This is a genomic window from Ruegeria sp. AA3, from assembly GCF_056542905.1.
The window spans coordinates 1-56675 of sequence record NZ_JBQGAQ010000017.1 but is presented as its reverse complement, the minus strand read 5'-3'; the positions used below and the strand labels follow the sequence as shown (position 1 = coordinate 56675).

Below are 56675 nucleotides of genomic sequence, written 5' to 3'. Positions count from 1 at the left end.
CTTGATCATGTTACGTCCCTCCTAAAGGATCAAATAAGTAATTAACCTCGGCGTCTTCCAGAGCATTCTCTCTCAGTCCGCTCCCGATCGTCTCGGTATGGGTCTATGTTTGACCTTTGCGCGTGGCAGGAATTGGGCCAAACCAGTATTTTTTGGCTAAATGCTTAAGATTTTATTCGTAATTCTTGTAACATATTGATTATTAGTAGAAATTACTTCACCTTTTTTCGTGCATAGAGGATTGGGCGATGCAAAATAGCGGCAAATGAGGCGAAATTGCCCCATTTCGCTTTGTTTTTCTGGCGTTGCAGGCCGTTATAGGGTTCAAAATGCTTCAAAAGATAAGAAATCGAGGCAGGCAAATGTATTTCCGGGACGCAATCTTTTGCGCAGGTGCAGTCGCATTCCTATTGACGGGTGCAATTTCGGTATCCGCGACTGAGATCGAGCCGCGCGGGGTTTATAAGCGTATCAAAGCCCCCAAACCTGGCACGCGCCCGCGTGTGACCATTCAAATTACCCCAGAACAACACGCGGCGTCGCCTTCGGCACCCAGCACTGGGGCAAAGCTGGATGTGCCCGAAGTTACGACCCCTGCACCCGTTCCGCCGTCGAATCCTCCGAAGATCGCAGGAACGACCGAGCCGGTAGGGACCTATGAGGCTTTCTGGAGCCGAATCTCACCCGAACTGCAACAGGCAAGCGCAGGAAGGCTCGCAGAAGCTGTTCAGGCATTGTCTGCGACCGACGTAGCGGCCCCGCGCCTTCAAACGCTTCAGGATATCGCAGACGCGCGCGGCGTGGACATCCTGCGCTCGACTGTGGGCACAAATGTCTCGCCTGCGCTTGTGCTGGCGGTAATCTCGGTGGAGTCGGCCGGGAAAACACAAGCCGTTAGTTCCGCCGGCGCTCAGGGGTTGATGCAACTCATGCCAGCCACAGCCGAACGCTTCGGTGTCGAAGACAGCCTCAAACCGGAACAGAACATAGAAGGTGGGGTCAAATACCTTCACTGGTTGATGGAGGAATTCGATAACGACCCGATCCTCGTTCTCGCGGGTTATAATGCAGGCGAGGGGGCCGTGCATAAACACAGCGGTGTGCCACCTTATGCTGAAACCAGAGATTACGTGCCCAAGGTCCTTGCCGCGTTTCAGGTCGCAAGCGCGCTGTGCACGTCAGCACCGCAGTTCGTATCGGACCCCTGCGTCTTTCAGGCAGCCAATTAAGAAAAGGCCCGCGTCATTGCGGGCCTTTTGCTTTTTGGAGGAGCGATGTCAGTCGACAATCGTTGCCTGGGTCGCCGCCCTCATATCCGCATCGCTGACACCATCGGCAAGTTCAACGATCTTCAGGCCACCTTCGACCACATCGAGGACGCCCAGATTGGTGATGATCCGATCCACAACGCCCTGCCCGGTTAGTGGCAAAGTGCATTCCTTCAGCACTTTCGAATCACCATGCTTGTTGGTGTGGTCCATCACAACGATAACGCGGCCCACACCGGCCACCAGATCCATCGCTCCGCCCATGCCTTTGACCAGCTTGCCGGGAATCATCCAGTTGGCCAGATCGCCTTTCTCGTCGACTTCCATCGCACCCAGGATCGCAGCGGCAATCTTACCGCCACGGATCATGGCGAACGAAGTCGCGCTATCGAAGTATGAGGTGCGGGACAGTTCAGTGATCGTCTGCTTGCCTGCGTTTATCAGGTCGGCGTCTTCCTCGCCCTCAAACGGGAAGGGGCCCATGCCCAGCATGCCGTTTTCGGATTGCAGAGTGATATCCTTGTCGCCCACATAGTTCGCCACCAGCGTCGGAATGCCGATGCCGAGGTTCACATACATGCCGTCTTCCAGTTCTTCTGCCGCGCGTGCGGCCATCTGATTGCGATCCCAGGGCATTATGCGTCCTCCTTCTTGCGGGTGGTGCGCTGTTCAATGCGCTTTTCGTGGCTGCCTTGGATGATACGGTGCACATAGATGCCGGGCAGGTGGATGCAGTCAGGGTCTAGCGAGCCGCGCGGAACGATTTCTTCAACCTCTGCCACACAGATCTTACCGCAGGTCGCGGCTGGTACGTTGAAGTTGCGGGCGGTCTTGCGGAACACAAGGTTCCCAGTGTCATCGGCTTTCCACGCCTTAACGATCGCGAGGTCGGCGAAGATGCCTTCCTCCATGATATAGGTCTCGCCGTTGAAGTCCTTGTGCTCTTTGCCTTCCGCGATCACCGTTCCCACGCCCGTTTTGGTGTAGAACCCGGGGATGCCAGCACCACCGGCGCGCATTCGCTCGGCCAGTGTGCCTTGTGGGTTGAATTCAAGCTCTAGCTCACCGCTCAAATACTGTCGCATGAACTCCGCGTTTTCACCGACATATGAGCTGATCATTTTCTTGACCTGCTTGGTTTGCAGCAGGATGCCGATGCCGAAATCATCAACGCCTGCGTTGTTCGAAGCAAAGGTCAGGTCCTTCGCGCCCGACGCTTTGATCGCCTCAAGCAGCATCTCTGGGATACCGCACAGACCAAAGCCGCCCGCCGCGATCAACATGCCATCCGAGATCACCCCATCGAGCGCCTCTTCGGCATTGGCATAGATTTTCTTCATGGAAAACTCCCCCAATGACATGGTGTTGTGCCGAGTTGTGCCGCCACGTCACGGGGAAGTCAACGAATCCAAGGGGCAGGTGGTATTTCTACCTAACCTGCCTTTTTGGTGGTTTTCTTGGCAGCTGCTTTCTTCTTGGGCGCCGCCTTCTTCTTAGTACCCTTCTTGGCCGCACGCTCATTGACCAGTTCAATGGCCATTTCCTGCGTCACATCCTCGGGCTTTATGTCCTTGGGGATTGTCGCGTTGACCTTTTCCCATTTCACGTAAGGCCCGTAGCGCCCGTCCAGAATCTGCATCACGCCACCATCCGGATGTTCGCCCACTTCTTTCAGCGGTTTCGCGGCCTGTCCGCGCCGTCCCGGATTAGCCCGTTTTTCGGCCAGCATTTCGACCGCCCGGTTCATGCCGATTTCAAACACGTCATTTGGGTCTTTGACATTGACGTAGACGGGTTTGGCCTCCTCCGGCAGCTGGTGCATGATATATGGGCCAAACCGTCCAAAGTTTGAGCTGATCATGCCACCCTCGGGATGTTCGCCGATCTGGCGCGGCAAAGACAACAAAGTCAGCGCCTTTTCCAGATCCATGTCATCTTTGTTCCAGCCACGGGGCAGGGATGCACGCGGAGGTTTCTTGTTTTCGGGCGTGGGCTCTCCGCGCTGTACATAAGGGCCAAAGCGACCGGATTTCAGCCAGATTTCATCGCCCACATCTTCGCCCAGCAAACGTTCGTCACCTTCAGCACCTTCGCCAGCGATCGGACGGGTATAGGTACATTCCGGGTAGTTGCCGCAGCCCACGAATCCACCGGTACGCGACGTTTTGAGGTGCAACTGCCCCACGCCGCATTTCGGACAAACACGCGGATCGGATCCGTCTTCTCGCGGGGGATACAGCTGGGGCGCTAACGCCTCATCCAGCTTGTCCAGCACTTCTGATATGCGCAGTTCCGAAGTCTCACCAATTGCAGCCGAGAAATCTCGCCAGAACTTACCGAGCAGATCCTTGTAGTCACGGTCCCCAGCGCTGACGTCATCGAGCTCTTCTTCGAGGTTGGCCGTAAACTCATAGCCCACATACTGGCGGAAGAAGTTCAGCAGAAAGATCGTGACGATCCGCCCCTTTTCTTCGGGGATCAGGCGGTTCTTGTCTTTGCGTACATATTCCCGGTCCTGAATCGTGGTGACGATCGAAGCATAGGTCGATGGCCGTCCGATCCCCAGTTCTTCCATCCGCTTGACAAGCGTCGCCTCGGTATAGCGTGGCGGCGGTTGAGTGTGGTGTTGCAGAGCGAGCACGGCCTCGTTGTCGGACAGAATCGCGGCTTTGTCCGAGTCGCTGGTGGCCTTGATGAACTGATCCCGCAATGATGTCTTGGCAAAGCGCGCTGGATCGCCTTGCATGATCTGAGGCAGGCGCTTGTCATCGTCATCAACAACGTCATCTCGGCCTTCTTCATAGACACGCATGAAACCGTCAAACAAGACTACCTGACCGGTGGCGCGCAAGCCGACTTGGCCGTCATCACTGCCGATTTCGACTGTCGTGCGCTCCAGTCGTGCCGCAGCCATCTGACAGGCAATGGTGCGCTTCCAGATCAGGTCGTACAGTTTACGCTGATCTTCATCCGTCACTTTCAGCGCTTTGGCATCACGCGACATATCCGTCGGGCGGATACATTCGTGCGCTTCCTGTGCGTTCTTGGCCTTGTTCTTATACATGCGCGGGCTGTCCGGCACATATTCGGGGCCATATCGATCCGAGATGACATCACGCGTGGCGGCGACAGCTTCGGGCGCCATGTCGATACCGTCAGTCCGCATATAGGTAATGTAGCCCGCCTCATACAACCGTTGCGCCACCTGCATTGCATGGCGCGCGCCCATTCCAAATTTACGACTGGCTTCCTGCTGCAGGGTCGAGGTCATGAACGGGGCGCTTGGGTTGCGTGCAGCAGGCTTGGCCTCGACTGAGGTGACACTTAGCGCGCGGCTGGTGATGGCTTGCACCGCCAACTCGGCCTGCGTGGCGTTAGTCAGATCGTGTTTGTCGAGCTTTTTGCCGGCCAGAGTAACAAGACGGGCTTCATAGGTCTGGCTGCGTGGTGTTTCGAACAAGGCCCTTACGGACCAGTATTCAACAGGCTTGAATGCCTCAATCTCCATCTCGCGTTCGACGATCAGTCGCAGACAGACCGATTGTACGCGGCCAGCAGACTTTGCGCCCGGCAGTTTGCGCCATAAAACGGGCGATAGGTTGAAGCCCACCAGATAATCCAGCGCACGGCGGGCCAGATAGGCCTCGACCAGCGGCATATCGACCTCGCGCGGGTTCTGCATCGCCTCGGTCACGGCGTCTTTGGTGATCGCGTTGAACGTCACGCGGCTCACCGGTGTGTCTTTCTTGATCGAACGCCGCTTGGTCAGCGCCTCTTGCAGGTGCCAGCTGATCGCTTCGCCTTCGCGATCAGGGTCGGTCGCGAGGATCAGTGCGTTGTCTTCTTTCAGCGCGTCGGCAATGGCTTTGACATGCTTGCGGCTGTCATTGCCGACCTCCCATTTCATGGAAAATTCATGCTCGGGATCGACCGACCCATCCTTCGGCGGCAGGTCACGGACGTGGCCATATGAGGCCAAAACAGTGTAGTCGGGGCCAAGATACTTGTTGATCGTTTTCGCTTTGGCCGGAGATTCTACAACAACTACGGGCATTTAAGGGGAATCCTCGCTCGACGGATTTTGCGCTTTGTATGACCGTGCAAAATGTGTGGGGCAAGATCGAATTGTCAATGCGTTGGTTTTCCGCGCCCAAAGCCACTGATTTTCAAGCCGATTCTGGCAGTTTGCACCGTGTAATCAGTCGCTGGTCCCAAAATCTCAGCTTTTCGGATATTAGGCGCTAAGGGCCAAAAGCCCGCCCGGTTGCCGCTGAATCTTACCATCAAGCTCCAGATCGACCAGCACTGGGCCTATTTCGCCAGCGGATGCGTCGACATCCCGGATCAACTGGTCCTCGGCAATTGGAGATGGACCAAGGCAACTGAGAATCACGTCGTGTAGTGCGCGTGGGGCATTTTCGGATTGTGCGGTCTCCAGTCCGATAGGCGGGATTTGTTGGGGCAGTATCTGATGCTGCGGCGTCGGCAATGCGTCAATCACATCTTCAGCGGAGCGCACCAATGTCGCACCGTCCCGGATCAGCAGGTTGCACCCCGCCGCCCTTGCGTCGAACGGGTGCCCAGGGACGGCCAGAACTTCTCGTCCCTGGTCTAGCGCGTCTCGTGCGGTGATCAGGCTGCCTGATTTGGCTGCAGCTTCGACCACGACAACAGCCTGTGCCAGACCTGAAATAATGCGATTGCGGCGCGGGAAATGCCGGGCCTGTGGCGTAGTGCCCATCGGTTGCTCGGACAGGCGCAGGCCGGTTTTTGCGATGTCGCGCGCCAGATCAGAATTCTCGGCTGGATAAATCACATCGACCCCACCAGCCATCACCGCCACAGTTCCTGTCTCCAAAGTGGCAATATGGGCCGAAGTATCAATACCGCGGGCCAGTCCCGAGACGACGATGTAGTCTTCTTTACCCAACTCAGAGGCCAACGCCCGTGCCATGCGGGCACCCAGTGAAGAACAGTTCCGTGCCCCGACCATAGCGATCGCCTGTCGATTCAGAATAGTCGGATCACCAATCGCCCATAACATTGGAGGTGCGTCAGAAATGTCGATCAGCGCATCGGGATAGTCAGCGGCCCCAAGGCACAAAAGCCGCGCTTCGGCTGCTTTTGCGGCCTTGAGCTCCGCCTCGATCACGCCGGGGGGGCAGATTTCGTACCCTTCAATTCCGGCTGCGCGCGCCATTTCCGGCAGCGCGGCCAGCGCATTCTGCGCCGAGCCATGTTCGCGCAACAGGCGCCGAAACGTCGCCGGTCCAACTTTGCGCGAACGCAACAGACGGAGCCACGAAAACCGGTCCTCTTCCGTGGTGGGTGGGAGTGGGGGGTGATTGGAAGAAAGCTGCTCTTCGGTCATCCGATGCTCCGCCTGATTGCAAAACTGGTTTACGGTGCAGCGGGTTAACAGCCTGTAAATCTTGGATAATTAGAACTGAATTATTCGGATTTTGAAATTAGATGTCACGCTATACATATGAAAATAAAGCAAAAATTTGCATGAATTTTTTTGCGCAAGTTACCGTTGATCGGCAACTTCTTCAACCGATGAGGCGCAGCGTTAACCCTGCGCCTCATTCCTCGCACTGAATTCCGACTCAAGCAGCAGAGCCGCCAACCGTAAGTCCGTCCATCAGTACGGTTGGTTGCCCCACTCCCACCGGCACCCATTGCCCGTCCTTGCCGCAGGTGCCCATGCCCGGATCAAGCGCCATATCGTTCCCCAGGCCTCGAATACGCTTTAGCGCCGAGGGACCGTCACCAATGAGTGTCGCGCCTTTGACCGGAGCACCGATCTTACCATTCTCGACGCGATAGGCCTCGGTGCAGGAAAAGACGAACTTGCCATTGGTGATATCAACCTGACCGCCGCCAAAACCGACGGCCCAGATGCCGTCCTTGATGTCTGATACCAGTGAGGCTGGATCTGAATCACCGCCCAACATGATCGTATTGGTCATACGAGGCATGGGTTTGTGGGCATAGCTCTGTCGCCGCCCGTTGCCGGTGGATGAAACCCCCATCAGACGTGCGTTTTGGCGGTCCTGCATATATCCAGTCAGTATACCGTCTTCGATCAGGACCGTGCGCGAACTGGGGGTACCTTCGTCATCCACCGAAATCGAGCCGCGACGGTCCGCTATCGTGCCGTCATCAACGACGGTCACGCCTTTTGAGGCGATCTGCTGTCCCATCAGCCCGGCGAAGGCCGAGCTGCCCTTGCGGTTGAAATCGCCTTCCAGACCGTGTCCAATGGCCTCGTGCAACAGAATTCCGGGCCAACCGGGGCCCAATGCGACCTCCATCACGCCCGCCGGGGCCGGTATGGCATCCAGATTGACCAGTGCTATCCGCAGAGCTTCGCGCGTTTTATCTTGCCAATCGGCAGGATCAATCAGCCCATCCAGACCCACGCGCCCACCGCCCCCGGCTGAGCCGCTTTCGCGCCGTCCGTTGTGTTCTACAATGACCGAGACGTTCAGGCGGGTCATCGGGCGCACATCGCGCACCTGCACGCCGTCGGGGCGCAGAATCTCGATCTCCTGCACTGCGGCGGCAATCGTCGCGCTCACTTGCACGACCCGAGGGTCCAGATCGCGGGCAAAGGCGTCAATCTCGCGCAGAGTCTCGATCTTGACCGGAAAACTGGCGGATTCGATCGGGTCCTCATCAGTATAAAGCCGTGTGTTGGTGGCCTGTGGCGGTCCGGCCAGCGTCCCACCACCATCACCGACTGCCAGCCGTGCGGTTTCGGCGGCTCGTCTAAGTGAGGGAATCGAAACATCCGTCGAGTGTGCGTATCCCGCAACTTCGCCCTGCACTGCACGCAGGCCGAATCCCTCGGATGCATCGTAGGAAGCCGTCCGCAGACGACCGTCATCGAACACCAGTGACTCAGACTTTCGCCGCTCGACAAACAGCTCTCCGTCCTCCGCGCCATTGGTTGCGGCCAGCAGCACAGCAAGCGCCTCGTCCTTCGGAAGAACGCTTTCAAAGGGGCGAAATGGGGCCTGAGACATAGGTTGCGACCTTTCGGGTTTGATCCAGATCAAAAATAGCGTCTGTTTGACGCAAGCATTTTGCTTTATCTACCCGACGGAATATGGTTTTTAACGCGGCCAAAGACAACGGGAGAGGTGCGACCGATTCACACCTTTTCGCCAGAGACGCAAAGATCAAACGATCAGGACAGAAAATGAAGAATGCTTTGATGCTTTCCGGGCTTGCAACAGCCCTCTCCAGCCTTCCCGCCATGGCTCAGGAGCTTGAGATTATTGGCAAGCCGGTGGCAGGCGGCGTTGGTTTCCAGCCTGCGACCACCAGTCTTGCCGAAGGAATTCAGAGTCTCGACAATATGATTCTGGTGATCATCACGGTCATCTGCCTGTTTGTCGCCGGTCTGCTGCTCTACTGCATCGTGCGATACAATCGGCGTGCGAATCCTGAGCCTGCGCGGTTTTCCCACTATACCCCGGTTGAGATTGCGTGGACCCTTGGGCCAATCCTAATTCTGGTTTTCATTGGTGCATTCTCGCTGCCGGTTCTGTTCAAGCAACAAGAGATCCCAGAGGGCGACATCACCATCAAGGTCGTGGGTAACCAGTGGTACTGGACTTACGAATATGTCGATCACGATTTCGCATTCGACAGCTACTTGCTGGGCCACCCGGCCACTTTGGATGAGGGCGCGCGCCCTGCGGATGCAGATGTAACGCCATTTGTGCTGGATGACGCGATGCGCGCCAAGCTGGCCGATGCGGGCTACAGCCAGGATGAGTGGCTGCTCGCGACGGACACGGCGGTAGTTGTTCCAGTTGGTAAGATCATTGTCATGCAGGTTACTGCGTCTGACGTGATCCATTCGTGGACCATCCCGTCATTCGGCGTAAAGCAGGACGGCGTACCAGGTCGTTTGGCCGAACTGTGGTTCCAGGCTGATAAGGAAGGCGTCTATTTCGGCCAGTGCTCGGAACTGTGCGGCAAAGACCATGCCTATATGCCGATCACCGTCAAAGTGGTCAGCGAAGAGGCATATGAGCAGTGGCTGCAGGGCGCTCTGGAAGAGTATGCAGGTAAGCCTGTTTCCTATCAGGTGGCCTCGAACTAAGCCGACTAAGGCCTAGGTAAACATGTGCGGGCTGCGCGGGTTTCGCGCAGCTTTTGCCCCGAAAAGGACCAAAGATGAGCGACACAAGCTTCAATGCCAGCACCGTTTCCGCGCAGACCCGCGCGGACGAGGCCAGCTTTGGCGATTATTTTGCCCTGCTGAAGCCACGCGTGATGTCGCTGGTGGTGTTTACGGCTTTGGTTGGATTGCTTGCGGCCCCGGTTCCAGTACATCCGTTTGTAGGATTCTGCGCCATCCTGTTTATCGCGATCGGCGGTGGTGCGTCTGGCGCGCTGAACATGTGGTGGGACGCGGATATCGACCGCGTGATGAAGCGCACCAAAGGCCGCCCGATCCCGTCCGGCAAGGTCGAGGAAGGCGAGGCATTGGCATTGGGACTGGCTCTGTCTGGCCTGTCCGTCATCATGCTGGGTCTGGCAACCAACTGGTTCGCCGGCACGTTTCTGGCCTTTACCATCTTCTTCTATGTCGTCGTCTACACGATGTGGCTAAAGCGTTCGACACCGCAGAATATCGTGATCGGTGGTGCCGCAGGGGCGTTCCCGCCGGTGATCGGATGGGTCGCGGCCACAGGTTCGATGACGCTTGAGCCGTGGTTGATGTTCGCCCTGACCTTTATGTGGACGCCGCCGCATTTCTGGGCATTGGCGCTGTTTATGCGCTCGGACTATGACGACGCAGGCGTGCCGATGCTGACCGTTACGCACGGCCGCCGCGCCACACGCTGGCACATTCTGGTCTATACCGCACTGCTTGCGGTGCTGGCGGTGGGCACCGCGTTCTCGGATATCGGAGGCCCGATCTATCTGGTGGTCGCACTGGTTCTGAACGGCTTGTTCCTGCGGGGCGCCTGGCAGATTTCCCGCCGAAACGAAGACGATTCCGAAGCCGACAATTTCAAGGTCGAGCGCAGCTTCTTCAAGCTGTCGTTGCTGTATCTCTTCCTGCATTTTGGCGCGATTCTGGCTGAGGCGCTGCTGAAACCTTATGGGCTGGGAGGCTGGTCATGAGCCTGCGCAAAAGCCATGAGCTGCATCAGCGTCGGTTCAGCCGCAATCTGGGCGTGGGCCTAACACTGGCCGCGTTCATCGTGATCATCTTTGGACTGACGATCGTGAAGGTCTCGGGCACTGATTTCAACATGGCACCACAAGAGGTGCAGAACTGATGGCGTTGACCGGTCCTCAGAAAACCGTTGCACAAACGGTTGGTGTGGTTGTCCTGATGGGCAGCCTCGCTTGGGCAGCTGTGCCGTTTTATGACTGGTTTTGCCGGGTCACCGGCTTTGGTGGGACCACCGGCGTGGCCGAAGTGGCACCAGACGAGATTCTGGACCGCACCGTCACCGTGCGTTTTGACGCGTCAAAAGCCAAAGACATGGCCTGGGAATTCAAGCCGGTCGAGCGCGAGATGGAAGTCCGCATTGGTGAGACCGGGTTGGCCTTCTACGAAGCCTATAACCCAACTGATCGCCCGATTGCGGGACAGGCGTCATACAATGTCGCCCCGTATTCTGCCGGTGGGTATTTCCAGAAGATTGCCTGTTTCTGCTTTGAAGAGCAGGTTCTGCAACCCGGAGAGCGGGTTGAGATGCCGGTGACTTTCTTCGTCGATCCAGAGATGGTCGAAGATTTAGAAGCCAAGTATGTGCATACGATCACTCTGTCGTATACATTCTACGAAATTGACCTGCCCGAGGGCTATGCCGCCCTTGACGTGCAGGCTGAGACAAACAAGAACTAACGCCTGTAGGTGAGGGACGCTGATGGCACACGCAAAAGACCATGATTATCACATTCTGAACCCGTCGATCTGGCCATTGATCGGCGCGGTATCTGGCTTTGTGATGCTATTCGGGGCTGTTCTGTGGATGCACGGGATTACCCCGTGGATCTTCTGGATGGGACTGATCGGTGTTCTTTACACCATGTTCGCATGGTGGTCCGAAGTGGTGGTCGAAAGCCGTCAGGGCGACCATACGCCGGTTGTGCGTATCGGTCTGCGCTATGGCTTCATCCTGTTCGTGATGTCCGAAGTGATGTTCTTCTTTGCCTGGTTCTGGTCGTTCTTCAAGCATCGCATGTACCCGATGTACGACTATGCTGGCACCGAGTACATCCAGCCCGACATTCACGCGGTTGACCCGTTCCACCTACCGCTGATCAACACTCTGGTGCTGCTGCTGTCGGGTTGTGCGATCACTTGGGCACACCATGCTCTGGTGCATGACAATGACCGCAAGGCACTGATCAATGGCCTGGCCATTGGCATCGTTCTGGGTATCGCGTTTACTGCATTGCAGGGCTTTGAGTACTACGAGCTGCTGGCCCACGAAGGCTGGAAGTTTGGCGATGACCAGTTCTACTCGAACTTCTTCATGGCAACTGGTTTCCACGGTTTCCACGTCATCATCGGAACTATCTTCCTGTCGGTCTGCTTGATCCGCGCCCTGAAAGGCGATTTTACGCCTGAGAAACACGTCGGGTTCGAAGCGGCTGCCTGGTACTGGCACTTCGTTGACGTCGTCTGGCTGTTCCTGTTCTTCGCCGTTTACATCTGGGGTCAAGCTCCGTTGATGTGACGCCGGTCAGGTGATCCAATTGCAAAAGCCGCCCCAAGGGGCGGCTTTTTCTCTATAAGATGCGCAAGATTGCGCCCCATACAATTGCGTGGTTGCAATTAGACCAACACGCGCCGTAACAAGACGCCGATTTCTGCAACAAGGTTTGGCCCCGCCATGCGCCCCATTCTGTTTCTGCTGATTTTCGGCCTCGCGGGTTTGGGCGTGCTGACATCGCTCGGCGTGTGGCAAATGCAGCGTCTGGCTTGGAAACAGGGCATTTTGGCCGAGATCGAAGCGCGCATTGCGGCTGATGCGGTTGATCTCCCCGAGACCGTCATGGAAGCAGATGACAAGTATCTTCCTGTCACACTCTTCGGAGATATGAAGCCAGAGGAAATCCACGTTCTGGTCTCGGTCAAGCAGGTTGGGGCTGGGTACCGGATCATTCAGCCCTTCAGCACCGCTGGTCGCACTATTCTTGTGGATCGGGGCTTTGTACCGACGACCGCCAAGCAGGCCGATCGTGTGACTGGCCCGATGGAGGTCTCAGGCAATCTGCACTGGCCTGATGAAATCGACAGCTACACGCCCGTGCCAGATATCGATGGCAACATCTGGTTTGCGCGTGACGTGCCCACTTTGGCAGCGGCGCTAGCTACAGAGCCTGTGCTGTTGATCGCCCGGTCCAAAACGGACCCTGACATAACACCTCTTCCGGTGGACACGGCGGGTATCCCGAACGACCACCTTCAATATGCAATCACATGGTTTGGTTTGGCTCTGGTTTGGGCCGCAATGACCGGATACTTCCTTTGGCGCAACCGCGCCCCTTCTGAGAGAGAAGAGCAATGAGATATATCTCGACCCGTGGCCAAGCGCCGGAACTAAGCTTTGAAGAAGCGATGCTGACCGGGCTGGCACGTGATGGTGGCCTGTACCTTCCCGCCGAGATCCCTGTGATGTCGCAGGACAAAATTGCTGAGTTGGCGGGTTTGCCCTACGAAGAAATCGCATTCCGCGTCATGTGGCCCTACGTCAACGAGTCATTCGCTGAGGATGAGTTCAAGGCGATCATCGCCCGCGCTTACGATGGTTTTGGACACGACGCCCGCGCGCCGTTGAAGCAGCTGAACGAGAACCATTTTCTGCTGGAGCTGTTTCACGGACCCACGCTGGCCTTCAAAGATTTCGCCATGCAGCTAATCGGCCAGCTGTTTCAGGTAGCGCTGAAACGGCGCGGTGATCGCGTAACTATCGTCGGTGCGACAAGCGGCGATACTGGTTCAGCTGCCATTGAGGCGTTTCGAGGGCTGGACGCGGTGGATGTGTTCATCCTGTTCCCGCATGGCCGTGTTTCGGAAGTGCAGCGTCGTCAGATGACGACGCCCGCCGATAGTAATGTGCACGCGCTGGCTGTGGATGGGGACTTTGACGATTGCCAGGCCGCGCTGAAGGATATGTTCAACGATTTCGACTTCCGTGACAGCGTGAAACTGGCGGGGGTAAACTCGATCAACTTCGCGCGTGTTCTGGCACAGATCGTGTACTATTTCTCGGCAGCTGTCAGTGTGGGCGCGCCGCATCGCAAGGTCAGCTTTTCCGTGCCGACTGGCAACTTTGGCGACATCTTCGCAGGCTATCTGGCCAAGCGTATGGGATTGCCCATCGACCGTCTGGTCGTGGCAACCAACCAGAACGACATTCTGCATCGCTGTCTGTCGGGCGAGGGGTATTTCAAGGGTGACACGATCCCTTCGATCAGCCCGTCGATGGATATTCAGGTCAGTTCCAACTTTGAGCGCGCACTGTACTTTGCCTATGGTGAGGATGGTGGTGCCGTTGCGCAATTGATGGATGAACTGAAGAACGGTGGCTTCAACGTCAGCCAAGGCGCGATGGAAACGCTACGGGAAAGCTTCGACTCGGGTCGTGTATCTGAGGATGAGACACTGGCCACAATCAAACATACTCTAACCCGCAGCGCCGAACTGGTTTGTCCGCACACTGCCGTTGGTATTAAGGTCGCGGAAGAACATCGCTCTGCCGACGTTCCGATGATCACTCTGGCCACCGCACACCCCGCGAAATTCCCGGCAGCGGTTGAGAAGGCAAGCGGCGAACATCCGCCTCTTCCATCCCGCATGTCTGATCTGTATGAACGTCCGGAACGGGTGACACGGATTGCCAACGATCTGGGTGCCCTTGAGGATCATATCAGAAGGCATATCGCTGAGTGACTGTCAGACAAGACCAACTGAAGAACGGCTTTCGTATCGTCAGTGAACATATGCCGGGGTTGCAATCAGCGGCCATCGGCATCTGGGTAACCGCCGGTGGGCGGCATGAGCGGATCGAACAGAACGGCATCGCGCATTTCCTTGAGCATATGGCGTTCAAGGGAACCGAGCGGCGATCCGCGCTGCAAATCGCCGAGGCGATCGAGGATGTGGGCGGATATATAAACGCCTACACATCGCGAGAAGTTACGGCCTATTACGCGCGTGTTTTGAAGGACGATGTGACGCTGGCGATGGACGTGATCGGCGACATCGTTCTGAACCCAGTGTTTGATCCGCGCGAGATCGAGGTCGAGCGTGGTGTAATCCTGCAGGAAATCGGTCAGGCTTATGACACGCCCGATGATGTTATCTTCGATTGGCTGCAAGAGCAGAGCTATCACGACCAGCCTCTGGGCCGGACCATTCTGGGGCCGACCGAGCGGGTCAGCGCATTCTCGCGTGAGGACCTTTCAGGATTTGTATCCGAGCATTACGGGCCGGAACAAATGATCCTGTCCGCTGCGGGCGCTGTGGATCATGACGCCCTGATGAAGATGGCGGAAGAAATGTTCGGCCATCTGCAGCCGCGCAAAGGTCTGACCCCTGAAATTGCCCGCTTTACCGGTGGTGAGGCACGGCAGGAAAAAGATCTGGAACAGGCCCATTTCGCGCTGGCCCTGGAGAGCCCAGGCTATCGCGATGATGCGATCTATACCGCACAGATTTATTCGACGGCTTTGGGCGGCGGCATGTCTTCGCGCCTGTTTCAGGAAGTGCGCGAAACGCGTGGTCTCTGCTACACGATATTTGCACAGACGGGCGCCTATGCCGACACCGGCACGACCACGATCTATGCGGGCACCTCCGCCGATCAAGTTGCCGAACTGGCCACGATCACCATCGACGAGATGAAGCGCGCCGCCGGCGATATGAATGACGAAGAAGTGGCCCGTGCCCGCGCACAGATGAAGGCCGGAATGCTGATGGGGCTGGAAAGCCCCTCGAACCGGGCCGAACGTCTGGCGCGTCTGGTGCAGATTTGGGGGCGGGTACCCTCGCTCGAGGATACGGTCGCCAAGATCGATGCCGTCAGTACCGAGGATGTACGCGCCTTTGCTGAACAGATGGCCATGCAGGCCCCGGCGGCGCTGGCGCTGTACGGGCCGGTTTCGGGTGCGCCAACGCTGGCTGAGCTACAGGAGAGGCGTGCGGCGTGATGCTACTGGGCAGACGCAAGCTGAAACTCGAAACCGAGCGGCTGAGCCTGCGCCCGCCTGTCCATTCCGATTTCAATGATTGGGCGGCACTGCGTCGCGCGTCAAAAGAATACCTGACTCCGTGGGAGCCGGTCTGGGCGAAGGATCACCTGAGTCGCAAATCATTTACCAACCGGGTCTACTGGGCACAGCGCTCGGTTGCCGGCGGTACGGCGATTCCGCTATTTCTGTTTCGCCGTACGGATAATGTCCTGCTGGGGGCCATCACGCTGGATAATATCCGCCGTGGCCCAGCGCAGGCCGGAACGCTGGGATACTGGACCGGGCAATCCTTTGCCCGTCAGGGCTTCATGCGCGAAGCGATTGGAGCGGTGGTTCATCACGCTTTTACCCGTCTGGACCTCAGCCGGATCGAAGCCGCCTGTTTGCCGGAAAACAAGGCCTCGCGCGGGTTACTGGAAAGCTCGGGCTTCAAATATGAAGGCGTGGCGCAGTCCTATCTGCAGATCAACGGGCGGTGGCGGACCCATGTTCTGTATGCGTCTTTGCGGTCTGATCGGCGCGGGAAGACCGACGTAGGTTAGGGGGCGCTGCCCCGTCGCGGCGGGCCGCGACTCTCCCTGGAGTATTTTGGACCAGATGGACAAGGGGCATGACTTGCGGGCGTTCTGCGCTACACTCGGGGTATGTGGCGGGTTGTTGCGGTATTGATGATGATCTCGGGCGGGGCTGTGGCGCAGGAGCGGCGGCCTAGTCACTGTATCGCTATTGCAGAGGCAGCGCCGGGGATTGAATATCTTCACAAAGCGGCCTGGCAGGATCCCGTGCCAGAGTTTTCGGTTCGGATCAGCTATGTCGCGCATGCATCGTTTTTGATCCAGACACAGGGTGGATTGAACGCGGTGACTGATTTCACCGGCTTTATCGGCGGCGCAGCGCTGATTCCAGACGTAGTCACGATGAACCATGCGCACAGCACCCACTGGACCGCCCATCCCGATCCGGCCATCCCGTACGTCCTGCCTGGCTGGGGTGAGTTCGGGCAGGGCATTGAACATCATCTCGATCTGGGAGAGCTGCTTGTGCGTAATGTGTCGACCGATATTCGATCGGCCTACAGTGGGGTGGAAGAGCGCGGGAACTCGATCTTTGTGTTCGAAGTAGAGGGGTTGTGCATCGGTCATCTGGGACATCTGCATCACATACCCTCGGACGAACAATTCGCGGCATTGGGTCGGCTTGATGTGGTCATGGCCGCAGTGGATGGTGGGACGACCATGCCTCTGCCCGAAATGATCCAAGTTCTGAAGCGGCTGAAAAGCTCGATCATTATTCCAATGCACTGGTTCTCGGACTTCTCACTTGAGCGATTTCTAGTGGATATACGCGAGGATTTTCCGGTTGAACGAGATGGAGTTTCGGAACTCATCGTCTCATTGCGGACTTTGCCAGACCGACCGACGGTCGTCGTGTTGGAACCCCAGTATCTGATTGAGCAGGAATAGGGCTTGCCGCTGCCGTTGGCCTTTGGCAGGGAGTGGGTATGACTCTGTACCCCGCCGATGACCGCTTTGCCGAAGCAGTACGCGCCCAGCTGGGCGATGATGTACTGAGGCCCGTTTCCGAACGCTATCTTGAAGAGCCACGTCAGCGGTTTGTGGGGCAGGGCGGGTTGCTGGCCTTGCCTAAGACCGTAGAAGAGGTATCGGCCCTGGTCCGGTTGGCTGCTGACGCGTGCGTGCCCGTTGTTCCATATGGCGGCGGCACCGGTCTGGTGGGTGGGCAGGTTGCGCCGGATGGCCCTACGCCGTTGATCATCTCGCTAGAGCGGATGTCAGCAATCCGTGCGATCTACCCGACCGAAAACATTCTCGTTGCTGAAGCGGGTGCCATTCTGGCTGATGTACAGGCGGCAGCCGAGGATGCCGAACGGTTGTTTCCTCTGTCGCTGGCGGCACAGGGGTCTTGTCGGATCGGGGGCAATCTGGCCACCAATGCCGGCGGCGTGAATGTGCTGCGCTATGGTAATGCACGCGATCTATGTTTGGGGCTTGAGGTGGTATTGCCAAGCGGTGATATCTGGCATGGGCTTAGTCGTTTGCGCAAAGACAACACCGGTTATGATCTGCGCAACCTGATGATCGGGTCCGAAGGGACGCTGGGGATCATCACGGCGGCGGCACTGAAGCTGTTCCCGCAACCCAAAGGGGTCGGAACGGCGATGTTAGAGGTTGCCTCGCCTGAGGCAGCAATTGATCTGTTATCATTGGCGCGGGATCAGGTGGGCGAGGCGATCAGCACGTTTGAGCTAATCCACAGGCAAGGGCTGCAGTTTCTGACCGAGGTTCTGCCAGATATTCGGCAACCCTTTGCGAAGCCACCGGAATGGAGCGTCCTGATCGAGTTGGGCCTGTCCGCTGGGCAAGATCCTTCGGACATGCTCGAGGCAATCTATGTGGCGGCCGAAGAACGCGGTCTGGTGGGGGATGCCGTCATTGCTCAGAGCGAGGCTCAAAGAGCCGAGTTGTGGGCAGTGCGCGAGCAGATTCCCGAGGCCAACCGCTTGGTTGGGTCTGTCTCAAGTCATGATATCTCGGTTCCGATCTCCCGAATCCCCGAATTTATTCAGCGCGGCGCGCGTGTGGTTGCCAAACAGGGACCGTTCCGGGTGAATTGCTTTGGCCATTTGGGTGATGGGAACCTGCACTACAACGTGTTTCCACCTGCCGGTCACGACAAGGCCGAGTTTGATGCACAACGCAGTGCCGTCAAACGTGCCGTGCATGATCTGGTACATGAATTTGAAGGATCGGTAAGTGCGGAACATGGTGTTGGTAGGCTCAAGACTGACGATCTTGAAGACTATGGCGATCCGGTAAGATTGCAGGCCATGCGTGCCATCAAGATGGCGCTTGATCCAAAGGGGATCATGAACCCCGGTGCGGTTCTTAAAAACTAAGCGCGACCCGGTCGACTACCGGGCCGCGCCACAAGTTCATGACGCAGGCAGAATAACTTTGTCGATCACATGGATCACGCCGTTCTCGGCCTCAATATCGGCTTGCACCACGTTGGCATCATTCACCATGACGCCATTGTCCAGATCGATAGTAATATCCCCGCCTTGTACGGTTGCGGCGGTCATGTCATCGGACAAATCACCCGACATCACTTTGCCAGGCACAACATGATAGGTAAGGATCGCGACAAGTTGGTCTTTGTTTTCCGGCTTTAGCAGATTTTCTACCGTGCCTTCGGGCAGCGCTGCAAACGCCTCATCCGTGGGCGCGAACACAGTGAACGGCCCGTCACCCTTTAACGTTTCAACCAGTTCGGCGGCCTGTACCGCAGCGACGAGCGTTGCGAAGCTGCCCGCACCCACTGCAGTATCGACGATATCTTTAGAGTGCCCATCTGCCAGGACAGAAGTCGTCAACAGAAGACTTGCAACTCCAGCAACAGCGAATTTGCGAAACATGACGTGATTTCCCTTGTTGAAAATGCCTCAGGTGGCATCATTCGGGGTACGCAGTATGTTCACAAACAGATCAGAGATATAAAGCGCCGCAGTTTCTTGAAATTCGCCTTACCCGGGCTAAGCTTGAGGGTTGCACGAATTCCAGTCACGAGTCCGTGAATTGTGTGATGGTCAGAGCCCTTCGAACTCGCACAGAACGTGCACATCCATACCCAGATCTTCCAGCGCTTTGCGACCACCTAGTTCGGGCAAGTCGATGATGAATGCGCAAGAGATAATCTCGCCCCCCAGTCGTTCGATCAACTTGATGCCGGCGGCAGCGGTGCCGCCAGTAGCGAGCAGGTCGTCAACGACCAGAATTTTTTCACCCGGCTGGATGGCATCATCATGAATCTCAACGATAGCTTCGCCATATTCCAGCTTATAGTCTTGGCTGATCGTAGTGCCGGGCAGCTTGCCTTTCTTGCGAATTGGCACAAATCCAACGCTCAACTGATGTGCTATGGCACCGCCCAGAATGAAGCCGCGTGCCTCAAGACCCACGACCTTATCGATCCGCTCGCCCGCATAGGGGTGCAGCATCTGGTCGATTGCCATACGAAACCCGCGCGGATCAGCAAACAGGGTGGTGACGTCCCGGAACATGATCCCATCATGCGGGAAATCGACAATGGTCCGAATGTAATCCTTGACCGTTTTGTTTCTGGACATGGGCCACCCCTTTGGCATCAAACACGCAGGGGTGTTTGACCCATCAAAGTCGGTCATGCAAGAAAACTTTGGCGCCTGCGGCTACTTGCGGCGGCGGCCGATGGCGTTTGGCAGGCCATGGTAACGAAACTGAGCATTCGAAAGCCACGAGTTGCGCGGTTTACGTCAGCCACGCACAATCCGCCGGTTCATCCGGGCGTTCATGAAGGAAAATGCCAAAGACTGACCTTAGGCAGGGCGGCGCAATACAGCTGTAGCGACGCCCATCCCGATCAGAGTCAGCCCTCCAAACCGGGTCATGGCAGTGATGACGTTTGTACGTCCGATCATGCGGCGCAGCCGATCCGCCAGCAGCGCATAGGCGAGTGCGTTTAGCCCGGCGAGACCGACGAAGGTGGCGATCAGTATTGCGAATTGCAGCCCCAACGGATCAGTCGGGCGCAGGAACTGCGGTACAAACGCGATGAAGAAAGCGATTGATTTCGGGTTCAGCGCGGTGACGGCGGCGGCATGGCCAAAGACGCTGCGGGCGGTGACATTTCGTTCAGTCTCAATAGCCTGTAAACCACCAGAAGGTGCGCTGCGAAGAAGTTTGATGCCCAGCCAAATCAGATAAACAGCACCCACCCATTTCAGCACAGTGAACAGGGTAGCCGAGGCCAATACCAACGCGCCCAGCCCCAACAGCGATGCAGTCATCGCCACCAGATCTCCCAAAGCCACACCAGTTGCCGAGGCAACCGCAACGCTGCGCCCTTTCGACAGCGCATAGCTGAGAACCAGCAGAACCGTCGGCCCGGGGATCAGCAGCAGAGCGGTCGATGCGGCCACAAAGGCGAGCCAGAGTTCAAGTGACATTGGAAATCCTATCGATGCGTCGCCCACACCAAGCCTTGCCGCAACGGCGAGGTCAAGCCTTTGCGTGTTCTGTTAGGCGGCGCATCACCGTCTCTAATGGTCCGTGCTTGAATTTACTGAACCAAAACAGGGCAAATAGTGACGACAAGACACAGAAGTACAGTGCGTACATCGCGATTTGCGGCGCGCTCAGCGATCCGTTTAGCAGTCCGAGTTCTTCCAGCAGCCCCATTCCAATCAGGATATGGGCCATATAAAGCGTCAGGCTTTGTCGTCCCGGTGCGGTCAGAAACGTCGCGATCCCACTCCGCTCGATCATTGGCCAGAGCTTCAATAACAACCCGATCACCATACAGGCGGTCCCAGTCCCCGCCATTATGTAGAATGGGCCGGGCGGGATCGACTCGGTCCCCAAATAGGCCGCCAATTCCGGGTCTGATGTTAACATCTGCGGAAACAGAGCCAGCACCGCTGCGCCAAAGCCCCACATGATCAATCGATGCTGAATGCAAAGGGTATGAATGTCAGACCGCCCGATCGCCATTCCTATCAATAGGAATGCTGCCCATGGCAAGACCGGATGCCAGCCGTTGAAAAGTGCGTTGCGAATAAATCCGGACAAGCTCCAGAGATCGGTATACACCAGCGTTTCCCAATCCCAGCCCTGATCATAGTTGAAGATCAGGTTGGCGAATACTGTGAGGATCAGGATTCCCAACGCTCCCAGCCACAGCCCGCGTTTCGAAGTCGTCAGAAACGCGGCACCGACTACAAAGTAAAGCGCATAGAAATGCAGGATATCGGCGTCGAATATGGTCATATTCATGAGACCGATCACAAACAGAAATGCAGCTCTGCGTAGCAATAATCCTGCTGAGATACGTGACAATTCGATACCAATCCCGGCGAGAACTACGAATAAAGCAGCTGCGCGCCCTTCCAGCGCATCAATCAAAACAGAGGCCCAATCAGTGCCCGGAGCGACTTCGGCTGCGATACGGAAGTTAACCAACACCATACCGCAAAAGGCTAAAAAGCGGGCAGCATCCAGCGCGTCCAAACGTTTCATAACGCCTCTCTATGCTCGGGTTGGGTTGGCTAAGTGTATGCCTTTTTGTCGATAATTGGCTTCAACATGGCGTGGCATCAGGGCAATTCAACTGCCGCTATCTCAAACGCCAGGGGTTCTTGCATTGCGGCAACAGATTTAAGATTGGATGAAGCTTGGCTCATGCATCTTGAAACGCGCTTAAGACTTCCCACACTCGAAGTGCGACCAAAGGAGGGGGCAATGGTTCAAACACAACATGCAGATACTAAGACAAGTTCCAGCCACTTTGGCGTTGAGCGTGTAAAAAACATTCTGGTTGGGCTGCTGCTGACCGGTGCGATCATCTATACAGGCATCGTCGGTTACATGTTTCTTAACCAGCAATCCCTGCTTTACAGACCCGATGGTGAATTGCCCGACCCGTCCAGCGTTGGATTGGCAGATGTTGAGATGCAATCGGTCCCGATGACCGATGGCACAGTGCTGACAGTCTGGGCCGCGCCGGCTGCGGTGCAGGATGCACCGACAGTCCTGTTTTTCCACGGCCAAAGCGGCAATCTGGGTGATCGCGCTGATCGTTTGCGCAAAATTCTCAACTCAGGCTATGGCTTGCTGGCCCCCAGCTATCGTGGCTTTCCGGGCAGCGAGGGTGAGCCTTCGGAATTGGCCTTGATCTCTGATGGCGTGCAACTGTTCGACCGGCTGACCGGAAAGGGTGAAGCCGTTGTTTTGCACGGACAAAGCCTCGGCACCGGCATCGCGGCCGCCGTTGCTGCTGAGCGCCCCGAGGCGGAATTGCTTGTGCTCGAAGCTCCATTCACTGCAACCGTCGATGTCGCTGCAGAACGCTATCCGTTTCTTCCTGTCTCTGCCCTGATGAAGGATCAGTTTGCCACCCGCGAACTGATCGAACAGATCACGGTGCCGACGTTGATCTTTCACGGCACCGAGGATGAAACCATCCCGCTGCACCACGGACAGGCTCTGGCCGAGATGTCTGATAGCGCGCAGCTTTACGTGATCCCGGACGGAACCCACAACAATCTGTGGTCATATGGCCTGTGGGACGAGGTGCAAAAGAACCTGTCTCAGAACTGAGATCATAGGACCCGCCCAGCCACCGCATCCAGCTTGGCCAGCAGCGCCGGGTCTCTCTTTTCTGGCGCAGTCAGGATGGCATATTCCAGCGCCCGGTCGCAGCCATGCGGGCAGGGCACACGTTCGGCCCCCAATAAGGCGGGCAGGCCTTTGACCAGCGCCCGGCCTTTCTCGGCGTTGCCGGTCAGCGTGGCGATGATTGCGGTTACGTCGACCTCGCCGTGGTCCGGGTGCCAGCTGTCATAATCGGTGACCATGGCAATCGAGGCATAACAAAGCTCGGCCTCGCGGGCGAGTTTCGCCTCGGGCATGTTGGTCATGCCGATCACATCACAGCCCCAGTGCTCGCGATACATCTTTGACTCTGCAAGTGAGGAAAACTGCGGCCCCTCCATCGCCAGATAAGTGCCGCCCCGATGGATATTGATGCCTGCGGCTTTGCCAGCTGTCTCGCAGGCATCCGACAGGCGTGGGCAAGTTGGATGGGCAACGCTCACATGGGCGACGCAGCCGGTTCCGAAAAAGCTCTTTTCGCGGGCAAATGTCCGGTCGATGAACTGATCCACGATCACGAAATCACCCGGCGCCATAGGTTCGCGGAATGACCCGCAGGCCGACACCGAAATCACATCCGTTACGCCCAGCCGCTTCAACGCGTCGATATTGGCGCGATAGGGCACTTCGGTTGGTGAATGAACATGGCCGCGCCCGTGACGCGGCAGAAAGGCCATCTCAATGCCGTCCAGTGACCCGGTCAGAATCTGATCTGAGGGATCGCCCCATGGTGTCTCCACAGTGACCCATTCGGCATTTTCCAGACCATCGATGTCATAGATACCCGATCCTCCGATGACGGCGATTTTTGTTTGGGTCACGTTTGCTCTCCATTGAAAATATCTTCTTGGTGAGTTCTGCGGGCCACGGCCTCTTTTGACAAGTAGGTTCAACGGTTTGTGTGCACCTGCGTCAAGCTATGCGCCGGGCGCATATCAGGGTCCCGCTTAGCGCAGTATCTCGAGGCTGGTTTGACCGCTAGAAGGCCCCTTTCGCGCGAACAAAACCGACCAACAGGACCGATCCATGCCCCGAGCCATGCTGGCAAGCTTTGCCAATCGTATAGCCAAACCCGATCTGCGCTGGGTCCCGGATGAGGGATTGACCTTTTCCCGCATGCGGATCGAGTTGCTGTCCGGTCTCACCGTCGCCTTGGCGCTGGTCCCCGAAGCCGTGGCCTTTGCCTTTGTCGCCGGGGTGCACCCTCTGGTCGGGCTTTACGCGGCGTTTCTGGTCGGTCTGATCACTGCTTTGATCGGCGGTCGCCCCGGCATGATCTCGGGCGCAACCGGGGCGCTAGCGGTTGTCATGGTCGCACTGGTCGCGCAGCACGGGGTCGAATACCTGTTCGCAACGGTGGTGCTGATGGGGATCATGCAGATTATCGCAGGAGCAATGCACTGGGGCCGGTTCATCCGCCTTGTGCCGCATCCGGTGATGCTGGGCTTTGTGAACGGTCTGGCGATCGTGATCTTTCTGGCGCAGCTGGGGCAGTTCAAAGTGCCCGGAACCATGGAAAACACCGGCCACGGCATGGGTGGCGGCGAGTGGCTTTCAGGCATTCAGTTGTACACAATGCTGGGTCTGGTCGCTCTGACCATGGCTGTGATTTGGGTCATGCCCCGCATCACTCGCATCATTCCTGCACCTCTGGCCGGGATTTTTGTTGTCGCCGCTCTGGTCATTGGCATTGGGCTAGACGTCCCGCGTGTCGGCGATCTGGCATCGATCGAAGGCGGTTTGCCTAAATTCCATATCCCGATGGTTCCACTGAACTGGGAAACCTTTGAAATCATCCTGCCCTATGCGCTGATCCTTGCGGCAATCGGCCTGATCGAATCTCTGCTGACACTGAACCTTGTGGGTGAAATCACCGGCAAACGCGGCGGTGCTTCGCAGGAGTGCATCGCGCAAGGAACCGCCAACGTGGTCACTGGCTTTTTTGGCGGTATGGGTGGCTGTGCCATGATCGGCCAGTCGATGATCAACGTGAAATCCGGCGGACGCACCCGGATCGCTGGCATCGCTGCGGCACTGTTCCTGTTGTTGTTCATCCTCGTCGGCTCTCCGCTGATTGAACAAATACCGCTGGCTGCACTGGTGGGCGTGATGTTCATGGTGGTGATCGGCACCTTCGCCTGGAACTCGCTGAAGATCATGCGCAAGGTGCCTTTGATGGACGCGTTCGTGATTGTACTGGTGACAGTCGTGACTGTGATGGAAGACCTTGCAGTGGCTGTTGTGGTCGGGGTGATCGTCTCGGCATTGGCATACGCTTGGAATAACGCGAAACGCATCCATGCGGTCACGCGCGACTCGGAAACGGAAGAGGGCGCGAAGGTCTATGAGATTCAGGGCCCGCTGTTCTTTGGATCGTCCGAAGGATTCGTGGAACTGTTCGAGGTACAAAACGACCCCGAGACCGTCATTATCGATTTCGCCGCCAGCCGTGTGGTGGACCAATCCGCGCTGCAGGCCATCGAAAACATTGCTTCCAAATACGAGACGGCGGGCAAGCGGGTTATGCTGCGGCACCTCAGCCGCGACTGTCACACGCTACTGAACAAGGCCGGCCACCTGATGGTCGATAGCGATGATGACCCGGATTACGAACTGGCTGTCGATTATTCGGTTCGGACCGGAATTCTAGGTGGGCATTGAATACCGGAAAAGGCGGCCTGATTGGCCGCCTTATTTCTGCAAAGCGATCTTCTCCAATGCGTTGATATCACCCGAGAGCAGCGCTTCTTCGGCCTGTGCGATGGTATCAGCGGGCCAATCCCACCAGCGCAATGCTTGCAACCGCTCGATAACATGGCGATCAAAACGGAACCGTCGAACTTCCGCTGGATTACCGGTAACAATCGCATAGGGTGGAACCTCACCGCGCACGACCGAGCCTGCGCCGATGATTGCGCCATTTCCGATCCGTGCGCCGGGCAGGATCAGCGCCCCGAAACCGATCCAGACATCGTGCCCAATAACCGTGTCACGTGTGTCAGGTTGGTAGCCTGTCATGCGATCCGGATTGAAGATTGGAAACGGAAAGCAGGTCAACCCATCGGTCGCGTGGTTTGCTGAAGCGGTGATAAACCTTACCCCATGAGCGATCTGGCAGAACTTGCCGAGCACCAGTTTTTCTTCCGAAAAGGGAAACAGATACGGTGCAAGCCGCTGCGCCCAGTCCTGCGGCGCATCGAAGTCAGAGGCATACGTGTAAGCTCCAGCCTCGAACCGGGGATGATCGACGGCCTGAGATAAGAATACCGTTCCTTTGAGGCTAGAGCCGTCGGGTAGAGAGATCGGATATCTGCGAAGAGGATCGGGCAGCGGCATCAGTCATCCGGTCGTGAAAGGCTGAACAAATCTGTCACTACAGAATAGTCCCGATATCCCAGCCGCGCGAGGGGATTGAACGAGGTCACATCAAACTTGCCATCGCGAATATGGTCGTCCTGCAGGTGAATGCCGGTGACCTCTCCGAATACCACTCGATTTGCCTCACCCGGTAGGGTCACGATCCGCGTCAGTTTGCATTCCAGCGCTGCGGGTGCGCCTTCGACGCGCGAGCAGGCGATCGTTTCGCATTCAATCGGGGTCAGCCCGGCATGGGCGAACTCGTCAATGTGCTTTGCCAGACCTTCCGAGCTGGCATTCATCTCGTCACGATGCGCATGGGCTACGACGTTCACGCAGAACACGCCGGTTGCCTCGATATTGGCGATGCTGTCCTTGCCGCCGTCCTGATCGTGCTTTGTGCCCGTTGTGGCAAACATCACCTGGGGCGGCGTGTAGGCGACGCCGTTAAAGAAGGAATAGGGGGCCAGATTGTTAATTCCATCCGCATCGCGCGTTGAAATCCAGCCAATCGGGCGCGGCGTGATGATGGCGTTGAAGGGATTGTGCGGCAGGCCGTGGCCGTCTTCGGGGCGATAGAACATAAGATCTCCAAGCGTTTGCCCAAGGCGTATCGAAGTGCTAGGGCGAATTCCAGCAAGGAAAAGAGGACGCGCGTGCAGCAATTCAGGATCAGGCCGGAAGAGCCAGAGGACTGGTGGGAGGTCGAGGCACTATATGACCTGTGCTTTGCACCGGGGCGCGAGGCACTGTCGTCCTATCGGCTGCGCGATGACGTGCCTCCGGTTGCCGGGCTATCGCAGGTTGCGCGCGATGGGCAGGGTATTCTGGCGGGCGCGATCCGGTTTTGGCCCGTACACATAGAAGATCACGACGCATTGCTGCTAGGTCCGGTGGCCGTGCATCCAACCCATCAGGGAGAGGGGCTGGGCGGCTATCTGATCCACCAGGGCGTTGAAGCCGGGCGCGCCAAAGGCTGGGATCGTGTCATGTTGGTGGGTGATGCGCCCTATTATGCGCGATTTGGTTTCAATCGGCTCACCGGTGTTGAGATGCCCCCACCCACCAACCCGGATCGCGTGCTTGGGTTAGAGCTAATCCCCGGAGTTTGGTCTGGAATCCAAGGAGTTGTCACCCGCTGGACGCGCTGACCCATTGAAAATCCGCCGCAAAGTGCCGATGTTTTCAGAACAGGAGGGCACAGATGCAGGACGTTGTTCTTGTCGAAAAACTCGATCCCGAGGCCGAACTTGACCGGCTGGCGCAACTTTATGGCTCGGCAGGTGGTGCGGGGGTAAACCTTTTGAACAAATTGGGTGGGTCTGCAGAATCCCTGCTGGATCAGCTGCCAAAACCAGTGCGGGAAGGACTGACCGAAGCAACCGAACAGGCGCTTTGGCTGGCCATGCATGCCGCCGAAGGCACGCGCCGGGCGGTGCCGGATCAGAAACCTTGGGTCAATACGGCGCTGACTACCGCCATGGGCGCAGCCGGAGGCCTGGGCGGCGTGTCAACAGCTTTGGTTGAACTGCCCGCGACCACAGCAATGATGCTACGTGCCATCCAAGGCGCGGCAGCACGCGAAGGGTTCGATCCGAAGGCTGAAAACGTGAAATTCGACTCGATCCGGGTGCTGTCAGCCGCAGGACCGCTGGCCGAGGATGATGGGGCTGATCTGGGCTTTTTCTCGATGCGTTTGACCCTGACGGGGCCAACCATGCAGCGCCTGATTGCGCTGGTTGCTCCGCGATTGTCGGTCGTGCTGGGCCAGAAGCTCGCGGCGCAGTCCGTACCGCTGCTTGGTGCGTTTGCCGGGGGTGGCACGAACTTTATTTATACCCGCTACTATCAGCAGATCGCGCAGGTGCATTTCGGGCTCCGTCGATTGGCAATTGACGCCGACATCCCTCATGACGAGTTGGTGCGCCGATTGTCGGGACGGATGGACCTTAGGCAAGGAACTTTCCCGTAATGCTTGGCAGATTCCACCAGATATGATAAATATCACTTTATAAACCGCAACATAAGCGGAGCGAGCAGTAGGTATGAACCGTGTTTGACGGGCGCAGTGGTGTGGCTAGCAGGCTTTCGGCAGAGGGGCTTTCTCTGTCCGGGGCGCTGCCTGTGTTTACCCAATCTGCTGCACTTTGTTATCGCATCAAATGTGGTGCGCCTGAAATTTTGTTGATCACGACCCGTCGGGCGCAACGCTGGATCATTCCAAAAGGGTGGCTCATCAACGGGCTATCTGCGCCAGAAACTGCCGCGCGGGAGGCCTGGGAAGAGGCGGGCGTGCTTGGAAAATGTGGAACTGAAAGTCTGGGCCGATTTGCATACGTAAAGAAGCGATCTAACAATGCTTCTGCGTTGTGTCTGGTCGATGTTTTTCCGCTGTATGTACAGCAAATGGAAACTCGTTTCCCCGAGGCCGGTAAACGCAGAAGGAAGTGGTATTCGCCTGAAAAAGCATCGGCGAAGGTGTCATCCCCTGAGCTTGCTGCACTTTTGGACGGATTCGGCGGCCATTCGCACTAGTGGGTCAAGATCAAGACTTGATATTGCCTTGTTGGTCGGTATCTATTCGCCAACCGTAAACTGGAAACACCATGATTCAATACGCATTGAAATGTAGCCAAGGCCACAGCTTTGATAGCTGGTTCCAATCAGCCGCTGCGTTTGACAAGTTGGCAAACACCGGGTTGGTCACCTGCGCCGTTTGTGGTTGCGATCAGGTGGAAAAGGCGATCATGACACCGCGGGTTCGGCCTGCACGAGATACCGTTGCCAATACAACTCCGGCGCCGACGCCAGCGCCAACAGATGAGATCAATATGGCAAAACCTTCGCCCGAGATCCAAGAAGTGTTGAGCGAACTGCGTCGCAAGGTCGAAGAAAACTCTGACTATGTCGGCAAGGATTTCGCCAGCGAGGCGCGCAAAATACATTTGGGTGATGCGCCCGAGCGCGCCATCTATGGTGAGGCACAGCCCGAAGAGGCGCAGTCACTGATCGAAGATGGCGTGCCCGTCGCGCCACTGCCGTTTGTCCCCAGCCGTAAGACCAACTGACAAATGCATATCGTTATTACTGGCGCGAACCGGGGGATCGGAAAAACCCTGGCGGATCGATACCGTGCCGCAGGCCAAGAAGTGATAGGGACGTCGCGAGACGGCAGTGCCGACATCGTATTAGATGTCACAGATCCGGCCCATCACTCGGCGATGGCCGAGCTATTACAAGGTCGCCCGATCGATCTTCTGATCTGCAATGCGGGTGTGTATCTGGACAAAGGTCACGACTTTAACGGTTATCCCGCCGAGATGTGGGCGCAGAGCTTCGCCACCAATGTGACCGGCGTGTTCCTGACTATTCAATCACTATTGCCGAACCTGCGTGCGGGGCGGGGACGAATTGCGATTGTCTCTTCTCAGATGGCATCACATACGCGCGCACCCGGTGGCAGCTATATCTATCGTGCTTCAAAAGCAGCGGTTCTGAACCTGGGTCGCAACCTTGCGTCGGATCTACAGGCAGATGGAATCGCGGTCGGAATCTATCATCCGGGCTGGGTGCAGACCGATATGGGCGGAACCAGCGCAGAGATCAGCGTAGATCAAGCGGCGGATGGCCTGATCGAGCGCTTTGCGGCGCTTTCGCTCGACACCACCGGTTGTTTTGAAACCTGGGACGGTCGCGCACACCCTTACTGAGTGTTCAAGGCCGCTTTGGGGAGTTCGTAGACTTCTCCGGGCTCGATGAAAATTACCATTATGTCGCCGCGTGTTTCATATGTCAGATTCGATGTCGAACTGCTGGAATCAGGCACGCCCTTGGTAAAATAGATCCGCCGCACCTCGCCGGTGTTCAACTGTACCGCCAGCGTTGCGGTTCCATCTTCACGCTTGCGCAATTCGGCAGGGCAGCTGGCCAGCGTGTCACCCGCCAAAGCCGCGCACGGTACCGTGCCCAGTGAATTCTCACCATCCGTTCCCGACAGGGTGGCCACTTGGGCATTGGCAGCGGTTGAGATCAGAGACAGGGCAAGGGCAAAGCGGAACATGGAAATCCTCTTGGAATAAGATGTTGATGGAACGCTTACATCACGTGCGATCAAAGTAAAGCACTGCTGCGCAGACTTTGCCCACTTGCCCTTACGCCCCCCCTCGCATAAGACGCACGGGATCAGAAATTCAAGGCGCGGAGACTTTGGCCTCATGCCCGTACTCGTGATGAAATTCGGCGGCACGTCGGTCGCCAATCTGGACCGGATCCGCCGTGCTGCAAAACGGGTCGGTGTCGAGGTCGCCAAGGGCTACGACGTGATCGTCATCGTTTCGGCCATGTCGGGTAAAACCAACGAGCTGGTAGGTTGGGTCGATGAAATCTCGCCCCTCTATGATGCGCGAGAATACGATGCCGTTGTCTCTTCGGGTGAAAATGTTACCGCAGGCCTGATGGCGTTGACGCTGCAAGAAATGGAAATCCCGGCGCGCAGTTGGCAGGGCTGGCAGGTGCCTCTGATCACGAACGGCGCCCATTCGGCTGCCCGGATCGAAGAGATCCCGCCGGAAAACATCACTCAGAAGTTTGGCGAAGGCATGCGTGTTGCGGTTGTCGCTGGCTTTCAGGGCATCAGCCCCGAAGGACGGATCACCACATTGGGTCGCGGTGGGTCTGATACCACCGCCGTGGCATTCGCTGCCGCGTTCGAGGCCGAGCGCTGCGATATCTACACAGATGTGGACGGCGTCTACACCACCGACCCGCGCATCTGTGAAAAGGCGCGCAAACTGGACAAGATCTCGTTCGAGGAAATGCTTGAACTGGCCTCGCTGGGGGCCAAAGTGCTGCAGACCCGCTCGGTCGAGTTGGCGATGCGTTACAAGGTGAAACTGCGCGTTCTCTCAAGCTTTGAGGAACAATCCGACGAGGCTGGTACGCTGGTCGTCGACGAGGAGGAAATCATGGAATCCAATGTAGTCTCGGGCGTGGCCTATTCACGGGATGAGGCAAAGATGACCGTTGTCTCGGTTGCCGACCGGCCCGGAATTGCCTCGATCATCTTCACTGCGCTCAGCGATGAAGGTATCAACGTTGACATGATCGTCCAGAATATCTCGGACGAAGGGCGTACCGACATGACGTTCTCCTGCCCGACCAATCAGGTTGCGCGTGCCGAAAAGGCCCTGCTGGCGATCAAGGAACAGGGTGAGCTGAACTATGCCGAACTGGTTGCTGACGAAGATGTCTGCAAGGTGTCGGTTGTGGGGATCGGCATGCGCTCGCAATCCGGTGTTGCGGCCAAGATGTTCAAGATTCTCTCGGATGAGGGGATCAACATCAAGGTCATTACAACCTCCGAGATAAAAATTTCCGTCCTGATCGACAGGAAATACATGGAACTTGCGGTTCAGGCACTGCATGATGCCTTTGAACTGGACAAGGCGGCCTGAGTTTTCAGCCACGTGTCCCGTCTGAAACCGTAACGTGGGTGGGCCATGGCGGAAGGCACGGAAACAGAATCTCGCAAGCTGCTGGGGCGGCTGCGCGAAGAAATGGCCAGCGAGGCCGCCGGTCAGGAACGTCTTGACCGGATCACGCATCTGATCGCAGACAGTACCGAACGCGAAGTGTGTTCGATCTATCTGTTCCGCGATGAAGATACGCTGGAGCTTTGCGCCACCGAAGGTTTATCACCCGAAGCCGTGCACCAGACCCGGATGCGCATGGGTGAGGGGCTGGTTGGGCGCGTCGCCAAGTACGGCAAGGTGGTCAACACCGCCGATGCGCCGTCAGCCAAGGGGTTCCGGTACATGCCGGAAACCGGCGAGGAACGTTATTCGTCGTTCCTGGGTGTCCCGGTGCAGCGCTTGGGCCAAAAGCTGGGCGTGTTGGTGGTGCAGTCACGGGACGCGCGTGAGTTTTCAGCGGATGAGGTCTATGCGCTGGAAGTGGTCGCGATGGTTCTGGCTGAAATGGCCGAACTGGGCGCGTTCGTGGGCGAAGGCGCAGCCTTGTCACCGCTTCATCAGCAGTCGGTGCAATTGAACGGGGGACCTGCGCAGGAAGGGTCTGCAGAAGGTCATGTCTGGCTGCACGAGCCCCGCGTCGTCGTCACCAACCCAATCGCCGAAGATCCGCATCGTGAGCGCGAGCGGCTGACCGAGGCCGTTGAAGAGCTACGCGTTGGCGTCGACAAGATGCTCGAGATTTCTCAGGGCGGCGACAAGGAGCAGTTGCAGGTTCTGGAAGCTTACCGGATGTTTGCCAACTCCAAGGGCTGGATGCGCCGGATGGAGGAAGACATCGCCCTTGGCCTCAGCGCCGAGGCGGCGGTCGAGAAAGAGCAATCCCAGGCTCGCGCCCGCATGGGGCAGGTCACCGATCCGTACTTGCGTGAACGGCTGGCGGATCTGGATGACCTCAGCAACCGGTTACTGCGGATTCTGACCGGTCAGGGCAATGGCAACGGGGCTGATCTACCGCCCGATCCGATCCTGATCGCCCGTAACATCGGCCCTGGAGACTTGCTGGAATATGGCCGATCGCTCAAAGGCATCGTGTTGGAAGAAGGCTCGGTTGGCAGCCATGCAACCATCGTGGCACGCGCTCTGGCGATCCCGCTGGTGGTGCATGTGGGCCGTATCACAACCGAAGCACTGAATGGTGATCACATTCTGGTTGATGGGGATAGCGGCGTTGTGCATCTGCGACCCGAAGACACCGTGGTCAGTGCCTTCCGCGACAAGATCGCTATGGAGGCTAAGGCGCAGGAACGCTACGCGTCGATCCGCGAAACACCGACGGTGACGCAGGATGGTGCGCGTATCAACATGGTGATGAACGCGGGTTTGATGGCCGATTTGCCATCACTGAATAACTCGGGTGCCGAAGGCGTGGGTCTGTTCCGCACCGAGCTGCAATTCCTGATCCGCAATCAGATGCCCAAGCGATCCGAGCTTGTAACGCAATACAAACGGGTCCTGGATGCGGCGGGCGAAAAGCGAGTGGTGTTCCGAACATTGGATATCGGGTCGGACAAGGTTCTGCCCTACATGAAGCATGTGGAAGAACCGAATCCGGCGCTGGGCTGGCGCGCAATTCGCGTCGGACTGGACAAACGCGGCGTGATGCGGATGCAGCTGCAGGCGCTGATCCGTGCCGCCGATGGACGACCCCTGACGGTCATGTTCCCGTTTGTCGCGCAGGCAGATGAATTCAGGGAAGCGCGCTGGGAGGTCAAGAAAACCATCGAACGTGAACGTCGGCTGGGTCACGTCTTGCCCGAAACACTCGAGGTTGGGGCGATGCTGGAAACGCCCTCGCTCGCCTTTGCGCCACAGAAGTTCTTTGACGAGGTGGGCTTTATCTCGATCGGTGGCAACGACTTGAAACAATTCTTCTTCGCCGCCGACCGCGAGAATGAGCTGGTGCGTCGTCGTTATGATACGTTGAACGTCAGCTTTCTGAGTTTTATCGAACGTATTGTGGAACGATGCGCGATTTCCGAAACTCCGCTTAGCTTCTGTGGTGAAGATGCCGGTCGCCCGGTCGAGGCGCTGTGCCTCGCTGCGATGGGTATTCGGACGCTGTCGATGCGCCCCGCTTCAATCGGGCCGGTCAAAAGCCTGATGCTGCGATCGAACCTTCAGGAAGTGCGCAAGATTATCGCCGATGCCCGCCATCGCGGCGAACAATCCGTGCGACCTGCGGTGATGGATTGGCTGCGGACACAATCCTGACCGGCCTTCTGCGATGTTGATTGTAAATCCGAGCTTGATTTTTGCGTTCGGGTTTCTTATTCAGCCGATGAATGTTAGCGATAACATGAATTATGACGCACATGCGTTAAGTCCCGGACTGAATCCTTGCCTAATCTGGCGGGGAAGTCGAAAGGAGCCTTGCAATGGTCTCACGCGTAATTCCGGTTGATCCGTTCGACCTTGTTTTGTTCGGCGCGACGGGCGATCTGGCGCAACGCAAGATCCTGCCGGGCCTGTATCACCGGTTCGAGGTCGGCCAGATGCCGGAGGATGCGCGCATCATCGGAACCGCCCGATCCGACATGGACAGTGATGGGTTCCGCGAACAGCTGCGTACTTCGATGCAAGAGTTTGCGCCAGGATTCAAAAAAGACACGCTTGATCGCTTTCTCTCTCGCGTCGATTATGTTCCGGTTGATGCACTGGGTGATGCGGGTTGGCCCGATTTGGCTAAGGCACTGCGTCCGGATGTGGTGCGCGCATTTTATTTGTCCGTCGGCCCAAGTCTCTTCTCAGGTATCGCACAACGTCTGAACGATAACGGACTGGCGACGCTGGACAGTCGTATCGTAGTCGAGAAACCTTTTGGTCACGATCTTGCATCAGCCAAAGCATTGAATGAGGGCCTGCGCGCCTGTTTCGAAGAGCATCAAATTTACCGTATCGACCATTATCTGGGTAAGGAAACCGTGCAGAACCTGATGGCCCTGCGCTTTGCCAACTCTCTATTCGAACCGCTCTGGAACGCCACCCATGTCGATCACGTCCAGATCACCGTGGCCGAAACCGTAGGCGTCGAAGGGCGCGGTGCTTATTACGATCAGTCCGGAGCAATGCGGGACATGATCCAGAACCATCTGGTTCAATTGCTGTGCCTGACGGCGATGGAACCGCCTTCGAAATTCTCACCCAACGCTGTGCGTGATGAGAAGGTCAAAGTGATCGAAGCGCTGGAGCCGGTGGAACCCAAGGATATCGCTCGTGGCCAGTACCGCACCGAAAAAGGGGGCGATGGCTATCTGGATCACGTCGGCAACCCCGCCAGCCGTACCGAAAGCTTTATTGCGCTCAAGGCCCATATTGGCAATTGGCGTTGGGCCGGAGTGCCATTCTATCTGCGCACGGGCAAGCGCCTGCGGGCGCGCGAATCCGAGATCGCGGTGTTTTTCCGCGACCCACCGCACACGATCTTCCCGAATGTTGGCCCTTTGCACGGCAACGTGTTGGTAATCCGCCTGCAACCGGACGAAGGCATCACGCTCCGCACCACCATCAAGGAACCGGGGCAGGGCGGGTTCCGCCTGTCCGATGTGGCGCTGGACATGAGCTTCGCCGACGCTTTGGGCGACGATGGCCAATCCCCTGACGCCTATGAGCGCCTGATCATGGATGTGATCCGAGGTGACCAGACCCTGTTCATGCGGGGTGACGAGGCCGAGGCCGCCTGGGCCTGGGTTGATCCCATCATTCACGGCTGGGAAGAGCGTGGCGACAAGCCCGCGAAATACGATCAGGGCAGCTCGGGGCCTGAAGAAGCATTGATGCTGATGCATCGTGACGGGCGTCGCTGGCGTCAGATCGGAGGATAATCATGGTCAACACAGTTATATCCGACGTCACCAAACGCATCATCGACCGCAGCGCTGACCTGCGCGGCCCGCATCTTGAGAGGATGGAACAGGCCCGGTCAAAAGGCCCAGCCCGCGCGCATCTGTCCTGCAGTGGCCAGGCCCATGCCTATGCGGGTGCTGGTGAGGACCAGGATTCCATGGCAACCGGCACTGCGGGAAACCTCGGCATCGTCACCGCCTATAACGATATGCTTTCAGCTCACCAGCCCTTCGAACGCTACCCCGGCCTGATCCGTGATGCGATCCGCGCAGAAGGCGGCACCGCGCAGGTTGCGGGCGGGGTTCCGGCAATGTGCGATGGCGTGACACAAGGTGAAGCGGGGATGGAACTGTCCCTGTTCTCGCGTGACGTGATCGCGCTGGCGACCGGTGTATCGCTCAGCCACAACACCTATGACGCAGCTGTGTTCCTTGGCGTCTGTGACAAGATTGTCCCCGGCCTGATCATCGGCGCGCAGGCGTTTGGCCATTTGCCAGCCGTCTTCCTACCCGCCGGTCCCATGACCAGCGGCCTGCCGAATGACGAAAAGGCCAAGATCCGCCAGAAATTCGCCGCCGGAGAAGTGGGCCGCGAGGAACTTATGAAGGCCGAAATGGCCGCCTATCACGGCCCTGGAACCTGTACGTTTTACGGCACCGCGAACACCAACCAGATGCTGATGGAGTTCATGGGCCTGCACCTGCCGGGCTCCAGCTTTATCAACCCCAACACGCCCCTGCGCGATGCGCTGACCGAAGAAGGCGCGCGCCGCGCCCTTTCCCTCAGTGCGTTGGGCAATCACTACACTCCCGTCTGCCAGATCCTTGATGAGCGTGCTTTCGTCAATGGCATCGTTGGCCTGATGGCCACCGGCGGATCCACCAACCTACTGATCCACCTGATCGCCATGGCGCGCGCGGGTGGGATCGTGCTGGACTGGGAGGATTTTTCGGACATCTCAGCCGTCGTGCCTCTGGTCGCGCGGGTCTATCCCAACGGTTTGGCTGATGTGAACCATTTCCACGCCGCTGGCGGGTTGGGCTTTGCCATCGGTACTCTGTTGGAAGACGGCCTTCTACACCCCGACACGCTCACCGTCGCCGGTCAGGGCCTGCACAACTACACTAAGGAACCGAAACTGAAAGACGGCGAATTGATCTGGGAAGATGGCGCGGGCCACAGCCTGAACGAAAAAATCGTTCGCCCCGCCAACGATCCATTCCAGCCCACCGGTGGTCTGTCGCGCCTGACCGGCAATCTGGGCACGGGCGTCATGAAGGTCTCGGCCGTTGCGCCCGAACACCAAGTGGTCGAAGCACCCGTGCGTGTGTTCCACGACCAGAACGCCGTGAAAGCCGCGTTCAAGGCCGGAGAATTCACCGATGACGTTATCGTCGTCGTCCGCTTCCAAGGCCCCAAGGCCAATGGCATGCCCGAGCTCCACTCTCTGACGCCGATCTTGTCAATCCTGCAGGGCAGGGGGCAGAAAGTGGCTCTGGTCACTGATGGCCGGATGTCCGGTGCCTCTGGCAAGGTTCCCGCTGCCATCCATGTTTGCCCCGAGGCGCTGGACGGCGGAGCCATCGCCTATCTGCAGGACGGTGATCTTTTGCGCGTCGATGCGATCAAGGGCGAGTTGGAAATCCTGACCCCCGGCGTTCTCGACCGTGCACCTGCTACTGCAGACCTCACTGCAAACCAACACGGCGTTGGCCGTGATCTCTTCGGCGCCTTCCGTCAGAATGTCGGCTCAGCCGACACCGGCGCCAGCATTTTCGGAGTGTAACCCCATGTCCAAAACTCAACGCACCCGTGAGATCTGCGCGCTGGCCCCGATCGTCCCGGTTCTGGTCGTGGATGACGCCGCCCACGCCCGCCCGTTGGCCGAAGCCTTGGTCGCCGGAGGCCTCCCGGCGCTTGAAGTCACCCTGCGCACCCCCGCCGCGCTCGACGCTATCCGCGCGATGGCCGACGTCCCTGGTGGCGTAGTAGGTGCGGGTACATTGGTTACCCCTGACGATGTCCGCGCTGCCAAAGAGGCTGGCGCGCAATTCGGTGTTTCACCGGGCGCAACCGATGCCCTGATCGCCGCCTGCGAAGCCGAAGGCCTGCCCCTTCTTCCCGGCGCGGCTACCGCAAGTGAAGCCATGGCTCTGCTGGAGAAGGGCTATGACATGCTGAAATTCTTTCCTGCCGAAGCCTCGGGCGGAGCGCCCGCCCTGAAAGCCATCGGCGCGCCCTTGCCGCAGATCACCTTCTGCCCAACCGGTGGCGTATCGCCGTCAAATGCCCTCGATTACCTGTCTCTATCGAATGTTGCCTGCGCCGGAGGCAGCTGGGTCGCGCCCAAACAAATGGTACAAACTGGCGACTGGGCTGGAATCGAAACACTTGCGCGCGAGGCCGCCATCCTGGTGGATTGACGTCGCAGGGCGAAACGCTAGGGTAAGCCTCAATTCAGACAGGTTGCCCTCATGACAAACCAAATCTCTCTCGCGCAGGGGCGCGAGTATCTGGCGATCCCTGGCCCCTCGGTCATGCCAGACGCGGTGCTACAGGCGATGCACCGTCCGTCGCCCAATATCTATGACGGCGAATTGATTGAGATGATGCCCGCGCTGACGCATGACCTGAAACGCGTTGCCGGGACCCAGCACAACGTCGCCATCTACATCGCCAACGGCCATGGTACGTGGGAGGCCGCGCTCTCAAACGTGATCGCCCCCGGCGAAACGGTGCTGGCCCCGGCCTCGGGCCGCTTCACCCACGGTTGGGCCGAGATGGCCGAGGGCATCGGTGCCAAGGTCGAATTGATTAATTTCGGCATGTCCTCACCCTGGGATCTCGAGCGCGTCGCCGAAGCATTGCGCGCCGACTCCAGTCACAAAATCAAGGCCGTGCTTGCGGTCCACGTCGATACCTCCACATCGATCCGCAACGATATCCCGGCGCTGCGCGCCTTGCTCGGCGACCTCGACCACCCCGCATTGCTGATGGCTGACTGCATCGCATCCATGGGCTGCGACCAGTTCGAGATGGACGCCTGGGGTGTTGACGTCACTGTCACGGCTTGCCAAAAGGGGCTGATGACCCCGGCAGGGACCGGCTTTGTCTTCTTCAACCACAAGGCGCAAGCCAAACGCGCCACAATGCCCCGAGTTTCGCAATATTGGGACTGGCAGCCGCGCGCCAATCCAGATCTGTTCTACCAGTATTTCAACGGTACCGCACCAACCCACCACCTGTATGGACTGCGCGCCGCGCTTGACCTGATCCACGGCGAAGGGATCGAACAGGTCTGGGCCCGCCACAAACACCTGGCAAAGGCGATCTGGGCCGCCTGTGAGGTCTGGGCGAAAGGCGGTGCGCTGCAATTCAACGTCGCCGATCCGGCTCATCGAAGCCACGCCGTCACTGCCCTCCGCCTGACTGAAGGGCGTGGCACGTCGCTGCGCAGCTATACCGAAACCCAACTGGGTCTGACGCTGGGCATCGGTCTGGGAATGGAAGACTGGGACGGCTGCTTCCGCCTTGGCCACATGGGACACTTAAACGCCCAAATGGTCATGGCCATGCTGGGTGGCGTCGAAACGGCGATGGCCGCGCTCGACATTCCCCGCGGCAAAGGCGCGCTTGAAACCGCCGCCGCGACTCTGGCCGCCTAGGCGCTGATCCGCTTCTTCATCTGGCCATAAATATCTTCGGGGGGGATCGTGCGGATGCGCGATGGGGGGCAGACAGCCCCCCTACACGGCCCGAGCCTTCGCCAACGCCCCGGGCAAAGCGACCTCAAACGCCGCCATCTCTGTCTCTCCCCCGCAACTCACCCGAATGCACCTGTTCTGAGGCGCGGCAAAGGGCATCCGCACGAACACGCCTTGTTCAACGAGCGAGTCCAAAACGGCCTTGGCAAACGCCCCATCCCGCCCACAACCAATCGCCACAAAATTTGTCGCAGACGGCAAAGGCTCCAGTCCATTCGACCGAGCAATCTCTCCAATGCGGTCCCGAGACCTTGCAATCCGCTCCTGCACCTGCGTCAGCCAATCCTCATCCTTTAGCGCCGCCAATGCCCCTGCCTGCGCGGTCCGGTTCATGCCGAAATGGTTGCGCACTTTGTTGAAGCTCGCCATCAGCTCGGGCGAGCCGATTGCATAACCCACCCGCGCCCCGGCCATGCCATAGACCTTGGAAAACGTCCGCATCCGGATCACACGTGGATCATCGGCAGCGACAGATGCAGCGGTACCTTCAGGCGCGCATTCCACATATGCCTCGTCGAGAACCAGCAAACTGCCTTGAGGCAAAGCTTCCATCGCAGCCATGATATCCGCACCTGAATGCCAGGTTCCCATCGGATTGTCAGGATTAGCCAGATAGACCAACTTTGCGTCCACCTCTGCCGCTTTAGCAATCAGCGCTGCCGGGTCTTCGTGATCGTCGCGATAGGGAACCTTGTGCAAAACCCCACCAAACCCGGCCACGTGGTAATTGAAAGTCGGATAAGCTCCGTCCGAGGTCACAACTGCATCGCCCGGACCAACCAGCAGGCGCACCAGATATCCCAGTAACCCGTCAATGCCTTCTCCAACCACAATGTTCTCGGGCGCAACCCCGTGATACGCCGCCAACGCATGGCGCAGATCGTAATTCTCGGGATCGCCGTACATCCAAACCTCACCCGCCGCCCGTTGCATCGCCTCTATCGCGCGTGGCGAGGGGCCAAACACGCTCTCATTTGCACCGATCCGGGCGATAAAGGGCGCGCCACGCTGACGCTCCTGCGTTTCGGGGCCGACAAATGGCACGGTTGCGGGCAGGGATTGGGCAAGCGGGGTGTAACGAGGACCGGTCATGGCGGCAGATAAGCGCAACCGCCGCAGTGGGGCAAGCCTTGCACGCAGATGCAATCACAGTCAGTGTGCCCGCAACCGCAGTTCGGAGGCGTCATGCGTTATATACTGGCACTTATCCTTATCGGTCTTGCATATCTCGTGTTCTGGCCGGTCCCGGTTGACCCGGTGGCCTACGAGCCACCCGAACCGCCCGGATTCACGGGCGATTTCGCCGAAAACAACTATCTCGACACTGCGCAGTTGATCTCGCTACCGGCGGGGGAGATTGGCCCAGAAGACATCGCAGTGATGCCAGACGGCGCGGTTTATACCACCGGCCAATCCGGCACCCTCTATCGCATCGACGGTGATCAACCGGCCGAGGTCGATCAACTTGGCGGCCGCCCCCTGGGTCTGCGGGCGGGACCAGATGGCGCGCTTTATATCGCCGACAGCTTTCGAGGGCTGATGCGCTGGGCCGGGCCCGGAACGCTGGAAACACTGGTCTCCGAGATCGATGGCGCGCCTATCATCTATGCCAACAACCTCGACGTGGCACAGGACGGCACGGTCTATTTCTCGAACTCCTCAAACCGGTTCGATCCTGAAACCATGGGCGGCACCAAACCCACCTCGGTCATGACGATCTGGGAGCAATCGCCAACCGGCTATGTGGCACGTTATTCGCCTGACGGCACTGCCGAAAAGATCACCGAAGGGTTCGTCTATACCAACGGCATTGCTCTTTCATCGGATGAAGATTTCTTGTTGATTGCCGAAACGGGTCGGGCAAGGGTGCACAAGCTGTGGCTGGTCGGCCCCAAAGCCGGAAAACAAGAGGTTCTTTTGGATAACCTGCCAGGCTATCCGGATAACATCAAAGCGCAAGGTGACGGCACCTATTGGATGGCATTCGCCAGCCCGCGCGTGCCTGCAGAAAAGCTGATGCCCTATCCCTTCCTACGCAAGATAATATGGCGGTTGGGACCCAAGGTGCGCCCCGCGCCGATCCACCGCGGTATGCTGGTACAGTTTGATGGTGACGGAACCATCCTGCGTACGCTGCAAGACCCCCAAGGGCGGCTGGGCATCACCACTGCGGGCCAGGCGGCTGGCGACCAGTTCTATGTAATGACACTGGACTCTCCTTGGTTTGGTCGGATGCCGATCGCCGATTTGCCCTGACGTCGTTGTAGCGCTGTTTGCCTCTTACTGTCATGCTTGACGCAACAAAGAACGCACCGGAGGTCCCATGTCTCGCGTATCCGTCGAATACAAAGATCACATCGCCCATGTCACGCTGACACGCGGCGACAAGATGAACGCGCTGGACGATGCGATGATCAAGGCGATCCTCTCGGCGGGGCAAGAGGTCGCCGCGGCCGACATCCGGGCGGTGGTGCTGTCGGGAGAGGGCAAAAGTTTCTGCGCTGGGCTCGATATGGCCAGCTTTGCCAGCATGGCCCAAACAGACCCGACCGAATGGCTGATGACCCGCAGCCACGAAGATGCCAATGAGTTGCAGGAGATTGCCCTGATCTGGCGGCGTGTCCCGGTCCCGGTAATCTGTGCCATTCAGGGCGTGGCCTATGGCGGCGGCCTGCAGATCGCGCTGGGTGCGGATATCCGCATCGCGCACCCCGAAGCCAAGCTGTCGGTGATGGAGATGAAATGGGGTCTCATTCCCGACATGGGCGGGATGGTGCTGCTGCCTGAACTTGTTCGCTCCGACGTTCTGCGCCTTCTGACCTATACAGCCCGTCCGATTGGTGCACCGCAGGCCGCAGATTGGGGGCTGGTGACGAAACTCTCGGATGACCCGCTGATCGAGGCACTTGCGCTGGCCGAGGACATCGCGGGCAAAAGCCCCTCGGCGATCCGCGCCGCCAAGCGTCTGATCGATGTAGCCGAAACCCGAGACCGCGCAGATGTGTTGATGGCCGAATCCTCTGAGCAGGTCGACCTGATTGGAAAGCCAGATCAGATGGAGGTTGTCATGGCGCAGATGCAGGGCCGCAAGCCCGAGTTCAAGTAGTCACCGCATAAAACTGCGCCGCGCATCGCGGGCCATATTATATCGCATCTCCAGATCGGCGACGCGGGACATCGCCGACTTGCGCTCTTCGGGATCCGTCAGAACAGCGTAATCCTTGCGTGCCGCGTCGAGCTGTTTCTTGATGTTGAACTCTTCCGGCAGAACCCCGGCCTGCGCCATGATCCGGTGACCAGCGGCAATGGCAGGATCACCTTGCGCCTCACTTGAACGGTCAGGAAGCGGCGCACCTTCGCCTTCAAGCCCCTGTAGCTGGCCCTCGGCCTGTGCCTTCTTAATCTGGCGTTCCACCAGTTTTCCAAGCGATCCGAACATGTCTGTATTCTACTGCCTGTGACAGTCTGGCGAAAGGGATTACCGCAATCTGTTTGTCACGACATACGCTATTCCGCCGGCCAAAAGCCCCCAGACCGCCGCACCCAATCCAAAGACCGTGATACCAGAGGCGGTGATGACCAAGGTCAGAATGGCCGCCTCGCGCTCGGCAGGGATATCCAACGCGGCATGCATGGCGTTGGCCATGACCCCGATCAGAGCAACCCCTGCCAGAGTACCCATCAGCAATGGGTTGGCATGGGCAGCAAAGCTTGTGATTGCCACCGCAAAGACGCCGAACAGGCAGTAAAACACACCCCCGATTACGGCGGACCAATAGCGCTGCGCCGGGTCAGGATGGCTGTCCTCATTGGAACACATCGCCGCGGTGATCGCAGCCAGACAGGTTGCGGGCGCTCCAAAGGGGGCCGAGAGCATGCTTGCGCCACCGACGGATGACAACAACCGGCCGGGAACTGGATCGAAGCCAAAGCTGCGCATCACAGCGACGCCGGGAATGTTCTGTGTCGCCATCGTGACGATAAACAGCGGTACGCCGATTCCGATGGCAGACGCGACCGAGAAGGATGGCATGGTCCAGACCGGAGCAGCGATCAGACGATCTGGCATCAATTGAGCATCTCCGGCGTTCAGCGACACAATGATAGCCGCTGCGACCACAGCTGCCGGAACCGCGATCAACCGATTGAAGCGGCCCGCAATAAACCATGTTAGGATTACCGGCAACGCCTGCCATGGGATCTCGACCGCCGCTTTGAATGGTACAAGGCAAAGCGGCAAGAGTACGCCTGCCAGCATCGCTTGCGCCAGAGTGATTGGGATTGCTGCAGCCAACCGACCAAGCGGTTTCCACAGCCCTGCCAGAACGGTCAGGGCTCCGGCGCAAAGGAATGCGCCGATTGCGCCTGAAAACCCTTCGACCGGTGTAGCAGACACGGCCAGCAGCGCGACACCTGGCGTGGACCAGGCAACGCTGATTGGTAGCTTGTGAAACAGGCTCAACACAATGGCGGCCAGCCCCATAGCGATGGCTGCACTCATCAGGCCCGAGGCGGCTTCCTGCGATGAGGCTCCCATCGCGTTCAGCCCCTGCAACACAATTGGGAATGAGCTGAAGAACCCGACGATGGCCACGACCAGCCCGGTCGAAATGGTCTGCATTGGGGGAAATGCGCGTGTCATCCTGTCCTCGGCTATAACCACCCGCACTTGCTAACAATCACAAGCTGCTGCGAACAAGGTGAAATACGTCATTGCACAGTAAAAACCCGCCGGGAGAACGGCGGGTTTTTGAACTTTGAGCGCTTATGAAAAGTAGAGGATCAGGCGATCTCGGCCAAACGTGCAAGCGCCTCGTTCAGCTTGGCTTCTTCTTCCTCACGGGCCGCAAGGTTGGCTTTGGCTTCGGCAACAACCTCTTCCGGAGCCGAAGTCACGAATTTCGGGTTGTTCAGTCGCCCGCGCAGACCACCAAGCTCTTTTACTAGCTTGCCCATGGCTTTCTCCAGCCGTTCCTTTTCCGCGCCGATATCAATGATGTCCGCGAGCGGCAGGCCAAAACTCGCACCTGGGGTGGCAATCGAGATGGTCCCCTTGGGCAATTCATCGGCCTTGGTCAGGCTGTCGATCCGCGCAAGACGCTTGATCAGCGCCTCATTGCGGTCCCATGCAGCCTGCCCGTGGGCGTCGATTTCGGTCACCAGCATCGGCACGTAGAGGCCGGCTGGAACCCGCATCTGCGCGCGGGCTGAACGGGTGTTTTCGATCACCGAGATTACCCAGTTCATCTCACGATCCGCTTCCGCGTCGACCAGTTCGGTGCCGTAAGTTGGCCAGTCGGCGTGGACGACCATCTTGGCGCGGCTGCCGGTCAGGCCCCACAGCTCTTCGGTGATGAAGGGCATGATCGGGTGCAGCAGGACCATGCACTGATCCAGAACCCAGCGCATGGTGGCGCGGGTCTCGGCCTGTGCCTCGGCGTCGTCGCCCTGCAGCAGCGGTTTGGACAGTTCGACGTACCAGTCGCAGACCTTGCCCCAGACAAAGGCATAAAGCCCGTTGGCCGCGTCGTTAAAGCGATAGCTTTCCAGCGCTGCATCGACTTCTTCCCGCACGCGGGCGGTTTCGCCCATGATCCAGCGGTTCACGGCGGCTTTGGGTTTAAGGTCGGCGATGTCCAGTTGCGGAACGTCGTCGGTAAAGACCTTGTTCATTTCGGCAAAGCGGACGGCGTTCCACAGCTTGGTGCCGAAGTTGCGATAGCCGGTGATGCGCTCTTTGGACAGTTTCAGCACGCCGCCAATCGCCGCCATTGAGGCGTTGGTAAAGCGCAGCGCGTCGGCGCCAAATTCGTCCACGATCTCCAGCGGGTCGATGACGTTTCCGGTGGTCTTGGACATCTTCTTGCCCTTCTCGTCGCGGACGAGTTGGTGCAGGTAAACGGTGTGGAACGGGATTTGATCGACCACGGCCAGTTGCATCATCATCATCCGGGCGACCCAGAAGAACAGGATGTCGAAGCCGGTGATCAGAACGTCCGTAGGGAAGTAACGCTCCAGCTCTTCGGTCTGCTCAGGCCAGCCCAGCGTGCCGATGGGCCAGAGGCCGGAGGAGAACCAGGTGTCGAGCACATCGGGATCGCGCCAGACCGGATACACCAGCTTGGTCGGGTCCTGTTCGACGGCGTACTGAGCAAGGCTTTCAGCGAATTGATGGATGGCCGCATGCTTGTCGGCGACCTCAATAACGGTCGCATGGCTCAGCGGGCTGGGGATATTGGCATTGTCGTCCAGGAATTTATCGACAACGGCGTCAAAGTTGGGTGCACATTCCATGACGTTGCCACGGTGGAGCATGCCGCCCTCGTTCAGCAGACGTCCCAATTCGACTAGATCAAGGTCGCCGTCGTTTTCGTCGTCCTTGAAGTTCTCAGCCGATAGATCAAGGCCATACCAAACCGGAATCTGATGTCCCCACCAGAGCTGGCGAGAGATGCACCACGGTTCGATGTTTTCCAACCAATGGTAATACGTCTTTTCACCGGACTCGGGGATGATCTTGACGGTGCCGTCCTTGACCGCATCCAGTGCAGGGCCAACGACCTTTTCAGCATCGACGAACCACTGATCGGTCAGCATCGGCTCGATCACGACTTTTGAGCGGTCGCCGAATGGCTGCATGATTGGTTTGGATTCGACTAGCGGAACGGTTTTGTCCGCGCCTTCGTGGTCCGGCTTCAGCGCGGTCGATCCCAGACGCGGGTCATCAGCACGGGTCATGACTGCCAGACCTTCGCTGGTGATCTCGTCGATCACTTTGGCACGCGCCTCGAACCGGTCCAATCCGCGCAAGTGGTCGGGAACAAGGTTGATCGCGTCGATCTCACCTTCGGTAAAGGATTGACCGCGCGCGTATTGCCCGGCTTTGTAAGCCTCGTTCGCGTAGGGTACACCATCGGCCCGCATGTGCCCGCTTGTATCCATCAGGCGATACAGCGGAATGCCGCCACGTTTGGCGACCTGATAGTCGTTGAAATCATGCGCACCGGTGATCTTCACCGCGCCCGAGCCGAAATCGGGATCGGGGTAATCATCGTTAATAATCGGGATCTGACGGCGATGCTCTTTCGGACCAACCGGGATTTCGCAAAGCTTACCGACGATGGGGGCATACCGCTCATCCGATGGGTGAACCGCAACTGCGCCGTCGCCCAGCATAGTCTCTGGGCGGGTCGTGGCGATCGAGATGTAATCGCGCTCTTCCTCAAGCACGATGTTTCCGTCCTCGTCCTTCTCGACATAGGTATAGGTCTCGCCCCCGGCCAACGGGTATTTGAAGTGCCACATGTGGCCGGCGACTTCGATATTCTCGACTTCCAAGTCCGAGATCGCGGTCTCGAAATGCGGGTCCCAGTTGACCAGACGCTTGCCGCGATAGATCAGACCTTTCTCGTACATTTCGACAAAGACCTTGATGACCGCGTCGTGGAAATTCGCAGAATTTTCGTGTCCAGTACGCGGATCGCGCGGCGCGCCAGCCATGGTGAAAGCGTTGCGTGACCAATCGCAGGACGACCCTAGTCGTTTCAACTGTTCGATGATCGTGCCGCCGTATTCGCCTTTCCATTCCCAGACCTTGTCCAGAAATGCCTCACGCCCCAGTTCGCGCCGACCAGGTTGCTGAGTGGCCGCCAGCATCTTTTCGACCTGCATCTGCGTGGCGATACCAGCGTGGTCCTGACCGGGCTGCCACAGAGTGTCGAAGCCGCGCATCCGGTGCCAACGGGTCAGAATATCCTGCAACGTGTTATTGAACGCATGGCCTACATGCAAGGCCCCCGTCACGTTGGGCGGCGGGATCATGATGGTAAAGCTCTCGTCGCGCGATTTGTTCGCGCCTGCCTTGAAGGCTCCGGCCTGTTCCCAGGCCTGATAGATGCGGGCCTCGGCCTCGGCCGCGTTGAATGTCTTTTCCATCGCCATGGGATGCGTCCTGCGTCAACAAATTCGGGTCAGCGCCTGCAATAGCGAATGGACGCGGGAAGGGGAAGGCCCTGCGCGGCAGTCAGGCCAGTCTCAGCCGGGATTCGACGGGGCCTGATCGTAAAGCTGCAGTTTCTCGCTGGCCCCCTGAGCCATCGCCTTGGCCTGATCGGCGCGAATGCGCGCATGAAGGTCCAGAGCGTCTTGTGCAAACAATTCCTTCGGCGCCGGGATGTGAATGAAATTCCCCACCCGGTCTTCGCCGCGCGCCACAATGGCGTAGTCACGGTCGGCGACCTTTTGCTGCGCGTTGGGGTTGAGATAGCGGATGGCCAGACCGATCCGACGATCATCCGACGCGTTTGGACCTGATCCGTGGATCGTCAGCCCGTGATGCAGTGACATCTGACCGGGCTGTAGCTCGATATGCGTCTTGTCCTCATCTGCAACGTCCACTGCAACTTCCTGCCCACGCGACAGCAGGTTGTTGTCGGAAAACGTATCATTATGCGGCAGGATCGGATTCTTGTGGCTGGCTTTCACAAAATCCATGCAACCGCTTTCGACTGTTGCCGGGGACAGGGCGATCCATGCGGTCAACTGGTCCGAGGTTTCACCCATCCCCCAATAGGTCAGGTCCTGATGCATGCCCACCACCTGCGTCGTACGCGGTTCCTTGATGAACAGTTCAGCCGACCACAGCAGCAGATCGGGACCCAGCACACCTTCGACCACGTCCAGAACGCGCGGGTCCAGAGCAATGCGCGTGGCCAGTGGCATCACCACATGCGCGTTGATGCGTTTGTACATGTTCAATGGCAGTGGCAGGTCCGCCTTGCGCCAATTGGCTTCGACATCTTCCAACTCGGCACGGAACCCAGCGGCTTCTGCGGCAGAGAACACAGGGATCGGATAGATAAACCCATCTTCCCAATAGGCCTCGGCGCTTTGGCTGCCCAATCGGCCATTCGTCAGCTTGATTTCTTTGGGCATGGAAACCTCCACTCGACTGAATTTGGGTTCAGCCTAGACGCGGCCAAGATCGGCGCACAACGCTGTTTCCAGACATGAATGTCGCTTTCAGACTGTGCGGAGTTAATTTTTCAGCTACTGGACAAGGTCTTCCTTCACGCTAGGGTCGCGCATTCAGGCAGCCAGAGGATCATCCCATGGAAAAATTCGGCAAAAGCCAGCCCGTCAAACGAACCGAGGATCAGCGGTTTCTGACCGGGCAGGGGCGGTACATGGATGATGCAGTGCCCGAGGATGCCCTGTTTGCTGCTTTCTTTCGAAGCTCTGTGGCGCATGCCTCGATAACTGCGCTGGACCTTGAAGAGGCGCGTGCGGCTGATGGGGTGCATCTGGTCATGGCACTCGAGGATCTGACCGATGCCGGGATCGATACAGTGATGAATGCCACCACGGTTGCCAACCGCGACGGCACTCAAGGCGCAGCGTCCGAGCGGAACATGTTGGCCAAGGATCGCGTGCGTTTCGTCGGGGAACCCGTTGCGGTCGTCATTGCCGACTCATTGTTGCAGGCGCGCGATGCAGTCGAATTGATCTGGATGGAAACCGAAGACCTGCCGGTCAAGACGGATGTCGCTGCGGGTGGGGAACCTTTGCATCCACAAGCCCCCGACAACCGCGCCTTTGACTGGGGGTTGGGTGATGAGAAGGCGACAAATGCGGCCTTTCAGTCTGCGGCGCGCACCGTCGCGCTGAACGTGCATGACAACCGGGTCATCGTGAGCTCGATCGAACCGCGTGGCTGTCAGGCCGATTGGTCGGGTAGCCGTTTGCATTTCTCCTATGGCGGGCAGGGCGTCTGGGGGATGAAAGCGCAACTGGCACATAAGCTGAAAATGGATCCCGAGGCGATCCGCGTTACTACGTCCGATGTCGGTGGCGGATTCGGTATGAAGGCGATGCCTTATCCCGAATATTTCACCATTGCTGTTGCTGCTATGAAACTGGGCCAGCCCGTGCACTGGATGTCGGACCGGTCCGAAGCGATGTTGTCCGATCACCACGGCCGTGACCTGACCTCGCTGGCGGAACTCGCATTTGATGCGGATCACAAGATCACCGCTTACCGGGTCCACAGCAAGATCAACCTTGGTGCCTATAACAGCCACTTTGCGCAGGCCATCCAAACCCAATTGTTCAGCCGCGTTCTGATGGGCGTCTACGATGTGCAAACCACCTATTTGCGGGTCGAGGGCTTCTACACCAATACCACTCAGGTTGATGCCTACCGCGGCGCAGGTCGACCCGAGGCGATCTATGTGCTGGAACGCGTGATGGACCGCGCTGCGCGCGAGCTGGGCGTCGATCCGTGGGAGCTGCGGCGCAAGAATTTCATCCGACCCGAAGCTTTCCCCTACAAGACCGCAACCGGTGAAACCTATGATGTGGGTGAGTTCGACATGGTCCTCAGCCGCGCCGCCGAACAGACCGCCGGTTTTGAGGCCCGCAAAGCGGCGGATGCCGAAAATGGCCTGATCCGGGGACAGGGTCTTTGTTACTATATCGAAAGTATTTTGGGGGATCCTTCGGAGGGGGCAAAGATCGAGTTTTGCGAGGATGGAACGGTGAACCTCTATGTCGGCACGCAGTCCAACGGGCAGGGGCATGAAACAGTCTATGCCCAGTTCCTGTCAGATCAGACGGGCATTCCGGCGCACCGGATCAATGTTGTGCAAGGTGACACGGACAGGCTGGCGCAAGGTGGCGGGACTGGCGGGTCACGCTCGGTCACGACCCAAAGCAACGCGACACTGGTGACGGTTGATACGATGATTGCCGCATTCACGCCCTATCTTGCGGATAAGATGGGGGTCGAGGAAAGCGATGTGACCTTCGACCATGAAACCTTCCGCGCGCCGGGGTCCAACCTGACCCCCACGCTGACCGAGGCGGCTGAGATGGCGCGCGCAGACGGGCGCACCGATCTGTTGCAACACGAGGCGCGCGCCAAGTTAGAGGCGCGCAGCTATCCCAACGGCGCACATGTTGCTGAAGTTGTTATTGATTCTTTCACTGGTGAAACATGGGTCGATCGCTACACGGTCGTGGATGATTTCGGTAACCTTATCAATCCGATGCTCGCCGAAGGGCAAGTGCATGGAGGAGTGGTGCAGGGCATCGGTCAGGCGCTGAATGAACATGTTGTGCATGATGCCGAGGGGCAACTGCTCACGGCATCGTTCATGGACTACGCCTTGCCCCGTGCGGCGGGGATACCCATGATAGAGTTTACCTCGGTGCCAATTCCATCAACCGCCAACCCAATGGGGATGAAAGGCTGTGGCGAGGCCGGCACCGTGGGCGCATTGGCCGCTGTGGCAAACGCGGTTCAGGATGCGCTCTGGGATCACGGGGTGCGGCAGGCGGATATGCCTTTCACACCTCATAGAGTTTGGGAATTGTTGACGCATGGTTCTGTCGCGGCTGAGTAGAAAGGTACTTGGATGGCTCGGGCGGCCTCTGCGGTCCGAGCACTCGGCCGAAACACGCCATCGCGAACCGATCAGCCATGTCATCATCCTTGATGGCACCATGTCGACACTTGAACCGGGTTATGAAACTCACGCCGGCCAGACCCTGCGTCTGTGCTGCGAGATGGGCAGCAAGGTTTCGGTCTTCTACGAAGCCGGTGTGCAGTGGGAAAGCTGGAAATCCACTATGGACGTGATGATGGGCCGGGGCATCAACCGCCAGATCAGACGCGCCTATGGCTACCTCGCATCTCGCTATAAGCCCGGCGACAAGATCTTTTTCGTCGGCTATTCACGCGGCGCCTACGGGGTGCGCAGCCTTGCGGGTGTGATTGACGCGATCGGGCTGCTCAAGGCCGAACACGCTACTGTTCGCAATATCAAACAGGCCTACCGACATTACGAATGCACCGCCAATGGCAAGGCGGCGGCTGAATTCCGGCAAGCCTTCTGTCACGAGGATGTCGCCATCGAGATGGTCGGTGTCTGGGATACGGTCAAAGCGCTGGGCCTGCGCCTGCCGCTGCTCTGGCGCTGGGCCGAGGAACGCCACGCCTTCCACAACCACCAGCTTGGCCCCGCCACCCGCCACGGTTATCACGCCATGGGTCTGGACGAGACCCGCGAGGTGTTCGAGCCGGTATTGTGGAAATGTACCCCCGATTTTAAGGGCCATATCGAGCAGGTCTGGTTCCGCGGCACCCACGGCGATGTCGGAGGTCAGCTGAACGGTTTCGAAGAAGCCCGCCCGCTCAGCAACATCTCCCTGATCTGGATGTTGGATAAGGCCGAGCTGCACGGCCTGCCCTTGCCCGAAGGGTGGCGCGACCGTTTTGCCACCGACCCCCACGCCCGTTCGGTCGGCACGTGGCGCGGCTGGGGCAAGATCTTCCTGCTGCGGAAACATCGCAAAGTGGGGCGTGACCGGTCAGAGAAGCTGCATGTTTCGGTCTCACCCGATGAACTGCCCCGATGGGTGCCGATGCCGGATTTGCCGTCACACCCGGCGCAGTGAAAGGCTGATCGTGTGCCGGCGGCTCCAAGATCACCGACAATTCAATGTCAAGTTCGAGCCCTTTTCGACCGTTTCCGCGCCGCCGACGGGTATCGGCTTTAGGCGGAGGGTATCGGGAAGGTTGAGAACGCATCGTCCTGCGGCGCGTATCCCAGAACCTTGCAGGTTTCAGTCAAATCAAGTCGCTTAAATCGATTGTTGGAGATGCCATGTGCAATGAAACTCCAGTTGATCTCAGCTTGGATGGCGCGATCAATCAGGTGAGTTGTATCACGATGACTAAGCCACGCGCTGAGATCGCGCTTGGTTTCAAGCGGCGGGCCGTCAGCAGGCTCGAACGCTCCAATTCGTAATGACACGCAGGACATGCCGTGTCGCGTCGCATAGAGTGAACACAATGCTTCTCCATAACACTTGGAGACACCGTAGAGATTAGCCGGAGCAACCGCCATCCCCGGCACGATTTGCCGGTCTACAGGGTATCCTTCTATTGTTTGCGCGCTGCTGGCGAAGACGAAGCGACTGACGTTTGCTTTACGAGCTGCTTCAATCAAATAAGTTGTCGCCAATATGTTGGCGGGCAGCACATCGTCAAACTCTGCGTTTGGGTCAGGTATGCCTGCGAGATGCACGACGGCATCCACGCCTTGGCACAAACCTTCTGCTGTATTTGCATCAGAAAGATCAGATTGTACAAAGCGATGCGGACCCGAAACGGGTTTCGTGGGTTCCTTCATATCAGTCAGCACAAACTGGTAGTGCTCCTGATAAGCGGTAAAAAATGCCTGACCGATCCGACCCGAGGAGCCTGTTACTAAGATCTTCCGCAATTTGTTTCCCCACAAATGTTATGCCTCGGCGGAACGTTCTAATGAGATCACGAGCCGAAGGAAAGTGGACCTTCAGTTGACTTTGTCCTTCGGTAGCAAAGTCCGCACAGCCGACGCTCCAGTCTAAAACACCCTCGCAGTTTTCAGCGAGGGTGTTTTCTTTGTAAGAGCTCGTTAAGCCTTGTGTCGTCCCCGACTATGCAGCGCTTCCGGTAAGAGGCGTGGCGAAACGCCTGCGCCCTTTTCACGTTCTATAGTAAAGATTTAGGTTCTTGTGTTCGCTATTATCGCCGACGGTCGCGACGCGAGCTCATTGGCTGGAACGCCACGCCCACATGCGCCTCGCAATAAGGCTTGCCCGCCTCAACCGGAAGGCCGCAGAACCAGAAATCTTCGGTCGCGGGGTCGCCGACGGGCCATTTGCAGGTTTTCTCGGTCAGCTCCATCAAGGTCAGCTTCTTGGCTTTCTTTTCAACCTCGTTGACCTTCGCCAGCGCCTCGGGGCTGATCTCGTTCGCTGAGGGCTGCGGTGGCAACGGCTGGCCGGCCGGAATGATTTGGCGGCGAGCAGGGATAGGGGGTTTCGCTTCCGGAGCAGGCGCCGGGCGGGCCGGTTCTGTTTTGGGTGCCGGTTTTGGCTTGGCCTCGGCCTTGGGCGCGGGCGCCGGTTTTTCCTTGGGCTCGGTCTTTGCCGGGCTGGCGCCGGTTGCACGGTTCGACAGACCCAGACGGTGAACCTTACCGATCACCGCGTTGCGGGTCACGCCGCCCAGTTCCTTGGCGATCTGGCTGGCCGACTGGCCCTCGCCCCACATCTTTTTCAGCAGCTCTACACGCTCGTCAGTCCAGGACATCATTTGCCTTTCAAAAGCGGAAAGCGGCCCCGGATTCGGGCCGCCTTGGGAATTCGTCTCAGCCCCCTATTCTAAACACTGCGGCCCGAGTTACAAGCGGTCTTCGAATCAGGTATGGGGCAGACATGCAGAATCTCATTGATCAGGACGCGCGCCGCTTTGGCGCGGTGAATTGGATGGGCCTCTATACTCTGGCGCAGCGCGAAACCCTGCGGTTTTTGGCGGTGTGGACGCAGACCTTACTAGCCCCGCTGGTGACTGCCGGTTTATTCCTGCTGATCTTCAACATTGCCATCGGCCCCAGCCGGTCGGATGTGATGGGGGTGCCGTTCCTGACCTTTCTGGCACCCGGCATCATGATGATGACGGTGATCCAAAACGCCTTTGCCAATACTTCGTCCTCGATGGTGATCGCCAAGGTGCAGGGCAATATCGTGGACACTCTGATGCCACCGCTGTCGCCGCTGGAAATCCTGCTGGGTTATCTGGCTGGCGGCATCGTTCGCGGTGTCCTGATCGCCCTTGTCGTTGCAACTGCGCTGGCGCTTGTTTTGGGTATCGTGCCGAAAAACCCGTTGATCGCACTGACCTTCGTGGTTCTGGGCGGGGCCTTCATGGGCGCTCTGGGCCTTTTTGCCGGCATATTTGCCAATAAGTTCGACCAGATGGCTGCGATTACTAACTTTATCGTCACGCCACTGGCCTTCCTGTCGGGCACTTTCTATTCGGTCGAGGCCCTGCCGCCGGTGCTGAACCGGCTCAGCCATGTGAACCCGGTCTTCTACCTGATCGACGGGTTGCGACATGGCATGATTGGTGTCTCTGACAGTTCGCCTTGGCTGGGGATGTTGATTTGCACGAGCGCGACCGTGCTGGTTGGCGCGCTGACCTGGCAAATGTTGCGTACGGGCTATCGGCTCAAGGCCTGACGCTGTCGCGCCTCACGCCAGACTAGGATTAGGCCACCAGTGAGGATGATGGCCGATCCGATCATGCTGACGCTTTCCGGGACAACCTGAAACACGGCGAAATCATAGAGCGCGGCGAATATCAGCGTGGCATAGCTGATCGGTGCCACAAAGGACGCATCTGCCCGCGCCATTCCGTTGACGAAACAGGCCTGAGCGCAGGCCATCAACACGCCGATCGCCGCCAAGGCTGCCCATTGCTGCGGGGTCGGCATCTGGAACACAAAGCTGACCGCAACCGTTGCAATGGTCAGCCCCATCGCGTTGTTGATCAGCAAGATCTGAATTGGAATTTCGCGGCCAGAAAGTTTCTTGATGAAAATCAGCTCCATCCCAATCACTGCGGCCGCGGTTAGGGCCAGCAAGGCGGCGGGTTGAAAACTCGCGGGTGTTGGGCGCAACAGCACCAGTGCACCGATCAGCGCTACAATGGCTGCCATCCAGCGCCACGGGCCGACGCCTTCTTTCAGCAGCGGGATCGCCAGCACCATCGCAAAGACCGGGTTCAGGAAGGATATTGCCGTCGCATCCGCAATCGGGATGAACGCAACCGAGGCGAACATCAACGTAATCCCTAGCCAACCAAAACTTGTCCGGCCGACATGCAGGCCCCAATGGACACGCCCGAGGCGCGGGCGCAGGATTCCAACGGTCGTGACGATTACCAGAAAGGCAAACAGAAACCGCCCGTGGCTGATCTGCATTGGATTCAGCGCAGGCCCAAGAACATCTGTGCCCAGCGCCTTGGCTAGTAATGTGGTGCCTGCCAGAATCGCGCTGGCCACAAGAATCAACAGGGCTGCAAGGGCAGGGTTCTGGCGTATCGGAGTCATGGCCCACCCGTGCGTTAGCGCAGGACAAATGGCAAGCAGCAAATCCCGGTCTCAGAATGATTTTTGCCTTATTCGCAAAAACGGGGTTTTCAGACTAAATGTACACCGCTATACGACCCGCAATGATCAAAGCCGCACATATCCTGCGACTCCGACGCCGACGCTTTACTGCGTAACCGGCCCGTTTGATCTATTTGCGCTGTCTAAATCCGCGCAATCCCCACCAAATCAGTTGACGACCATGGCCCCAGTGTATCACTCACAGGGCTCAAGCTATTCGAAAAGGATGATCCGATGATCCCGTCCGTTCTGCCGACTTATAATCGTGCGCCCCTGACATTTGTGAAGGGCGAAGGCGCCTGGCTGACCGAGGCGGATGGCCGACGTTTTCTGGACCTTGGCGCGGGTATCGCGGTGAACGCGCTGGGCCATGCGCATCCAGCGCTGGTGGCCGCGCTGACTGAGCAGGCGCATGCGCTGTGGCATGTCTCGAACCTCTACAACATCCCGCAACAGCAGGCGCTGGCTGACAAGCTGGTTGAACATACCTTTGCCGATACGGTGTTCTTCACCAATTCGGGCACAGAATCCTGCGAACTGGCTGTGAAAATGGCCCGCAAGTATTTCTATGACAAAGGTCAGGCCGAAAAGGTCGAGATCATTACCTTCGATGGCTCATTCCATGGCCGTTCCTCGGCAGGTATCGCTGCCGCAGGGTCCGAGAAGATGACCAAAGGCTTTGGCCCGCTACTGCCCGGCTTCGTGCACCTGACATTCGGAGATCTCGATGGCGTCACCAATGCGATCAACGAGAATACTGCCGCGATCATGATCGAGCCGGTTCAGGGTGAAGGCGGCATTCGCCCAGTCCCCGACGCCGAGCTTAAGGCTCTGCGCCAGATTTGCGATGACAACGGCCTCTTGCTAATCCTCGACGAAGTTCAGTGTGGCGTGGGCCGCACCGGCAAGCTTTTCGCCCATGAATGGGCCGGTATCACACCGGATATCATGATGGTCGCCAAAGGTATCGGCGGCGGTTTCCCTCTGGGCGCGGTCCTTGCCACCGAAGAGGCCGCCAGCGGCATGACCGCAGGCACCCACGGCTCGACATACGGTGGTAACCCGCTGGGCTGCGCCGTGGGCTGCGCGGTGATCGATCAGGTTGCGACACCCGCCTTCCTCGAAGGCGTCAATCGCAAGGCTGGCCTGTTGCGCCAGAAACTCGAAGGTCTGATCGCCGATCACCCCGAGGTATTCGAAGAGGTACGTGGCTCTGGCCTGATGCTTGGCCTCAAATGCAAGCCGACCAATATCGACGTGGTCAACGCAGGCTATGATAACGAAGTCATCACCGTTCCCGCCGCAGATAACGTCATACGCCTGCTGCCCCCACTTACGCTATCCGAGGACGATATCGCCCAAGCCATGATCCGCCTCGACAAAACCGCCGAACAGATCGAATCCCAGCTCGCGACCGCCTGAGCTTCATCTTTTTCAAAATACTCCGGGGGTCCGGGGGCAG

53 protein-coding genes (1 of these 53 running past the window's edge) are annotated in these 56675 nt (G+C 58.1%); 31 read left to right on the top strand and 22 right to left on the bottom strand.

Annotation, left to right across the window (positions count from 1 at the left end; all coding sequences use genetic code 11):
* Positions 1-9: the 5' portion of a hypothetical protein gene (locus tag ACR0JR_RS20810; RefSeq protein ID WP_170779339.1), read on the bottom strand. It extends 186 nt beyond the left edge of the window; 9 of the gene's 195 nt are visible here — the first part of the coding sequence; it begins with the start codon at positions 7-9; its stop codon lies off the left edge, out of view.
* Between the two features lie 353 nt (positions 10-362).
* Between ACR0JR_RS20810 and ACR0JR_RS20805 the strand changes: the two genes are divergently transcribed.
* A complete protein-coding gene (locus ACR0JR_RS20805) occupies positions 363-1229 on the top strand; it encodes a lytic transglycosylase domain-containing protein (RefSeq protein WP_319545162.1) in 867 nt (288 codons plus the stop codon).
* 48 nt (positions 1230-1277) lie between these two features.
* On the opposite strand, the gene ACR0JR_RS20800 is transcribed toward ACR0JR_RS20805, so the two are convergent.
* The 5 genes from ACR0JR_RS20800 to tldD form a co-directional block, all read right to left on the bottom strand.
* On the bottom strand, positions 1278-1904 hold the full coding sequence (locus ACR0JR_RS20800) for a 3-oxoacid CoA-transferase subunit B (protein ID WP_010441664.1): 627 nt from the start codon (positions 1902-1904) through the stop codon (positions 1278-1280).
* Positions 1904-2608 carry a CoA transferase subunit A gene (locus ACR0JR_RS20795; protein ID WP_170779343.1) on the bottom strand — a complete coding sequence of 235 codons (705 nt, stop codon included), beginning with the start codon at positions 2606-2608 and terminating at the stop codon, positions 1904-1906. The genes ACR0JR_RS20800 and ACR0JR_RS20795 overlap by 1 nt, the downstream gene beginning before the upstream one ends.
* Before the next feature lie 92 nt (positions 2609-2700).
* Complete coding sequence (gene topA, locus ACR0JR_RS20790) at positions 2701-5322, bottom strand: type I DNA topoisomerase (protein ID WP_480457897.1); 2622 nt, start codon at positions 5320-5322, stop codon at positions 2701-2703.
* A 180-nt stretch (positions 5323-5502) separates the two neighbouring features.
* Positions 5503-6639: a DNA-processing protein DprA gene (gene dprA, locus ACR0JR_RS20785; protein WP_480457895.1), complete on the bottom strand. Its 1137-nt coding sequence runs from the start codon at positions 6637-6639 to the stop codon at positions 5503-5505.
* A 238-nt stretch (positions 6640-6877) separates the two neighbouring features.
* On the bottom strand, positions 6878-8299 hold the full coding sequence (tldD, locus tag ACR0JR_RS20780) for a metalloprotease TldD (RefSeq protein WP_480457894.1): 1422 nt from the start codon (positions 8297-8299) through the stop codon (positions 6878-6880).
* Between the two features lie 176 nt (positions 8300-8475).
* Between tldD and coxB the strand changes: the two genes are divergently transcribed.
* From coxB to ACR0JR_RS20725, 11 genes are all read left to right on the top strand, one after another.
* Positions 8476-9387, top strand: coding sequence for a cytochrome c oxidase subunit II (coxB, locus tag ACR0JR_RS20775; protein ID WP_170772762.1), 912 nt, complete (start codon positions 8476-8478; stop codon positions 9385-9387).
* Positions 9388-9461: 74 nt separating this feature from the next.
* Positions 9462-10418, top strand: coding sequence for a heme o synthase (gene cyoE / locus ACR0JR_RS20770; RefSeq protein ID WP_480457892.1), 957 nt, complete (start codon positions 9462-9464; stop codon positions 10416-10418).
* Complete coding sequence (locus ACR0JR_RS20765; RefSeq protein WP_010441671.1) at positions 10415-10576, top strand: hypothetical protein; 162 nt, start codon at positions 10415-10417, stop codon at positions 10574-10576. Before cyoE ends, ACR0JR_RS20765 begins: the two co-directional genes overlap by 4 nt.
* Complete coding sequence (locus ACR0JR_RS20760; protein ID WP_170541589.1) at positions 10576-11151, top strand: cytochrome c oxidase assembly protein; 576 nt, start codon at positions 10576-10578, stop codon at positions 11149-11151. The genes ACR0JR_RS20765 and ACR0JR_RS20760 overlap by 1 nt, the downstream gene beginning before the upstream one ends.
* Before the next feature lie 22 nt (positions 11152-11173).
* Positions 11174-11989: a cytochrome c oxidase subunit 3 gene (locus ACR0JR_RS20755; RefSeq protein ID WP_010441673.1), complete on the top strand. Its 816-nt coding sequence runs from the start codon at positions 11174-11176 to the stop codon at positions 11987-11989.
* A 156-nt stretch (positions 11990-12145) separates the two neighbouring features.
* Positions 12146-12823: an SURF1 family protein gene (locus ACR0JR_RS20750; protein ID WP_480457890.1), complete on the top strand. Its 678-nt coding sequence runs from the start codon at positions 12146-12148 to the stop codon at positions 12821-12823.
* Positions 12820-14208: a threonine synthase gene (gene thrC, locus ACR0JR_RS20745; RefSeq protein ID WP_480457889.1), complete on the top strand. Its 1389-nt coding sequence runs from the start codon at positions 12820-12822 to the stop codon at positions 14206-14208. Before ACR0JR_RS20750 ends, thrC begins: the two co-directional genes overlap by 4 nt.
* Positions 14205-15467 (top strand): M16 family metallopeptidase, encoded by a 1263-nt coding sequence (locus ACR0JR_RS20740; protein ID WP_480457887.1) that lies wholly within the window; start codon positions 14205-14207, stop codon positions 15465-15467. The genes thrC and ACR0JR_RS20740 overlap by 4 nt, the downstream gene beginning before the upstream one ends.
* On the top strand, positions 15467-16051 hold the full coding sequence (locus ACR0JR_RS20735; RefSeq protein ID WP_010441677.1) for a GNAT family N-acetyltransferase: 585 nt from the start codon (positions 15467-15469) through the stop codon (positions 16049-16051). Before ACR0JR_RS20740 ends, ACR0JR_RS20735 begins: the two co-directional genes overlap by 1 nt.
* Before the next feature lie 102 nt (positions 16052-16153).
* Positions 16154-16972, top strand: coding sequence for an MBL fold metallo-hydrolase (locus tag ACR0JR_RS20730; protein ID WP_480457885.1), 819 nt, complete (start codon positions 16154-16156; stop codon positions 16970-16972).
* Positions 16973-17010: 38 nt separating this feature from the next.
* Positions 17011-18426 carry an FAD-binding oxidoreductase gene (locus ACR0JR_RS20725; RefSeq protein ID WP_480457883.1) on the top strand — a complete coding sequence of 472 codons (1416 nt, stop codon included), beginning with the start codon at positions 17011-17013 and terminating at the stop codon, positions 18424-18426.
* Between the two features lie 36 nt (positions 18427-18462).
* Here ACR0JR_RS20725 and ACR0JR_RS20720 read toward each other — a convergent pair whose 3' ends face one another.
* The 4 genes from ACR0JR_RS20720 to ACR0JR_RS20705 all read right to left on the bottom strand — a co-directional run bounded on the left by ACR0JR_RS20720 (position 18463) and on the right by ACR0JR_RS20705 (position 21583).
* Complete coding sequence (locus ACR0JR_RS20720; protein ID WP_010441680.1) at positions 18463-18945, bottom strand: fasciclin domain-containing protein; 483 nt, start codon at positions 18943-18945, stop codon at positions 18463-18465.
* 171 nt (positions 18946-19116) lie between these two features.
* Positions 19117-19656 (bottom strand): adenine phosphoribosyltransferase, encoded by a 540-nt coding sequence (locus ACR0JR_RS20715; RefSeq protein ID WP_170541570.1) that lies wholly within the window; start codon positions 19654-19656, stop codon positions 19117-19119.
* A gap of 228 nt (positions 19657-19884) precedes the next feature.
* A complete protein-coding gene (locus tag ACR0JR_RS20710; RefSeq protein WP_480457881.1) occupies positions 19885-20514 on the bottom strand; it encodes a LysE family translocator in 630 nt (209 codons plus the stop codon).
* A 52-nt stretch (positions 20515-20566) separates the two neighbouring features.
* Positions 20567-21583: a DUF418 domain-containing protein gene (locus ACR0JR_RS20705; protein WP_480457879.1), complete on the bottom strand. Its 1017-nt coding sequence runs from the start codon at positions 21581-21583 to the stop codon at positions 20567-20569.
* A 222-nt stretch (positions 21584-21805) separates the two neighbouring features.
* On the opposite strand from ACR0JR_RS20705, the gene ACR0JR_RS20700 reads away from it, so the two are divergent.
* The gene (locus tag ACR0JR_RS20700) at positions 21806-22663 is read left to right on the top strand and encodes an alpha/beta hydrolase (RefSeq protein ID WP_480457878.1); all 858 of its coding nucleotides are present in this window, start codon (positions 21806-21808) and stop codon (positions 22661-22663) included.
* A gap of 2 nt (positions 22664-22665) precedes the next feature.
* On the opposite strand, the gene ACR0JR_RS20695 is transcribed toward ACR0JR_RS20700, so the two are convergent.
* Entirely contained in the window at positions 22666-23538 is an 873-nt protein-coding gene (locus ACR0JR_RS20695; protein ID WP_480457876.1) for an S-methyl-5'-thioadenosine phosphorylase, read from the bottom strand.
* A 205-nt stretch (positions 23539-23743) separates the two neighbouring features.
* Between ACR0JR_RS20695 and ACR0JR_RS20690 the strand changes: the two genes are divergently transcribed.
* The gene (locus ACR0JR_RS20690) at positions 23744-25378 is read left to right on the top strand and encodes a SulP family inorganic anion transporter (RefSeq protein ID WP_480457875.1); all 1635 of its coding nucleotides are present in this window, start codon (positions 23744-23746) and stop codon (positions 25376-25378) included.
* A gap of 30 nt (positions 25379-25408) precedes the next feature.
* On the opposite strand, the gene ACR0JR_RS20685 is transcribed toward ACR0JR_RS20690, so the two are convergent.
* Both ACR0JR_RS20685 and ACR0JR_RS20680 read right to left on the bottom strand, forming a co-directional pair.
* Positions 25409-26053 (bottom strand): CatB-related O-acetyltransferase, encoded by a 645-nt coding sequence (locus tag ACR0JR_RS20685; RefSeq protein ID WP_480457873.1) that lies wholly within the window; start codon positions 26051-26053, stop codon positions 25409-25411.
* Positions 26053-26658: a flavin reductase family protein gene (locus tag ACR0JR_RS20680; RefSeq protein WP_480457872.1), complete on the bottom strand. Its 606-nt coding sequence runs from the start codon at positions 26656-26658 to the stop codon at positions 26053-26055. Before ACR0JR_RS20680 ends, ACR0JR_RS20685 begins: the two co-directional genes overlap by 1 nt.
* 72 nt (positions 26659-26730) lie before the next feature.
* Here ACR0JR_RS20680 and ACR0JR_RS20675 point away from each other — a divergent pair, with 72 nt between their 5' ends.
* The 5 genes from ACR0JR_RS20675 to ACR0JR_RS20655 all read left to right on the top strand — a co-directional run bounded on the left by ACR0JR_RS20675 (position 26731) and on the right by ACR0JR_RS20655 (position 29784).
* On the top strand, positions 26731-27225 hold the full coding sequence (locus ACR0JR_RS20675) for a GNAT family N-acetyltransferase (protein ID WP_010441688.1): 495 nt from the start codon (positions 26731-26733) through the stop codon (positions 27223-27225).
* A gap of 53 nt (positions 27226-27278) precedes the next feature.
* Positions 27279-28046, top strand: coding sequence for an EcsC family protein (locus ACR0JR_RS20670; protein WP_480457870.1), 768 nt, complete (start codon positions 27279-27281; stop codon positions 28044-28046).
* Positions 28047-28147: 101 nt separating this feature from the next.
* Positions 28148-28609: an NUDIX hydrolase gene (locus tag ACR0JR_RS20665; RefSeq protein ID WP_260023036.1), complete on the top strand. Its 462-nt coding sequence runs from the start codon at positions 28148-28150 to the stop codon at positions 28607-28609.
* A 71-nt stretch (positions 28610-28680) separates the two neighbouring features.
* Entirely contained in the window at positions 28681-29142 is a 462-nt protein-coding gene (locus ACR0JR_RS20660; RefSeq protein ID WP_170779378.1) for a DUF1178 family protein, read from the top strand.
* A gap of 3 nt (positions 29143-29145) precedes the next feature.
* On the top strand, positions 29146-29784 hold the full coding sequence (locus ACR0JR_RS20655) for an SDR family NAD(P)-dependent oxidoreductase (RefSeq protein WP_480457867.1): 639 nt from the start codon (positions 29146-29148) through the stop codon (positions 29782-29784).
* Here the strand turns inward: ACR0JR_RS20655 and ACR0JR_RS20650 are convergent.
* A complete protein-coding gene (locus ACR0JR_RS20650) occupies positions 29778-30134 on the bottom strand; it encodes a hypothetical protein (RefSeq protein WP_480457865.1) in 357 nt (118 codons plus the stop codon). The two genes, ACR0JR_RS20655 and ACR0JR_RS20650, sit on opposite strands and share 7 nt — an antisense overlap.
* Before the next feature lie 154 nt (positions 30135-30288).
* Here ACR0JR_RS20650 and ACR0JR_RS20645 point away from each other — a divergent pair, with 154 nt between their 5' ends.
* From ACR0JR_RS20645 to ACR0JR_RS20620, 6 genes are all read left to right on the top strand, one after another.
* On the top strand, positions 30289-31527 hold the full coding sequence (locus ACR0JR_RS20645; RefSeq protein WP_480457862.1) for an aspartate kinase: 1239 nt from the start codon (positions 30289-30291) through the stop codon (positions 31525-31527).
* A gap of 45 nt (positions 31528-31572) precedes the next feature.
* Complete coding sequence (gene ptsP, locus ACR0JR_RS20640; RefSeq protein WP_010441695.1) at positions 31573-33816, top strand: phosphoenolpyruvate--protein phosphotransferase; 2244 nt, start codon at positions 31573-31575, stop codon at positions 33814-33816.
* Positions 33817-33980: 164 nt separating this feature from the next.
* Positions 33981-35426, top strand: a complete 1446-nt coding sequence (zwf, locus tag ACR0JR_RS20635; RefSeq protein ID WP_170473200.1) for a glucose-6-phosphate dehydrogenase — start codon at positions 33981-33983, stop codon at positions 35424-35426.
* Between the two features lie 2 nt (positions 35427-35428).
* The gene (gene edd, locus ACR0JR_RS20630) at positions 35429-37234 is read left to right on the top strand and encodes a phosphogluconate dehydratase (RefSeq protein WP_480457860.1); all 1806 of its coding nucleotides are present in this window, start codon (positions 35429-35431) and stop codon (positions 37232-37234) included.
* Positions 37235-37238: 4 nt separating this feature from the next.
* Positions 37239-37871: a bifunctional 4-hydroxy-2-oxoglutarate aldolase/2-dehydro-3-deoxy-phosphogluconate aldolase gene (locus ACR0JR_RS20625; RefSeq protein ID WP_480457858.1), complete on the top strand. Its 633-nt coding sequence runs from the start codon at positions 37239-37241 to the stop codon at positions 37869-37871.
* Positions 37872-37922: 51 nt separating this feature from the next.
* Entirely contained in the window at positions 37923-39113 is a 1191-nt protein-coding gene (locus tag ACR0JR_RS20620) for a pyridoxal-phosphate-dependent aminotransferase family protein (RefSeq protein ID WP_480457857.1), read from the top strand.
* Positions 39114-39194: 81 nt separating this feature from the next.
* Here ACR0JR_RS20620 and ACR0JR_RS20615 read toward each other — a convergent pair whose 3' ends face one another.
* Positions 39195-40304: a pyridoxal phosphate-dependent aminotransferase gene (locus ACR0JR_RS20615; RefSeq protein ID WP_480457856.1), complete on the bottom strand. Its 1110-nt coding sequence runs from the start codon at positions 40302-40304 to the stop codon at positions 39195-39197.
* Between the two features lie 93 nt (positions 40305-40397).
* Here ACR0JR_RS20615 and ACR0JR_RS20610 point away from each other — a divergent pair, with 93 nt between their 5' ends.
* The gene (locus ACR0JR_RS20610; protein WP_480457854.1) at positions 40398-41468 is read left to right on the top strand and encodes an SMP-30/gluconolactonase/LRE family protein; all 1071 of its coding nucleotides are present in this window, start codon (positions 40398-40400) and stop codon (positions 41466-41468) included.
* Positions 41469-41535: 67 nt separating this feature from the next.
* Complete coding sequence (locus ACR0JR_RS20605; protein WP_480457852.1) at positions 41536-42318, top strand: crotonase/enoyl-CoA hydratase family protein; 783 nt, start codon at positions 41536-41538, stop codon at positions 42316-42318.
* On the opposite strand, the gene ACR0JR_RS20600 is transcribed toward ACR0JR_RS20605, so the two are convergent.
* The 4 genes from ACR0JR_RS20600 to ACR0JR_RS20585 all read right to left on the bottom strand — a co-directional run bounded on the left by ACR0JR_RS20600 (position 42319) and on the right by ACR0JR_RS20585 (position 48146).
* On the bottom strand, positions 42319-42651 hold the full coding sequence (locus ACR0JR_RS20600; RefSeq protein ID WP_170779394.1) for a DnaJ family domain-containing protein: 333 nt from the start codon (positions 42649-42651) through the stop codon (positions 42319-42321).
* Between the two features lie 39 nt (positions 42652-42690).
* On the bottom strand, positions 42691-43854 hold the full coding sequence (locus ACR0JR_RS20595) for a benzoate/H(+) symporter BenE family transporter (protein ID WP_480457851.1): 1164 nt from the start codon (positions 43852-43854) through the stop codon (positions 42691-42693).
* Positions 43855-43994: 140 nt separating this feature from the next.
* A complete protein-coding gene (locus ACR0JR_RS20590; RefSeq protein WP_480457850.1) occupies positions 43995-47153 on the bottom strand; it encodes a valine--tRNA ligase in 3159 nt (1052 codons plus the stop codon).
* A gap of 93 nt (positions 47154-47246) precedes the next feature.
* On the bottom strand, positions 47247-48146 hold the full coding sequence (locus ACR0JR_RS20585) for a phytanoyl-CoA dioxygenase family protein (RefSeq protein ID WP_480457849.1): 900 nt from the start codon (positions 48144-48146) through the stop codon (positions 47247-47249).
* Positions 48147-48322: 176 nt separating this feature from the next.
* Here ACR0JR_RS20585 and ACR0JR_RS20580 point away from each other — a divergent pair, with 176 nt between their 5' ends.
* Both ACR0JR_RS20580 and ACR0JR_RS20575 read left to right on the top strand, forming a co-directional pair.
* Positions 48323-50614, top strand: coding sequence for a xanthine dehydrogenase family protein molybdopterin-binding subunit (locus ACR0JR_RS20580; protein ID WP_480457847.1), 2292 nt, complete (start codon positions 48323-48325; stop codon positions 50612-50614).
* Positions 50592-51668, top strand: a complete 1077-nt coding sequence (locus ACR0JR_RS20575) for a DUF2235 domain-containing protein (RefSeq protein WP_480457846.1) — start codon at positions 50592-50594, stop codon at positions 51666-51668. The genes ACR0JR_RS20580 and ACR0JR_RS20575 overlap by 23 nt, the downstream gene beginning before the upstream one ends.
* 98 nt (positions 51669-51766) lie before the next feature.
* Here the strand turns inward: ACR0JR_RS20575 and ACR0JR_RS20570 are convergent, their stop codons facing one another.
* Positions 51767-52498, bottom strand: a complete 732-nt coding sequence (locus ACR0JR_RS20570) for an NAD-dependent epimerase/dehydratase family protein (RefSeq protein ID WP_480457845.1) — start codon at positions 52496-52498, stop codon at positions 51767-51769.
* 284 nt (positions 52499-52782) lie between these two features.
* Positions 52783-53352, bottom strand: a complete 570-nt coding sequence (locus ACR0JR_RS20565; RefSeq protein ID WP_480457910.1) for a GcrA family cell cycle regulator — start codon at positions 53350-53352, stop codon at positions 52783-52785.
* A 125-nt stretch (positions 53353-53477) separates the two neighbouring features.
* On the opposite strand from ACR0JR_RS20565, the gene ACR0JR_RS20560 reads away from it, so the two are divergent.
* Positions 53478-54281 carry an ABC transporter permease gene (locus ACR0JR_RS20560; RefSeq protein WP_480457844.1) on the top strand — a complete coding sequence of 268 codons (804 nt, stop codon included), beginning with the start codon at positions 53478-53480 and terminating at the stop codon, positions 54279-54281.
* On the opposite strand, the gene ACR0JR_RS20555 is transcribed toward ACR0JR_RS20560, so the two are convergent.
* Positions 54263-55153: a DMT family transporter gene (locus tag ACR0JR_RS20555; RefSeq protein ID WP_480457842.1), complete on the bottom strand. Its 891-nt coding sequence runs from the start codon at positions 55151-55153 to the stop codon at positions 54263-54265. The genes ACR0JR_RS20560 and ACR0JR_RS20555 overlap by 19 nt on opposite strands.
* A gap of 294 nt (positions 55154-55447) precedes the next feature.
* Between ACR0JR_RS20555 and ACR0JR_RS20550 the strand changes: the two genes are divergently transcribed.
* A complete protein-coding gene (locus tag ACR0JR_RS20550; protein WP_480457841.1) occupies positions 55448-56635 on the top strand; it encodes an acetylornithine transaminase in 1188 nt (395 codons plus the stop codon).
* The last annotated feature ends 40 nt before the right edge of the window (positions 56636-56675 follow it).

What these genes read in the sequence shown, in the direction of transcription:
- ACR0JR_RS20690 (WP_480457875.1), top strand. Translation starts at nt 23,744, where the DNA reads ATGCCCCGAGCCATGCTGGCAAGCTTTGCCAATCGTATAGCCAAACCC.
- topA (WP_480457897.1), bottom strand. Translation starts at nt 5,322, where the DNA reads ATGCCCGTAGTTGTTGTAGAATCTCCGGCCAAAGCGAAAACGATCAAC.
- ACR0JR_RS20625 (WP_480457858.1), top strand. Translation starts at nt 37,239, where the DNA reads ATGTCCAAAACTCAACGCACCCGTGAGATCTGCGCGCTGGCCCCGATC.
- ACR0JR_RS20660 (WP_170779378.1), top strand. Translation starts at nt 28,681, where the DNA reads ATGATTCAATACGCATTGAAATGTAGCCAAGGCCACAGCTTTGATAGC.
- ACR0JR_RS20590 (WP_480457850.1), bottom strand. Translation starts at nt 47,153, where the DNA reads ATGGCGATGGAAAAGACATTCAACGCGGCCGAGGCCGAGGCCCGCATC.
- ACR0JR_RS20585 (WP_480457849.1), bottom strand. Translation starts at nt 48,146, where the DNA reads ATGCCCAAAGAAATCAAGCTGACGAATGGCCGATTGGGCAGCCAAAGC.
- ACR0JR_RS20560 (WP_480457844.1), top strand. Translation starts at nt 53,478, where the DNA reads ATGCAGAATCTCATTGATCAGGACGCGCGCCGCTTTGGCGCGGTGAAT.
- ACR0JR_RS20685 (WP_480457873.1), bottom strand. Translation starts at nt 26,053, where the DNA reads ATGCCGCTGCCCGATCCTCTTCGCAGATATCCGATCTCTCTACCCGAC.
- ACR0JR_RS20705 (WP_480457879.1), bottom strand. Translation starts at nt 21,583, where the DNA reads ATGAAACGTTTGGACGCGCTGGATGCTGCCCGCTTTTTAGCCTTTTGC.
- ACR0JR_RS20565 (WP_480457910.1), bottom strand. Translation starts at nt 53,352, where the DNA reads ATGTCCTGGACTGACGAGCGTGTAGAGCTGCTGAAAAAGATGTGGGGC.
- ACR0JR_RS20645 (WP_480457862.1), top strand. Translation starts at nt 30,289, where the DNA reads ATGCCCGTACTCGTGATGAAATTCGGCGGCACGTCGGTCGCCAATCTG.
- ACR0JR_RS20555 (WP_480457842.1), bottom strand. Translation starts at nt 55,153, where the DNA reads ATGACTCCGATACGCCAGAACCCTGCCCTTGCAGCCCTGTTGATTCTT.
- ACR0JR_RS20615 (WP_480457856.1), bottom strand. Translation starts at nt 40,304, where the DNA reads ATGACCGGTCCTCGTTACACCCCGCTTGCCCAATCCCTGCCCGCAACC.
- ACR0JR_RS20595 (WP_480457851.1), bottom strand. Translation starts at nt 43,854, where the DNA reads ATGACACGCGCATTTCCCCCAATGCAGACCATTTCGACCGGGCTGGTC.
- ACR0JR_RS20620 (WP_480457857.1), top strand. Translation starts at nt 37,923, where the DNA reads ATGACAAACCAAATCTCTCTCGCGCAGGGGCGCGAGTATCTGGCGATC.
- ACR0JR_RS20650 (WP_480457865.1), bottom strand. Translation starts at nt 30,134, where the DNA reads ATGTTCCGCTTTGCCCTTGCCCTGTCTCTGATCTCAACCGCTGCCAAT.
- tldD (WP_480457894.1), bottom strand. Translation starts at nt 8,299, where the DNA reads ATGTCTCAGGCCCCATTTCGCCCCTTTGAAAGCGTTCTTCCGAAGGAC.
- ACR0JR_RS20670 (WP_480457870.1), top strand. Translation starts at nt 27,279, where the DNA reads ATGCAGGACGTTGTTCTTGTCGAAAAACTCGATCCCGAGGCCGAACTT.
- ptsP (WP_010441695.1), top strand. Translation starts at nt 31,573, where the DNA reads ATGGCGGAAGGCACGGAAACAGAATCTCGCAAGCTGCTGGGGCGGCTG.
- ACR0JR_RS20605 (WP_480457852.1), top strand. Translation starts at nt 41,536, where the DNA reads ATGTCTCGCGTATCCGTCGAATACAAAGATCACATCGCCCATGTCACG.
- ACR0JR_RS20730 (WP_480457885.1), top strand. Translation starts at nt 16,154, where the DNA reads ATGTGGCGGGTTGTTGCGGTATTGATGATGATCTCGGGCGGGGCTGTG.
- zwf (WP_170473200.1), top strand. Translation starts at nt 33,981, where the DNA reads ATGGTCTCACGCGTAATTCCGGTTGATCCGTTCGACCTTGTTTTGTTC.
- ACR0JR_RS20750 (WP_480457890.1), top strand. Translation starts at nt 12,146, where the DNA reads ATGCGCCCCATTCTGTTTCTGCTGATTTTCGGCCTCGCGGGTTTGGGC.
- ACR0JR_RS20805 (WP_319545162.1), top strand. Translation starts at nt 363, where the DNA reads ATGTATTTCCGGGACGCAATCTTTTGCGCAGGTGCAGTCGCATTCCTA.
- ACR0JR_RS20575 (WP_480457846.1), top strand. Translation starts at nt 50,592, where the DNA reads ATGGTTCTGTCGCGGCTGAGTAGAAAGGTACTTGGATGGCTCGGGCGG.
- cyoE (WP_480457892.1), top strand. Translation starts at nt 9,462, where the DNA reads ATGAGCGACACAAGCTTCAATGCCAGCACCGTTTCCGCGCAGACCCGC.
- ACR0JR_RS20715 (WP_170541570.1), bottom strand. Translation starts at nt 19,656, where the DNA reads ATGTCCAGAAACAAAACGGTCAAGGATTACATTCGGACCATTGTCGAT.
- ACR0JR_RS20760 (WP_170541589.1), top strand. Translation starts at nt 10,576, where the DNA reads ATGGCGTTGACCGGTCCTCAGAAAACCGTTGCACAAACGGTTGGTGTG.
- ACR0JR_RS20580 (WP_480457847.1), top strand. Translation starts at nt 48,323, where the DNA reads ATGGAAAAATTCGGCAAAAGCCAGCCCGTCAAACGAACCGAGGATCAG.
- ACR0JR_RS20680 (WP_480457872.1), bottom strand. Translation starts at nt 26,658, where the DNA reads ATGTTCTATCGCCCCGAAGACGGCCACGGCCTGCCGCACAATCCCTTC.
- ACR0JR_RS20795 (WP_170779343.1), bottom strand. Translation starts at nt 2,608, where the DNA reads ATGAAGAAAATCTATGCCAATGCCGAAGAGGCGCTCGATGGGGTGATC.
- ACR0JR_RS20600 (WP_170779394.1), bottom strand. Translation starts at nt 42,651, where the DNA reads ATGTTCGGATCGCTTGGAAAACTGGTGGAACGCCAGATTAAGAAGGCA.
- ACR0JR_RS20755 (WP_010441673.1), top strand. Translation starts at nt 11,174, where the DNA reads ATGGCACACGCAAAAGACCATGATTATCACATTCTGAACCCGTCGATC.
- ACR0JR_RS20655 (WP_480457867.1), top strand. Translation starts at nt 29,146, where the DNA reads ATGCATATCGTTATTACTGGCGCGAACCGGGGGATCGGAAAAACCCTG.
- ACR0JR_RS20700 (WP_480457878.1), top strand. Translation starts at nt 21,806, where the DNA reads ATGGTTCAAACACAACATGCAGATACTAAGACAAGTTCCAGCCACTTT.
- ACR0JR_RS20735 (WP_010441677.1), top strand. Translation starts at nt 15,467, where the DNA reads ATGCTACTGGGCAGACGCAAGCTGAAACTCGAAACCGAGCGGCTGAGC.
- ACR0JR_RS20725 (WP_480457883.1), top strand. Translation starts at nt 17,011, where the DNA reads ATGACTCTGTACCCCGCCGATGACCGCTTTGCCGAAGCAGTACGCGCC.
- edd (WP_480457860.1), top strand. Translation starts at nt 35,429, where the DNA reads ATGGTCAACACAGTTATATCCGACGTCACCAAACGCATCATCGACCGC.
- coxB (WP_170772762.1), top strand. Translation starts at nt 8,476, where the DNA reads ATGAAGAATGCTTTGATGCTTTCCGGGCTTGCAACAGCCCTCTCCAGC.
- ACR0JR_RS20550 (WP_480457841.1), top strand. Translation starts at nt 55,448, where the DNA reads ATGATCCCGTCCGTTCTGCCGACTTATAATCGTGCGCCCCTGACATTT.
- dprA (WP_480457895.1), bottom strand. Translation starts at nt 6,639, where the DNA reads ATGACCGAAGAGCAGCTTTCTTCCAATCACCCCCCACTCCCACCCACC.
- ACR0JR_RS20765 (WP_010441671.1), top strand. Translation starts at nt 10,415, where the DNA reads ATGAGCCTGCGCAAAAGCCATGAGCTGCATCAGCGTCGGTTCAGCCGC.
- thrC (WP_480457889.1), top strand. Translation starts at nt 12,820, where the DNA reads ATGAGATATATCTCGACCCGTGGCCAAGCGCCGGAACTAAGCTTTGAA.
- ACR0JR_RS20800 (WP_010441664.1), bottom strand. Translation starts at nt 1,904, where the DNA reads ATGCCCTGGGATCGCAATCAGATGGCCGCACGCGCGGCAGAAGAACTG.
- ACR0JR_RS20710 (WP_480457881.1), bottom strand. Translation starts at nt 20,514, where the DNA reads ATGTCACTTGAACTCTGGCTCGCCTTTGTGGCCGCATCGACCGCTCTG.
- ACR0JR_RS20610 (WP_480457854.1), top strand. Translation starts at nt 40,398, where the DNA reads ATGCGTTATATACTGGCACTTATCCTTATCGGTCTTGCATATCTCGTG.
- ACR0JR_RS20720 (WP_010441680.1), bottom strand. Translation starts at nt 18,945, where the DNA reads ATGTTTCGCAAATTCGCTGTTGCTGGAGTTGCAAGTCTTCTGTTGACG.